52 protein-coding genes, 1 tRNA gene and 1 pseudogene (1 of these 54 running past the window's edge) are annotated in these 55,781 nt (G+C 72.7%); 23 read left to right on the top strand and 31 right to left on the bottom strand.

What is annotated here, in order from left to right:
- On the top strand, positions 1-1,042 hold a 1,042-nt coding region (locus ACIHCM_RS32280), incomplete at its 5' end, for an FHA domain-containing protein (RefSeq protein ID WP_399903762.1).
- Between the two features lie 21 nt (positions 1,043-1,063).
- On the opposite strand, the gene ACIHCM_RS32285 is transcribed toward ACIHCM_RS32280, so the two are convergent.
- Positions 1,064-2,050 (bottom strand): methyltransferase domain-containing protein, encoded by a 987-nt coding sequence (locus tag ACIHCM_RS32285; RefSeq protein WP_399903765.1) that lies wholly within the window; start codon positions 2,048-2,050, stop codon positions 1,064-1,066.
- A gap of 129 nt (positions 2,051-2,179) precedes the next feature.
- Between ACIHCM_RS32285 and ACIHCM_RS32290 the strand changes: the two genes are divergently transcribed.
- The gene (locus ACIHCM_RS32290) at positions 2,180-2,584 is read left to right on the top strand and encodes a globin (protein ID WP_399903768.1); all 405 of its coding nucleotides are present in this window, start codon (positions 2,180-2,182) and stop codon (positions 2,582-2,584) included.
- A 26-nt stretch (positions 2,585-2,610) separates the two neighbouring features.
- Here ACIHCM_RS32290 and ACIHCM_RS32295 read toward each other — a convergent pair whose 3' ends face one another.
- From ACIHCM_RS32295 to ettA, 3 genes are read right to left on the bottom strand one after another with little or no spacing between them, the layout of a single operon-like run.
- Complete coding sequence (locus ACIHCM_RS32295) at positions 2,611-3,288, bottom strand: hypothetical protein (RefSeq protein ID WP_399903771.1); 678 nt, start codon at positions 3,286-3,288, stop codon at positions 2,611-2,613.
- The gene (locus tag ACIHCM_RS32300; RefSeq protein ID WP_399903775.1) at positions 3,285-3,695 is read right to left on the bottom strand and encodes an acyl-CoA thioesterase; all 411 of its coding nucleotides are present in this window, start codon (positions 3,693-3,695) and stop codon (positions 3,285-3,287) included. Before ACIHCM_RS32300 ends, ACIHCM_RS32295 begins: the two co-directional genes overlap by 4 nt.
- 4 nt (positions 3,696-3,699) lie before the next feature.
- Positions 3,700-5,364: an energy-dependent translational throttle protein EttA gene (ettA, locus tag ACIHCM_RS32305; RefSeq protein WP_399903778.1), complete on the bottom strand. Its 1,665-nt coding sequence runs from the start codon at positions 5,362-5,364 to the stop codon at positions 3,700-3,702.
- Between the two features lie 325 nt (positions 5,365-5,689).
- Here ettA and ACIHCM_RS32310 point away from each other — a divergent pair.
- A pseudogene (locus ACIHCM_RS32310) lies at positions 5,690-6,186 on the top strand (DUF6928 family protein).
- An 81-nt stretch (positions 6,187-6,267) separates the two neighbouring features.
- Here ACIHCM_RS32310 and ACIHCM_RS32315 read toward each other — a convergent pair.
- The 4 genes from ACIHCM_RS32315 to ACIHCM_RS32330 form a co-directional block, all read right to left on the bottom strand.
- Positions 6,268-7,680 carry a Cys-Gln thioester bond-forming surface protein gene (locus ACIHCM_RS32315; RefSeq protein ID WP_399903781.1) on the bottom strand — a complete coding sequence of 471 codons (1,413 nt, stop codon included), beginning with the start codon at positions 7,678-7,680 and terminating at the stop codon, positions 6,268-6,270.
- A gap of 366 nt (positions 7,681-8,046) precedes the next feature.
- Positions 8,047-8,538: a single-stranded DNA-binding protein gene (locus ACIHCM_RS32320; RefSeq protein WP_399903784.1), complete on the bottom strand. Its 492-nt coding sequence runs from the start codon at positions 8,536-8,538 to the stop codon at positions 8,047-8,049.
- Positions 8,539-8,918: 380 nt separating this feature from the next.
- Positions 8,919-10,676: a GTPase gene (locus ACIHCM_RS32325; protein ID WP_399903787.1), complete on the bottom strand. Its 1,758-nt coding sequence runs from the start codon at positions 10,674-10,676 to the stop codon at positions 8,919-8,921.
- Between the two features lie 1,290 nt (positions 10,677-11,966).
- A complete protein-coding gene (locus tag ACIHCM_RS32330; protein WP_399903790.1) occupies positions 11,967-13,574 on the bottom strand; it encodes a dynamin family protein in 1,608 nt (535 codons plus the stop codon).
- Positions 13,575-13,895: 321 nt separating this feature from the next.
- Between ACIHCM_RS32330 and ACIHCM_RS32335 the strand changes: the two genes are divergently transcribed.
- Positions 13,896-13,971, top strand: a tRNA-Arg gene (locus ACIHCM_RS32335).
- Positions 13,972-14,230: 259 nt separating this feature from the next.
- On the top strand, positions 14,231-14,689 hold the full coding sequence (locus tag ACIHCM_RS32340; RefSeq protein WP_399903792.1) for a hypothetical protein: 459 nt from the start codon (positions 14,231-14,233) through the stop codon (positions 14,687-14,689).
- Positions 14,690-15,024: 335 nt separating this feature from the next.
- Here the strand turns inward: ACIHCM_RS32340 and ACIHCM_RS32345 are convergent, their stop codons facing one another.
- On the bottom strand, positions 15,025-15,870 hold the full coding sequence (locus ACIHCM_RS32345) for an SDR family oxidoreductase (RefSeq protein ID WP_399903795.1): 846 nt from the start codon (positions 15,868-15,870) through the stop codon (positions 15,025-15,027).
- Positions 15,871-16,052: 182 nt separating this feature from the next.
- Here ACIHCM_RS32345 and ACIHCM_RS32350 point away from each other — a divergent pair, with 182 nt between their 5' ends.
- Positions 16,053-16,451, top strand: coding sequence for a winged helix-turn-helix transcriptional regulator (locus ACIHCM_RS32350; RefSeq protein WP_399903798.1), 399 nt, complete (start codon positions 16,053-16,055; stop codon positions 16,449-16,451).
- A 101-nt stretch (positions 16,452-16,552) separates the two neighbouring features.
- Entirely contained in the window at positions 16,553-16,837 is a 285-nt protein-coding gene (locus ACIHCM_RS32355) for a chaplin (protein WP_399903801.1), read from the top strand.
- A 151-nt stretch (positions 16,838-16,988) separates the two neighbouring features.
- Here the strand turns inward: ACIHCM_RS32355 and ACIHCM_RS32360 are convergent, their stop codons facing one another.
- The 8 genes from ACIHCM_RS32360 to chpG form a co-directional block, all read right to left on the bottom strand.
- Positions 16,989-17,855 carry a tyrosinase family protein gene (locus ACIHCM_RS32360; protein WP_399903804.1) on the bottom strand — a complete coding sequence of 289 codons (867 nt, stop codon included), beginning with the start codon at positions 17,853-17,855 and terminating at the stop codon, positions 16,989-16,991.
- A complete protein-coding gene (locus tag ACIHCM_RS32365; RefSeq protein WP_399903807.1) occupies positions 17,839-18,261 on the bottom strand; it encodes a tyrosinase family oxidase copper chaperone in 423 nt (140 codons plus the stop codon). Before ACIHCM_RS32365 ends, ACIHCM_RS32360 begins: the two co-directional genes overlap by 17 nt.
- A gap of 130 nt (positions 18,262-18,391) precedes the next feature.
- Positions 18,392-18,904, bottom strand: a complete 513-nt coding sequence (locus ACIHCM_RS32370; RefSeq protein WP_399903810.1) for a hypothetical protein — start codon at positions 18,902-18,904, stop codon at positions 18,392-18,394.
- Between the two features lie 110 nt (positions 18,905-19,014).
- Positions 19,015-19,626, bottom strand: a complete 612-nt coding sequence (locus ACIHCM_RS32375; protein ID WP_399903813.1) for a vitamin K epoxide reductase family protein — start codon at positions 19,624-19,626, stop codon at positions 19,015-19,017.
- Complete coding sequence (locus ACIHCM_RS32380; protein ID WP_399903816.1) at positions 19,626-20,126, bottom strand: DUF5949 family protein; 501 nt, start codon at positions 20,124-20,126, stop codon at positions 19,626-19,628. Before ACIHCM_RS32380 ends, ACIHCM_RS32375 begins: the two co-directional genes overlap by 1 nt.
- Before the next feature lie 217 nt (positions 20,127-20,343).
- Positions 20,344-20,625, bottom strand: coding sequence for a hypothetical protein (locus tag ACIHCM_RS32385; RefSeq protein ID WP_399903819.1), 282 nt, complete (start codon positions 20,623-20,625; stop codon positions 20,344-20,346).
- Between the two features lie 146 nt (positions 20,626-20,771).
- Positions 20,772-21,542, bottom strand: coding sequence for a hypothetical protein (locus ACIHCM_RS32390; protein WP_399903823.1), 771 nt, complete (start codon positions 21,540-21,542; stop codon positions 20,772-20,774).
- Between the two features lie 262 nt (positions 21,543-21,804).
- On the bottom strand, positions 21,805-22,044 hold the full coding sequence (gene chpG / locus ACIHCM_RS32395; RefSeq protein WP_399903826.1) for a chaplin ChpG: 240 nt from the start codon (positions 22,042-22,044) through the stop codon (positions 21,805-21,807).
- 230 nt (positions 22,045-22,274) lie between these two features.
- On the opposite strand from chpG, the gene ACIHCM_RS32400 reads away from it, so the two are divergent.
- From ACIHCM_RS32400 to ACIHCM_RS32440, 9 genes are read left to right on the top strand one after another with little or no spacing between them, the layout of a single operon-like run.
- Positions 22,275-22,715 carry a hypothetical protein gene (locus ACIHCM_RS32400; protein ID WP_399903829.1) on the top strand — a complete coding sequence of 147 codons (441 nt, stop codon included), beginning with the start codon at positions 22,275-22,277 and terminating at the stop codon, positions 22,713-22,715.
- A gap of 48 nt (positions 22,716-22,763) precedes the next feature.
- Positions 22,764-23,930 carry a glycosyltransferase family 4 protein gene (locus ACIHCM_RS32405; protein ID WP_399903832.1) on the top strand — a complete coding sequence of 389 codons (1,167 nt, stop codon included), beginning with the start codon at positions 22,764-22,766 and terminating at the stop codon, positions 23,928-23,930.
- Positions 23,927-25,357 (top strand): exopolysaccharide biosynthesis polyprenyl glycosylphosphotransferase, encoded by a 1,431-nt coding sequence (locus ACIHCM_RS32410; RefSeq protein WP_399903835.1) that lies wholly within the window; start codon positions 23,927-23,929, stop codon positions 25,355-25,357. Before ACIHCM_RS32405 ends, ACIHCM_RS32410 begins: the two co-directional genes overlap by 4 nt.
- A 6-nt stretch (positions 25,358-25,363) precedes the next feature.
- On the top strand, positions 25,364-26,728 hold the full coding sequence (locus ACIHCM_RS32415; RefSeq protein ID WP_399903838.1) for an O-antigen ligase family protein: 1,365 nt from the start codon (positions 25,364-25,366) through the stop codon (positions 26,726-26,728).
- On the top strand, positions 26,725-28,431 hold the full coding sequence (locus ACIHCM_RS32420; RefSeq protein ID WP_399903842.1) for a lipid II flippase MurJ: 1,707 nt from the start codon (positions 26,725-26,727) through the stop codon (positions 28,429-28,431). The genes ACIHCM_RS32415 and ACIHCM_RS32420 overlap by 4 nt, the downstream gene beginning before the upstream one ends.
- Positions 28,415-29,170: a polysaccharide deacetylase family protein gene (locus ACIHCM_RS32425; RefSeq protein WP_399903845.1), complete on the top strand. Its 756-nt coding sequence runs from the start codon at positions 28,415-28,417 to the stop codon at positions 29,168-29,170. Before ACIHCM_RS32420 ends, ACIHCM_RS32425 begins: the two co-directional genes overlap by 17 nt.
- A complete protein-coding gene (locus tag ACIHCM_RS32430) occupies positions 29,170-30,333 on the top strand; it encodes a glycosyltransferase (RefSeq protein ID WP_399903848.1) in 1,164 nt (387 codons plus the stop codon). Before ACIHCM_RS32425 ends, ACIHCM_RS32430 begins: the two co-directional genes overlap by 1 nt.
- Positions 30,333-30,995 (top strand): lipopolysaccharide biosynthesis protein, encoded by a 663-nt coding sequence (locus ACIHCM_RS32435; RefSeq protein ID WP_399903850.1) that lies wholly within the window; start codon positions 30,333-30,335, stop codon positions 30,993-30,995. The genes ACIHCM_RS32430 and ACIHCM_RS32435 overlap by 1 nt, the downstream gene beginning before the upstream one ends.
- The gene (locus ACIHCM_RS32440) at positions 30,992-32,098 is read left to right on the top strand and encodes a GNAT family N-acetyltransferase (RefSeq protein ID WP_399903853.1); all 1,107 of its coding nucleotides are present in this window, start codon (positions 30,992-30,994) and stop codon (positions 32,096-32,098) included. The genes ACIHCM_RS32435 and ACIHCM_RS32440 overlap by 4 nt, the downstream gene beginning before the upstream one ends.
- 31 nt (positions 32,099-32,129) lie before the next feature.
- On the opposite strand, the gene ACIHCM_RS32445 is transcribed toward ACIHCM_RS32440, so the two are convergent.
- On the bottom strand, positions 32,130-33,467 hold the full coding sequence (locus ACIHCM_RS32445; RefSeq protein WP_399903856.1) for a glycoside hydrolase family 26 protein: 1,338 nt from the start codon (positions 33,465-33,467) through the stop codon (positions 32,130-32,132).
- A 200-nt stretch (positions 33,468-33,667) separates the two neighbouring features.
- On the opposite strand from ACIHCM_RS32445, the gene ACIHCM_RS32450 reads away from it, so the two are divergent.
- Complete coding sequence (locus ACIHCM_RS32450; protein WP_399903937.1) at positions 33,668-34,984, top strand: ATP-grasp domain-containing protein; 1,317 nt, start codon at positions 33,668-33,670, stop codon at positions 34,982-34,984.
- A 103-nt stretch (positions 34,985-35,087) separates the two neighbouring features.
- Here the strand turns inward: ACIHCM_RS32450 and ACIHCM_RS32455 are convergent, their stop codons facing one another.
- The 3 genes from ACIHCM_RS32455 to ACIHCM_RS32465 form a co-directional block, all read right to left on the bottom strand.
- Positions 35,088-36,251 (bottom strand): chaplin family protein, encoded by a 1,164-nt coding sequence (locus ACIHCM_RS32455; protein ID WP_399903859.1) that lies wholly within the window; start codon positions 36,249-36,251, stop codon positions 35,088-35,090.
- Between the two features lie 106 nt (positions 36,252-36,357).
- The gene (gene chpD / locus ACIHCM_RS32460; protein WP_399903862.1) at positions 36,358-36,585 is read right to left on the bottom strand and encodes a chaplin ChpD; all 228 of its coding nucleotides are present in this window, start codon (positions 36,583-36,585) and stop codon (positions 36,358-36,360) included.
- 237 nt (positions 36,586-36,822) lie between these two features.
- Positions 36,823-37,218, bottom strand: coding sequence for a rodlin (locus ACIHCM_RS32465; RefSeq protein WP_399903865.1), 396 nt, complete (start codon positions 37,216-37,218; stop codon positions 36,823-36,825).
- Between the two features lie 245 nt (positions 37,219-37,463).
- Between ACIHCM_RS32465 and ACIHCM_RS32470 the strand changes: the two genes are divergently transcribed.
- Positions 37,464-37,859: a rodlin gene (locus tag ACIHCM_RS32470; RefSeq protein ID WP_399903868.1), complete on the top strand. Its 396-nt coding sequence runs from the start codon at positions 37,464-37,466 to the stop codon at positions 37,857-37,859.
- A 77-nt stretch (positions 37,860-37,936) separates the two neighbouring features.
- Here the strand turns inward: ACIHCM_RS32470 and ACIHCM_RS32475 are convergent, their stop codons facing one another.
- The 9 genes from ACIHCM_RS32475 to iolC all read right to left on the bottom strand — a co-directional run bounded on the left by ACIHCM_RS32475 (position 37,937) and on the right by iolC (position 51,386).
- A complete protein-coding gene (locus ACIHCM_RS32475; protein ID WP_399903872.1) occupies positions 37,937-39,865 on the bottom strand; it encodes an AMP-dependent synthetase/ligase in 1,929 nt (642 codons plus the stop codon).
- Between the two features lie 103 nt (positions 39,866-39,968).
- A complete protein-coding gene (locus ACIHCM_RS32480; protein WP_399903874.1) occupies positions 39,969-41,516 on the bottom strand; it encodes a von Willebrand factor type A domain-containing protein in 1,548 nt (515 codons plus the stop codon).
- Positions 41,517-41,674: 158 nt separating this feature from the next.
- On the bottom strand, positions 41,675-42,535 hold the full coding sequence (locus tag ACIHCM_RS32485) for an ABC transporter permease (RefSeq protein WP_399903876.1): 861 nt from the start codon (positions 42,533-42,535) through the stop codon (positions 41,675-41,677).
- Entirely contained in the window at positions 42,532-45,183 is a 2,652-nt protein-coding gene (locus ACIHCM_RS32490) for an alpha/beta fold hydrolase (RefSeq protein WP_399903879.1), read from the bottom strand. The genes ACIHCM_RS32485 and ACIHCM_RS32490 overlap by 4 nt, the downstream gene beginning before the upstream one ends.
- Positions 45,184-45,304: 121 nt before the next feature.
- The gene (gene mmsA / locus ACIHCM_RS32495) at positions 45,305-46,807 is read right to left on the bottom strand and encodes a CoA-acylating methylmalonate-semialdehyde dehydrogenase (RefSeq protein WP_399903883.1); all 1,503 of its coding nucleotides are present in this window, start codon (positions 46,805-46,807) and stop codon (positions 45,305-45,307) included.
- 14 nt (positions 46,808-46,821) lie between these two features.
- Positions 46,822-48,699, bottom strand: a complete 1,878-nt coding sequence (iolD, locus tag ACIHCM_RS32500) for a 3D-(3,5/4)-trihydroxycyclohexane-1,2-dione acylhydrolase (decyclizing) (RefSeq protein ID WP_399903886.1) — start codon at positions 48,697-48,699, stop codon at positions 46,822-46,824.
- On the bottom strand, positions 48,696-49,508 hold the full coding sequence (gene iolB, locus ACIHCM_RS32505; RefSeq protein ID WP_399903889.1) for a 5-deoxy-glucuronate isomerase: 813 nt from the start codon (positions 49,506-49,508) through the stop codon (positions 48,696-48,698). The genes iolD and iolB overlap by 4 nt, the downstream gene beginning before the upstream one ends.
- A gap of 7 nt (positions 49,509-49,515) precedes the next feature.
- Positions 49,516-50,397, bottom strand: a complete 882-nt coding sequence (locus tag ACIHCM_RS32510; RefSeq protein ID WP_399903892.1) for a deoxyribose-phosphate aldolase — start codon at positions 50,395-50,397, stop codon at positions 49,516-49,518.
- The gene (gene iolC / locus ACIHCM_RS32515) at positions 50,394-51,386 is read right to left on the bottom strand and encodes a 5-dehydro-2-deoxygluconokinase (RefSeq protein ID WP_399903895.1); all 993 of its coding nucleotides are present in this window, start codon (positions 51,384-51,386) and stop codon (positions 50,394-50,396) included. Before iolC ends, ACIHCM_RS32510 begins: the two co-directional genes overlap by 4 nt.
- Before the next feature lie 394 nt (positions 51,387-51,780).
- On the opposite strand from iolC, the gene ACIHCM_RS32520 reads away from it, so the two are divergent.
- Both ACIHCM_RS32520 and ACIHCM_RS32525 read left to right on the top strand, forming a co-directional pair.
- Positions 51,781-51,981 carry a helix-turn-helix transcriptional regulator gene (locus ACIHCM_RS32520; protein WP_399903898.1) on the top strand — a complete coding sequence of 67 codons (201 nt, stop codon included), beginning with the start codon at positions 51,781-51,783 and terminating at the stop codon, positions 51,979-51,981.
- Positions 51,982-52,055: 74 nt separating this feature from the next.
- Positions 52,056-52,706, top strand: coding sequence for a GNAT family N-acetyltransferase (locus ACIHCM_RS32525; RefSeq protein ID WP_399903901.1), 651 nt, complete (start codon positions 52,056-52,058; stop codon positions 52,704-52,706).
- A gap of 101 nt (positions 52,707-52,807) precedes the next feature.
- On the opposite strand, the gene ACIHCM_RS32530 is transcribed toward ACIHCM_RS32525, so the two are convergent.
- On the bottom strand, positions 52,808-53,851 hold the full coding sequence (locus ACIHCM_RS32530; protein ID WP_399903904.1) for a zinc-dependent alcohol dehydrogenase family protein: 1,044 nt from the start codon (positions 53,849-53,851) through the stop codon (positions 52,808-52,810).
- Positions 53,852-54,059: 208 nt separating this feature from the next.
- Here ACIHCM_RS32530 and ACIHCM_RS32535 point away from each other — a divergent pair, with 208 nt between their 5' ends.
- The 3 genes from ACIHCM_RS32535 to ACIHCM_RS32545 form a co-directional block, all read left to right on the top strand.
- The gene (locus ACIHCM_RS32535; protein ID WP_399903907.1) at positions 54,060-55,007 is read left to right on the top strand and encodes a PrsW family intramembrane metalloprotease; all 948 of its coding nucleotides are present in this window, start codon (positions 54,060-54,062) and stop codon (positions 55,005-55,007) included.
- 73 nt (positions 55,008-55,080) lie between these two features.
- Positions 55,081-55,320 carry a heavy-metal-associated domain-containing protein gene (locus ACIHCM_RS32540; protein WP_399903910.1) on the top strand — a complete coding sequence of 80 codons (240 nt, stop codon included), beginning with the start codon at positions 55,081-55,083 and terminating at the stop codon, positions 55,318-55,320.
- A gap of 92 nt (positions 55,321-55,412) precedes the next feature.
- Positions 55,413-55,781 carry the 5' end (the start) of a heavy metal translocating P-type ATPase gene (locus ACIHCM_RS32545; RefSeq protein WP_399903912.1) on the top strand. The gene runs 1,890 nt beyond the window's last position, so 369 of the gene's 2,259 nt are visible here — the first part of the coding sequence; it begins with the start codon at positions 55,413-55,415; the stop codon falls past the right edge of the window.

A 55,781-nucleotide genomic window follows, 5' to 3' on the forward strand; every position in this document is an offset into this window, starting at 1 on the left:
TCCTTCCGGACCGCCGCCCTCGTTCGGTGAGCGCCCCGGCGGTCCCGGTCCTTCCGGACCGCCGCCCTCGTTCGGTGAGCGCCCCGGCGGTCCCGGTCCTTCCGGACCGCCGCCCTCGTTCGGTGAGCGCCCCGGCGGTCCCGGCCCCTCCGGTCCCTCGGCCTTCGGAGAGGCGCCCGGCGCTCCCGGCTCCTCCGGCCCTTCCGCGTTCGGTGAGCGGCCCGGACCCTCCGGTCCGCCCGGATTCGGTGGTGAGCGCCCCGGGGCCCCCGGCCCCTCCGGTTTCGGCGGCGACCCGTCACGGCCGGTGCCCCCACCGCCGGGGCCGACCCCGAACGCCGGTCCCGGTGGGCCCGGCGGTCCCGGTACGCACCCGGGCGCCCCGCAGGCCTTCCACCAGTCCGGCCCGCCCGCCCCGCCCGCGTTCCCGCAGGAGACGGGCCGGCCACAGCCGGGTGGGCCGTCCTTCGGCGGCGGTGACGACGACTGGGTGCTCTCCCCACCGTCCTCCACCGGCCCCGGCGGCCAGGGCGTCCCGGGGCAGCCCGGCGGTCCCGGACAGCCGGGCGGCTACGGCTACCCGCACCCCGGTACCCAGCCCGGACCCCCGCCCGGTCCCGCCGCCCCGCAGCGGCCGGCGACCTGGACGGCGACCATCGGCCCCGACCGTGAGTACTTCATGGCGATGATGCAGCGCTCCGGCCCCGAGGCCGCGGGCCTGAACCTGCCCGCGTACTCCCCGGAGCAGCAGCGGGCGCTCACCGGAAACCAGGTCACGATCGGCCGCCGCCGGCACTCCACCGGCGACACCCCGGACATCGATCTGGCGGTGCCGCCGGAGGACCCGGGCGTCTCGCACCAGCACGCGGTGCTCGTGCAGCAGCCGGACGGCAGCTGGGCGGTCGTCGACCAGAACTCGACCAACGGCACCACGGTCAACGGCTCGGAGGACCCGATCCAGCCCTTCGTGCCCGTGCAGCTCCAGGACGGCGACCGCGTGCACGTGGGCGCCTGGACGACGATCACGATCCGCCGCGGCTGACGGAGCGGGCGGGGCGGCGGTTCAGACGGGGAGGGGCCAGGCGTACGGCCCCTCCGGCTCGTCCAGCCACGCCCACTCGCGTCCGCCGGCGACGGTGATGCCGTACCGCTCCCGCCCCGGCCGTCCCTCGCGCTCCCACATCGCGTACGCCTCCTGCGGATCGAGGCTGCCGCGGGTGAGGGCGAGCAGGAACCGGAAGAGCTCGTGCTCCCGCCCCCGGCGCGGCACCGCACCCAGCCCCGCCGGCGCCTGCCCGGGCCGCCCGGTGCCGCGCAGCGGGACGAAGTAGGCGGGCGTGCGCAGGAAGTGCCCCTCGGCGTACCCGGCGTCCCGCACGGTCAGCGCGATCAGCCCGGTGGCGAACGGCGTCAGGATCCGGCCGCCGGGACGGCACTGGGCGAGCCAGGCCGGCGGGATCGACGCGAGCGTGCAGGTCGCGATGATCCGGTCGAAGGGAGCGCGTTCGGGCACCCCGCGCGCCCCGTCACGGGTGACGACCACCGGGCGGTACCCGGCGGCGTCCAGATGCCGGCGGGCCGACTCGGTGATCTCCGGCTCCAGATCGACGGTGGTGACGAGAGCCCCGTCGCCGAGCCGGTGGGCGAGCAGCGCCGCGTTGTAGCCGGTGCCCGCGCCGATCTCCAGCACCCGGTCGCCGTCCTCCACCCGCAACTCGGTGAGCATCATCGCCATCAGCGAGGGCTGGCTGCTGGACGAGACCAGCTCCCCGTCCCGCAGCCGGGTCGCCAGCGGGGTGTCGTCGTAGGCACCGCGCACCCAGCGCTCCCGGGCCTCCGGGTCGGGGCTCTCGCCCCAGCGCCGCTCGTAGCCACCGAGGGCGCCCACGTAGTAGTACGGCACGAAGAGGTGCCGGGGCACCGCGGCGAAGGCCTCCCGCCAGACCGGGTCCGCGGCCCACGCTCCGCTCGCGTCGATCTCCCGCACCAGCGCGGCCCGGGCCGCGGCGGCGACAGCCTCCAGATCCTTGTCGAGTGCGTGCGCGCCCATAGGTCCACTGTGCTGCGCTTCGGACCGCGAGGCGAGTACCCGGGCCCCGCGGGGTGGCTGGTCCGGCCCCGCGGGGTGGCTGGTCCTAGGCCTTGAGTCCTCGTCCCCCACGTCTGAGAGCATGGACGGGTGAATGAGATTCGGCGCGGCACGCTTCAGGAGCAGACCTTCTACGAGCAGGTCGGCGGGGAGGAGACCTTCCGCCGCCTGGTCCACCGCTTCTACCAGGGAGTCGCCGAGGACCCGATCCTGCGGCCGATGTACCCCGAGGAGGACCTGGGCCCTGCCGAGGAGCGCTTCACGCAGTTCCTGATCCAGTACTGGGGTGGCCCGACGACGTACAGCGAGAACCGTGGCCACCCGCGCCTGCGCATGCGGCACGCGCCCTTCGCCGTCGACCGGGCCGCGCACGACGCCTGGCTGAAGCACATGCGGGAGGCCGTCGACGAGCTGGGCCTGTCCGAGGAACACGAGCACACGCTGTGGAAGTACCTGACGTACGCGGCGGCCTCGATGGTGAACACCGCGGGCTGAGAGGGCCCTCACCCGGTCCGGCGGCGTCAGCGCACGCTGACGCCCAGCATCCCGAGCCCGGCACGCCGCACCGCGATCGACCCGTACGGGGTGCGCAGCCGCAGCCAGGCACCCGAGGAGAACAGCGCCAGCTCCTCGGCCCCGGCCGCAGCCCGCAGGAATCCCAGCGACTGGGCGGCATGCACGGCCCGCACGGGCAGGGGGGTGTTCCCGACGGTCCGGGACCAGATCTCCCGGCCCAGCCGGTCGAGTTCGGCCCGGGTACGGCCTTCCGGTGGCAGTTCCTCCGTACGCGCCCGGAATTCGGTCACCACGGCGGCGACCATCGCCAGCAGGCTCCTGGCTCCCGGCAGACCACGCTCCGGCCGCCAGCCACCACGCGGCGGCAGCACCCCCGCCCACGGCGGCCCGGTCACCGCGCCCGGAACGGCCGCCGTCGCCGCCTTCTCGTCCACGGACTCCAGCAGCTCACCGGCGGACACCGTCACGTCGAGGGTGACGTCCAGCCCGTCCTCGTACGGCTTGGCCAGCCGCACCGCGCGGATCGCCAGCACCTCGAAGGAGGGCGGCCGGCCGAAGACGGCGAGTGCGGTACCCGCGGCCTGCAGGCGCACCGCGGCTCCACGGTCGTAGTGGAGCAGCCGGGAGAGGAAGGCCGCGAGGTCCGCCGCCTCCCCCTCGTCGGCGAGGTGGAGCACCGTCATGCGGCGACGGCCTCCTCCGCGTCGTCCATGTACTCCTCGAGGAACTCGCGTTCCTCCGCGGTGATCCGGCGCGGCCGCTGCGCCTCGAAGTCGAACGGCACGATCACCGTCGAGGCACGTACGTAGATCTGCTCGCCGTCCTTCACCTCGTAGGTGAGGGTGAAGGAGGCGGCCCTGATCTCCGTGACCCACAGCTCGATGTCCACCGGCGCGTGCCGGTGGACGAGCTGCCGCTTGTAGTCGATCTCATGGCGCGCCACCACGGACCCCTGCTTGAACTCCTTGTCCGGGCGGAACAGGAAGTCGATACGGGCTTCCTCCAGGTACCGGAGGAACACCACGTTGTTGACGTGGCCGTACGCGTCCATGTCCGCCCAGCGCAGCGGGCAGCGGTAGATGTGCCGCAAGAGATCAGCCCCGGGTCAGCTTCTTGTAGGTGGCGCGGTGCGGACGGGCGGCGTCCGGACCGAGCCGCTCGATCTTGTTCTTCTCGTACGACTCGAAGTTGCCCTCGAACCAGAACCACTTGGACTCACCCTCGTAGGCGAGGATGTGGGTCGCCACACGGTCGAGGAACCACCGGTCGTGGGAGACGACCACGGCGCAGCCGGGGAACTCCAGCAGCGCGTTCTCCAGGCTGGAGAGGGTCTCGACGTCGAGGTCGTTGGTGGGCTCGTCGAGGAGCAGCAGGTTGCCGCCCTGCTTGAGGGTGAGCGCGAGGTTGAGGCGGTTTCGCTCACCGCCGGAGAGCACCCCGGCCGGCTTCTGCTGGTCCGGGCCCTTGAAGCCGAACGCGGAGACATACGCCCGCGACGGCATCTCGACCTGCCCGACGTTGATGTAGTCCAGCTCGTCGGAGACGACGGCCCACAGCGTCTTCTTCGGGTCGATGTTCTCGCGGCTCTGGTCGACGTACGAGATCTTGACGGTGTCGCCGACCTTGATCGTGCCGGAGTCGGGCTGCTCGAGGCCCTGGATCATCTTGAACAGCGTGGTCTTGCCGGCGCCGTTCGGGCCGATGACGCCGACGATGCCGTTGCGCGGCAGCGTGAAGCTGAGGTCGTCGATGAGGACCTTGTCACCGAACGCCTTGTTGAGGTTGTTGACCTCGACGACGATGCTGCCGAGCCGCGGGCCCGGCGGGATCTGGATCTCCTCGAAGTCCAGCTTCCGCATCTTCTCGGCCTCGGCGGCCATCTCTTCGTACCGGGCCAGACGCGCCTTGGACTTGGCCTGGCGACCCTTGGCGTTGGAGCGAACCCATTCGAGCTCCTCCTTCAGCCGCTTCGCCCGCTTGGCGTCCTTCTGCCCCTCGACCTTCAGACGGGTCTGCTTGGTCTCCAGGTACGTGGAGTAGTTGCCCTCGTACGGGTAGGCGCGGCCGCGGTCGAGTTCGAGGATCCACTCGGCGACGTTGTCCAGGAAGTACCGGTCGTGGGTGATGGCCACGACGGTGCCCGCGTACTTGGCGAGGTGCTGCTCCAGCCAGTTCACGGACTCGGCGTCGAGGTGGTTGGTGGGCTCGTCGAGGAGCAGGAGGTCGGGCGCCTCCAGCAGCAGCTTGCAGAGCGCGACGCGGCGCTTCTCACCACCGGAGAGGTTCACGACGGGCCAGTCGCCGGGCGGGCAGCCCAGGGCGTCCATGGCCTGCTCCAGCTGGGCGTCGAGGTCCCACGCGTTGGCGTGGTCCAGCTCCTCCTGGAGCTTGCCCATCTCGTCGAGCAGCGCGTCCGAGTAGTCGGTCGCCATCTGCTCGGCGATCTCGTTGAACCGGTCGAGCTTGCCCTTGATCTCGGCGACACCCTCCTGGACGTTCTCCAGGACCGTCTTCTCCTCGTTGAGCGTGGGCTCCTGCATCAGGATGCCGACGCTGTAGCCCGGCGACAGGAACGCGTCACCGTTGGAGGGCTGCTCCAGCCCGGCCATGATCTTCAGCACGGTCGACTTACCGGCGCCGTTCGGACCGACGACGCCGATCTTCGCCCCCGGCAGGAAGTTCAGGGTGACGTCGTCGAGGATCACCTTGTCGCCGTGCGCTTTGCGCGCCTTGCGCATGGTGTAAATGAACTCAGCCAAGAGAAACCGTCCGGCAGCTTGAATCTGGCAGTGGGCAGATACACCCCATCTTGCCGTACCGCCACCCCTCGGAGGAAACGCGTTCGGCAGAGAGGCTCTGACCTGGGGCTTCTTGCGTGGCGGCTCCCACCCGGCTGTCACTTTCGGTCGTCCTTGTCAGCCTCGATCGCCCTCGCACGGTCCAGAGACGGCCCAGCTCGGCCGGCGAAATGAGTCGCCTCCGTTGTCAGTGCGTGCCGCTACGGTGCGTCCGCCATCACGGGCAAAGGTCTGGGGAGGGGCCGTGGTAGCCAAGACGGGACTGCTGGTGTACGCCGACGGCGACATGCCGGGGTTGCTGCGACGCGTGGGGGCGGCGGACCGTGATCGGGCGGCCATGGTGGTGCGGCGGCTCTACCCGGGCTGGGAGATCGAGGAGTGCGAGGGCTCGACGCTGTGGGACGGCGTCCACCCCCGAGGGGGACGGCGTCCGCGGCCGGCTGGCCTGACGTGGACGTCATCGGTGATCAGAGGGTGATGATCGACGCCCCCTCCCAGCTCCCCGAACACCTCGTGGCGGCAAGCGCCGACCGGCGGCTCGTCCTGCACGCGATGCACAGCGCCGTCGACTGGCTGGCCTTCGCTGTGTGGGAAGACGGCCGCCTGGTCCGTTCCCTCAGCCTGTCGCCGGACAGCGGCACCGTCGAGAACATCGGCGAACCGCTCCCCTTCGAACTGCCCTACTGGTCCCCAGACCGCCCAGCCGACGTCATCCCCTCACCGAAGACGAGCACGGAGACGGATGCCTGTGGATGCCGCGCCGGGTGCGACTGCTGCGGATGAACCCGCCGTGCCGACCTACGGACCGGCGCCCCGATGACCGCGACGCCGTGTGAACGACCCTGCCGAGAACTGCCCGGCGGGTCAGCGCTGCTGCTTCCTGCGGACCAGGACCAGTGCCGCGCCGCCGATCACCACCAGGCCGATGGCCACGCCCGCGATCGCCGGGGTCGTGCCGGAGCTGCCGGTTGCGGCGAGGTTGACATCCGCCGAGGTGCTGCCGATCGTCGCCGGACTCGGCTGGGTGAGGATCTGGGTCGATTCGCCGGCATCGGACGCCTCGGCGGCCTGGGTGCGGCAGTCGAGGACGCCGGTGAAGCGCTTCTCGTAGCCGCCGGGGCCGGTGATGGTGAAGTCGTACGCCTGGTCCTCCTGGAGCGGGACGGTCACCGTCCGGGTCTCACCGGGCGCGATGGAGTACTCGGTGTCCATCAGCTCGAAGGTGAACGCCTCGTCGCCCTCGTTGATCGCGGTGATGTCCACTCCGCCCGCCGCGCAGTTCTCCGTCGCGGACAGTGCGGGTGCCGCGCCCTTCTTCGCCCAGTTCGCACCCGCCGTCGCCGTCACCGTCGACTCGCTGGACCCGGCCAGGATCTGCGTCTGGCTTCTGGTCTCGGAGGCGAAGGCGCGGCCGACCGGCACGGTCGTGGAGGCCTGCACGGTCAGCTCTGCCGAGCCGTCCGCGGTGTCCTCCGGCACCAGGAAGAACAACTCGCTGCCGTCCTTCACGGTGGTGGCGTCCTTGCCGTCCCTGCCGACGATCCGCACACCCCTCGCCGCGGCGTCGGCCGGCGGGGTCACCGTCGCGCTCTCCGCGTTGGTGTCGACGGTCACCGGGCCGAGCAGCCCGCCCGGGTGGCCGGAGAGAGCCGGCGGGTCGAGTGTCAGCGACGCCTGCGGTTCCGCCACGTCACGGGCGTTCTTCTCCAGGTGGTCCGCGAGCTTCTCGGCCTCGGGGTCGACGGCCTCCACATCCACGGCGTCCGAGTACCGCCAGATGGCCACCTGCGTTCCGGCCGCAGCGTCCTGCTCACTGAGGCCGCCCCGCACGCCCGCCTTCTTCGCCAGCGACGCGAGGTCGTTCACCTGCGGGTAGGAGTTCTGCAGGATCCAGCGGATGCGGCCGGAGTCGTCGTTGGCCCCCAGGGACGTGCCGCTCCAAGGCGTCTCGTGGTACTTGGCGTCCTTCTGCGTGGGGTTGTGGATGTCCACGCAGTACGTCTGCAGCATGCCGCCGCCCTCGACGGACATCTCGAACAGGCCTGCTGAGATCTCCAGGTCACCCTCGTCGGAGTGCACCACCGCCGCTCCGTACGTCTTCAGGCCGCCTATGGTGGCGGTCGCTCCGCCCTGCGGCTGCGCGGGCGAGGTGCCTGCCGCGGCAGGGCCGGCCGCCACGAGGGCGGCGCCGACAGCCAGTCCGGACGCCAGCGTCACAGCGGCGAGGCGGGCTGCGCCTCGCCCGCACACGGACAGTGCGGAGAACGAAGAAAACACAGAATTCCCCTTCGAGCAGGACCCGTTGACGTGGGGGGTACGGTCCCACCAGCAGAATCTCAAGCCACAAGAGCCATGTTCGGCATCCTAGGGATGCGGGCACACCAGGCTTCCCAGGGATCCCGTCGGACCGGGGATCCGACTCGCAATCGTTATCGCCCGGACCCACTACGAACAGGGCTTATCGACAAATCCACCGAGGTTCGACCCAGTGCCGGTTTGCCGATAAGCCGCAGTTCGGGCAGCCCGTGCGGCGTCCGCAGGGTGGCGTTTCCAGGGTGGGTCCAGGGACGGCGTCGCGCCGGCGGGGTCACGCACGCGGCGCCACAAGAACGGCACACACCCGCGGCGTCAGCCCACCCGGCGTCACGTCACCGCCGCGACCTCCGCCTGCCGTTGGGTCTCCGCGTCGGCCGTGCCATCCTCGTTCTCCCCTCCCGGAGGTGTCTCCCACACGGGCTCGGGCTGTTGCGGTGCACCGGTGACGACCGCCTCGCTCTTGACGCTTCCCCGCCGGAACGCCGAGGTGCCCCGCGCGAGATCGTGGCCGATCGCCACGGCGTCGATGTCGGCCGAGGTCCAGCTCTGCCCCTCGCGCACATCCGTCCGGACCTTCAACCGGCCCTGCACGACGACGGGATCGCCGACGCCCAGGGAGGCCGCCGCGTTGGTGGCGAGTTGCCGATTCGCCCACACCGTGAAGAAGTTGGTGTGCCCGTCCGTCCACGTGTTCTTCTCCCGGTCCCAGTACCGGGCCGTCACCGCCAGCCGGAACCGTGCCGACGGTCCCGCCGCCAACTCCCGGTAGACCGGCTGCGTCGCCACGTTCCCCACCGCACACACCATCGTCTCGTTCATGGTCGTCGTATCCCTCCCCCGCCCGGCCACTCGCGCCGGGCGGCCACGCGCACGGGTCCGTCCCGTACGGCTGTGTCTGCCGACGGCGGCCGCGCTCGTCCGCGGACCGCCACCGCCGTGACGACCCCTTCCTGGCGATCGCCGTGACGACCGCGTCCTCGCGATCGCCGCGAAGCCAGACTGCCTCCGCCGGGCCGAGCCCGCCGAGCGCTGTGGACGACGACCGGGCCTGTGGAAAACTCCGCAACCCGTTAGAGGGACACCCTGCGAGGGAGGTTTTTCGACAGACAGACAGGTACACGCAGGCAGACAGACAGACAGACAGGCTGCGGACAGCAGGGAGACGGCCCCGGCGAGCCATGAATCGACGAGCCGGCGCCCTAACTGACCCCCGCCCCCGTCCCCAGAACCCGCGCGTACTGCTCCCGTACCTCCCGGTACCGCAGCAGTTCGGCCGCCACCGGATCGAGCACCCGCGCCCGCCCGCACCCGGCCGCCGCCTCCCGCAGTCGCCGCTCCGCTTCCTGCCCGTACCGCCGGGAAGGCCCCCGAGCCGCAAGTTTGCAGCTCCACTCCACGAGCGGGCCGCCGACGATCCCGGACAGCATCAGCAGCACCGGCACCCCGAGATTCGGCGCCATCACCCCGGCGATCTGCCCCACCAGCCACAGCCCGCCCACGACCTGAAGGAGCGTCATGGCCGCCTGTACCAGCACCGCCGCCGGCCACCAGCCCGGCCGGGGCGGCCGCCCCGGGGGCAGCCCGGCCCGGGCCGCCAGCTCGTCGAGCGCCTCGGGCAAGCCCTGGGACCCGCGCGCCGCGGCCTCCCGCACCGCCTGCGCCCAGGGCGCGGGCAGCCCCGCCGACGCCCGGTCGGCCACCGTACGCACCGCCTGCTCCACCCGCTGCCGCGCGGTGGCCTGCTCATCGGCCTGCGCGCGCAAGGGAAGTCGGCCCGTGGGAAGTTCAGTCCGGTCCTGGCACCACCGCCACAGCCGCAGCCAAGGCGTCCCGCACGCACGGTTGGCGTTGCGCAGCCAGGCCCGTTCGGCCGCCTCCCCGGCGGCGGTGGCCCCCACGGCGTCCGCCAGCCGCGCCGAGAACTCGTCGCGCGCCTGCTCACTGAGCCCCGTACGCCGCCGAGTGGCGTAGACGGGCCACAGCCGTGCCGCGGCGGCGTCGAGGTCGGCGGAGACACGCCGGGCCGCGGCCCCCCGCTCCGTCACGAACTGGCCGAGTGTCTCGCGGAGTTCCCCGATGCCCTCACCGGTGAGCGCGGAGAGCGCGAGCACGGTCGCGCCCGGTTCGCCGAACTCGCCCAGAGCGATCCCGTCCTCGTCGAGCAGCCGCCGCAGATCGTCGAGCACCTGGTCGGCCGCCTCCCCGGGGAGCCGGTCGACCTGGTTGAGGACCACGAACATGACCTCCGCGTGCCCGGCCATGGGCCGCAGATAGCGCTCATGGAGCACGGCGTCGGCGTACTTCTCCGGATCCACCACCCAGATGACGGCGTCCACGAGGTCCAGCAGCCGCTCGGCCTGTTCACGGTGCTGTACGGCGGCGGAGTCGAGGTCGGGCAGGTCCACCAGGACGAGCCCGCGCAGTTGTTCCTCCGCCTCCGGGCTCTGCAAGGGGCGCCGGCGTAGCCGGCCCGGGATCCCGAGCCGGTCGATGAGGGTCGCCGCGCCGTCGCTCCAACTGCACGCGATGGGCGCGGCCGTGGTGGGGCGGCGTACACCGGTCTCCGAAATGGCCACCCCCGCGAGGGTGTTGAACAACTGCGACTTCCCGCTCCCGCTCGCGCCCGCGATGGCGACGACGGTGTGCTGCCCGGAGAGCTTGCGCCGCGCCGCGGCCTCGTCCAGCACCCGGCCCGCCTCGGCGAGCGTCTTGCTGTCGAGCCGGGTCCGCGACAACCCCACCAGTTCGCGCATGGCGTCCAGCCGCGACCGCAACGGACCGTCGTACGCCAGCGGCGCCCCGCTCTGCGGCCCGCTCGGCCGGGTCTCCACCACGGCGGCCTGCTCTCCGCCGGTCGCCTCGGTCACCCGGCGCGCGATCAGCCCGTCGTCCCAGGCGCCCTCGGAATCCCTGCGACGGGAGGGTACGTCGCGGCGGGTGGTGTCGATGCGCGGCACGGGACGGACGTGCGTGGGAGCACCGGCAAGGCGCGTGCGGTCGTCGCGGCCCGACGTGCCGGCACGACCGGGGGTGCCGTCGTGGCGGCGGGAGGACTTGGCGCGGCCTGTGGTGCCTTCGCGGCCTGAAGGGTCGGGGGTGTGACGGGTGGTGCCGTTGCGGCTCGGGGTTCCATCCCGCCCTGGACCATCCTCGCGACGCCCCCGGTCCTTACGGCCCTCACTGCGAGGCCCGTCCTCACGACGCCCCTCGCTGTCCCGGCGAAAACGATCCCGTACGCGCGCGTGCCCGTCGTTCTCCTCCGGTACGGCATCCCGCTGCTCCCCCGTCGCGGGCTCACCCGTTTTGCGCAACGCCTTCCAGGGCCGCCGAAAGGCGCCGCTTGCCCAATCCGTCCTCCAGGACGAGTCCTTTTTGCCGCTGGAGAGGTCCTTTTCCGAGCCGCCCTCCTCCGTGGCACCCTTTGCGTCGTTTCCGGAATCGGCGCTCTCCTCCGAGGGAGCCTTTTCGGAAAGGTCCGCCTCCGGGGAGCCCTTTCCGGAATCCTCCCCAATGGCGACGTTTTCGGAATCACCCTCCACAGGGTCCGGATCGCCGGCGTCCCACCTCTCAGCGGCGGGACTCTCGAAGGCGGGACTCTCAGCGGGCCGCTCAAGGCCGGCCTCAACGGGACTCTCGAGGGCGTGGCTCTTGGAAGCCGCGTCCTCAGGAGCCCCGTACTCAGGAGCCGCGTACTCAGGAGCCGAGCCCTCGAAGCCACGGATCTCAGACGTACCGCCCTCAAGGTCACGCCCGCGGGAGTCAGCGCGCCCTGCCCCCTGATCAGCCCCCCGATCAGAACGCTCGAACGACCACTCGTCCGGCCGCCCGTCCTCGCCTTCCACCTCGGCGCCGCCGGCGCCGGCGTGAGCGTCCACGTCCTCCGGCGCCTTAGCCCCCACCGGCTCCTGCGATGCCTCTGACCCCCTGGGCCCCTCGGACACCACCTCTGACCGCTCTACGACCCCGTCCCGCAGCTCGGGCCTGTCCAGCCCCTTCCACCACTCGAGCCTCCCCTGCCCCACAATCCCCTCCTGCACCTTCCGCCTCTCATGCCCCTCCAGGTCGTCCAGCTCCTCCTCACCCTGGCCCTCTTGCCCCTCGCGCCCCTCTGGCTTCTCCTGACCTTCCAGCATCTCTGGCCTCTCCGACCCCTCCGCCTTCTCCGCCCATTCCATCCGTTCCGGCCTTTCCGGTTGCTCGGGATCGGCGTGTGCCGTGTGGTCCTGGTCAGTGACAGCAGTCACCGGTCACCTCTCCTTCTGCAGTACGGACAACGCGGCGATGAGTTCGGCCTGCGGTTCGGGATGGACGTCGAGGGCGTCGAGGGGCGCGAGCCGGCGCTCGCGTTCGTTGTGCAGGACCCGGTCCACGCAGTCGGTGAGCAGCCGCCCGCCCCGGTCGCGCAGCCGCAGCGCCCCGTGCGCACCGAGCCGCTCGGCGAGCCCCTCCCCGGCGGAACGGGCCCGTCGGCCACCCAGCAACGCGGTGACCACGAGGGCGGCGATCACCTCGGGATCCGGCGCTACACCTCGGTCGAGTTTGCGGACCTCGTCCTCCGCGTACTCCTCGACCTCGCGCCGCCACCGCCGTACCGCCATCCCGATGCGGTGCTCGGCGTTTTCCGGGGACTCCTCCCGCTCCACGAGCTCGGGAGCGCGCGCCGCCGGTTCGCGCCGCCACGACTCGTCGACGCGCTCGTCGGCGGCGGTGACGGCGCACAGCAGGAGCGCGCTGAGGCTCTCCACCAGCGCGTCGAGAAGCTCGCCGGCCTTGCAGTCGAGGGGAAAGGCCCGCCAGCGCTTCAGGGCGTCCCCGGCGAGCACGGCGCCGGACTGCAGACGCCCTCGCACGCGCGCGTGCTCGCTCTCGTAGGCGAGGTCGACGGCGGAGGTGAGCCGGAGGGCGGCGGCGTACTGGGCGGCTGCCGCGCTGGCCAGTTCGGGCATCCGGGACTTGAGCGAGGCAAGGACGCCGAAAGCCGTACGGGCCATGGTGTGCCGGCGGGTCGCGGGGTCCTGGGCCTGCTGGACGAGCCAGGTGCGCAGCGGCGCCACGGCGGTGGCCGGGAGCAGGCCGCCGCCCCAGGCGGACTCGGGCAGCTCGGGCACGGTGAAGCGGGGTACGTCGCCGAGGCCGGCCTTCGTGAGCAGGGCCGCGTACTGCCGGGAGACCTCGGAGACCACCTGGTGGGGGACGCGGTCGAGAACGGTGACCAGGGTGGCGTCGTACTCCTTGGCCGTGCGCAGCAGATGCCACGGGACGGCGTCGGCGTACCGGGCGGCCGTGGTGACCATGACCCAGATGTCGGCGGCGCAGATCAGCTCGGCGGCGAGGGTGCGGTTGTCGGCGACCAGGGAGTCGATGTCGGGCGCGTCGAGAAGCGCGACACCGCGTGGCAGTGTCTCGGCGGTCTCGATGCGCAACACGCGCGTGGGGTTGTCGCCGGGCAGCATCAGCTCGTCGTCGGCCTCTTTGTGGGGCACCCACACGCGCGCGAGTTCGGGCAGCACGCGCATGCCGCTGAACCAGTGATGGTCCTCCGGGTGGCAGACCAGTACCGGGGTCCGGGTGGTGGGCCGCAGAACGCCCGCCTCGCTCACTCTGCGGCCCACGAGCGAGTTGACGAGGGTCGACTTGCCCGCGCCCGTGGAGCCTCCCACGACGGCCAGCAATGGCGCTTCGGGCTCTCTCAGGCGGGGCACCAAATAGTCGTCGAGCTGGGCGAGCAGTTCGTCGCGGTTGGCACGCGCGCGTGGAGCGCCCGCCAGGGGAAGCGGGAAGCGTGCGGCGGCGACGCGGTCGCGCAGCGCGGAAAGTGCGTCGAGCAGCTGAGGCCGTACGTCCAAGGTCACCACATGCGAAGAATGCCCAATTTTACGTGATATCTGAAGCATATGGGCATGTCTGCGCGCCGATAGAACACAAGGGACGGAAGGGACGACTGGGACGCGGACACAGTCCAGGCATAACGAGTGGACAACACCCGGCGCGCGAGGCGCCAAAAGCGATGCACGATTCGTACCTGCCTGCGATTATCAGGACCGCTTCACCGAACCTCCACATCGAGCCACGGAGGCGAAGCAACAGGGTCAAGGATCCAGGAGCCCTATCCTTGTCCCCGGCGACGTCACGGATCGGCCCACACCCGGGCACCCACGACAGAGGCCACACACCCGGCCCCCGTAGCTCAGTGGATAGAGCAGGCGCCTTCTAAGCGCTTGGCCGCAGGTTCGAGTCCTGCCGGGGGCGCCAGTCTCCGCCCTCCCCGCCGGGAGGGCTTTTTGCTGTCCGCAAGGGCTGTCGATGCCTTGACAGGACAAGGTCTCCCGACCCGTAGCACCCCAGGGATGGCCACCGCAAGTTCCGGCAGCCATGAACGTTCCTGCTGGTCAGCCGACACTGCCGCGATCGCTCAGAACAGTGAATCAACCGAAGACCTGCAAACCTGCATCCACTGAACGCGTTACCCCGGGTACTCATCAGGAGATCATCAGAAGGGGCCACCCGGGTCATGCACAACATCAGGCGCCTCGTCACAGCATTGGCCGCCGCAGGAGCCGTCATCCTTGGCACGACTTCCGCCGCGCACGCCGGGGCGATCGGATCAACTCCCGTGCGCACCTTCCAGTACAGCGTCGGCGGCATGACCATGAAGGTCCCGACCGGCTGCATGTTCACCCACGTCCTCCGCGGCAGCGGCCGGAAGATCACCTACCAGAACGCCGGTGTCGACTGTGCCTTCGTAGCCGCTCTGAACAGTGGTTTCTGCAACTGGCGTATCGACTTCACATACGCCGACACCAGTAACCGCACCTACCGCACAGCGCGCGGCAAGACCCACAGCGAGTGCAAGATCGACCCCATGCGGACCAACCCTCCGCAGACCCTGCCTCGTTATGGAAAAGCATGCGCCCGCCTCTACGTCAACGGCGTGCGGCGTGTGAGTCAATGCCACCACATCACGAAGTGAGCCGTTCATGATCGAGCAGGAACAGGGGCAGAGCTCGGGCAAGGCAGGGGAAGCGCGGCGGTGGGTCGGGGGTGCCGTGTTCCTCGTGGGGCTGGTCGGAACTCTCGCGTTCTTTGCCTTCTTCCCAGGGCTGCCGCACGTCATCGACTGGGGAGCCGTTCTCGCATCCCTCGCCGTGGCCACGGTTGCCCGCTGGTGCTGCCTGAAGTGGGTGACGAAGAGGGCGGGGAAGAATCCCGGAGGGGCACGAGGGGCGTGAGGAGCCCTAGGGCCTGAGGAACGCAGCGGGCCTGACGAGCGCCGGCTCAGCGACCCACCCCGCCCCGCCCGGCCCCTCAGCCGAAGGCTCCCGCGTGCCGCGCCACCCACCCCGCGAACGACCCCGCGGGGCGTCCGAGGACGGTCTGGACGTCCGGGCTCACCCGGCGTTCCGCCGGCAGTGGTTCGCCCAGGACGTCGAGCGTGCCTTCCACCACCGCCGGCGGCATGAACTTGAGCATCTGCTCGCGGGCCTGTTCGCGCGTCAGTTCCACGAAGTGGACCTCCGCCCCCACCGCGTCCCCGAGGTCCTGAGCCTGCCGGCGTGGCGAGACACCGGCCGGGCCGGTGAGTTCGTAGGCGCGGCCTGTGTGGCCGTCCTCCCGGAGCGCCACTGACGCCACCTCGGCGATGTCCGCGGGGTCCACCACCGGCAGTGCCACGTCCCCGAAGGGTGCGATCACTGTGCGGGTGGCCCGGACCGTCTCGACCCAGGCAAAAGTGTTCGAGGCGAAACCCGCCGGGCGCAGGATCGTCCACTCCCGGCCCCAGGCGCGCACCGCCTCCTCGAACTCCCGCAGCCGGGCGTGCGAGGCGGCCTCCGGGCGGGTGCCCGTCACCTGGGAGGAGAGGAGGACCACCCGCCGTACACCGGCCGACTCCGCCGTCTTCAGCAGGTCCTCGGCGGCCGGCCCGCCCGTGAGCAGGCCCCCGGCCACGAGGAGGAAGAGCGCCTCCGCTCCCTCCAGAGCCGGTCCCAGGCTCGACGGAGCCGCAAGATCCGCGCGTTGGTGGACGGCCCCGGGCGGCAGGGCGTACGGCAGCGGGCCCCGCGTGACGGCGGTCGTCCTGCTACCCGCCGCCGCGAGAGCGTTCACCAGGGGGCGGCCGACATTTCCTGAAGCTCCGGTTACGACGATCATGAGTGACTCCCCACGTCCGAAAGCGTGTTGATCGGTACGTCGCCGAAGCTAGCATCCTGCGTATAGTAGGTACCTAGAAGATAGTGAGTATCCTGAGTACCCCGGCCTGAATACCTTGAATACCCTGAACAGCCTGAAGACCCTTAGTGCCCCGAACCCCAGTGACCACCACGGAGGACCCCATGGGAGGCGTCGCCGGTGAGCCCGGGCGGCGGAGCGAACCGGAGCTCGCCTGCCCCATTTCCCCCGTGCTGGACATCGTCTTCAGCCGGTGGACCACACCGATCCTCTGGACGCTCAACGAGTACGGCCGTCAGCGCTTCGTCGAGGTCCAGCGCACTGTCGGCACCATCACGCCGAAGGTCCTCACCCAGCGCCTGCGCCAGATGGAGCGTGACGGGCTGGTGATCCGCACGTATCACCCGGAGGTGCCGCCCCGGGTGGAGTACGAGATCAGCGAACTCGGCCGCACCCTCGCCCCCGTCTTCGCCGCGCTCTCCCGCTGGTCGGCCGAGAACCTGGCCGAGGTGGAGCGGGCCCGGCGGCAGTTCGACGGTGAAGTGCCTGTTCAAAAAGGGTGATCCGTAGATGATCACCGTTACCCTGCCCGGTCGGCCGCGTTGAACGGGGAGTCGGCGGCACGTCCTGCTGCCGCACTCACCGAGTCAATAAGGAGAACGTGATGTCGCGCATCGCGAAGGCAGCCGGAGTGGCCCTCGGCACGGGTGCCATGGTCCTCGGCGGGGCCGGTCTGGCCATGGCGGACGCGGGTGCCGAGGGTGCGGCCGTCGGCTCGCCCGGCGTGCTGTCGGGCAACGTCGTCCAGATTCCGATCCACGTGCCGATCAACGTCTGCGGGAACACCGTCAACGTGATCGGGCTGCTGAACCCGGCCTTCGGCAACACCTGCGAGAACAACGGCGGGAGCGGCGCCAAGGACAAGGCCGCCCCCGCCTACGGCAACTGAGACAGCCGTACGCCTCGGGGGCACTGACCAGCACCTCACCCGGGTACCGGCCAGTGCTCCACGAGGTATCGAGCAGTGCCCCGAGGTGCCACGCGTGCCTCACGAGCCCCGGCACCCCCGAGCGCCGGGGCTCGCCCGTGTCCGGTCGGGCTCAGCCGTAGCGGTAGAACCGCCCGTGGTCCTCCAGCTGATCCGGTGTCACATTCCAGGGCGGCAGGGGCTGGTGTCGCGCCACCACGCGCCCGCGCTGCGGATCGCCCGGGCCGAGCGGGCCGGCGGGCAGGTACCGGTGCACCCGGTGCCGCGCCTGCCAGCGTGACCACAGCAGGTCGACGTAGGCGTGGTGGAGCCAGAAGACCGGGTCGTTGACGGAGGCTCCGCCGACCATCGCCCCGCCGACCCATCGGTGCACCCGGTTGTGGTTCCGCCAGGAGACGCTGCCCCGCCCGGTGCCCCACCCCTCCAGCTTGTTGCGGAAGCCCTTGCCGGCCGTCGAGTCCCAGGGCGGGACGTCGTAGACCGGGTCCTTCAGCGCCCACTCCACGTCGCTCTTCGTCGGCAGCGCGATCGGATCCCGGGACCTGCCGAGGTCCCGGGTCAGGAACCGCACGTCCGTGACGTTCTCGGTGATGCTCCAGCGGCCCTCCGCGTACGCGAACGGCCCGGTGGTCACCTGCCGGTCCGACCGCCGTCCGGTGCCGCCCAGCAGGTCGTTCGTCCAGGGCGTCGAGGTCGCCGCACGGTCGCGGGTCCAGTCCCAGTACGGCACCGTCACCGAGGGGTCCTGCCGTTGCAGCGCCCGCTCCAGCTCCAGCAGGAACTGGCGGTGCCAGGGCAGGAAGGACGGCGCCATGTGTGCCGTACGCAGGCCGTTCTCGCCGTCGGAGACGTAGTACGCGATGTGCATCCGCACGAACTCGTCGTATTCGCCGCGGCGTTTGAGCTCCAGCAGCGCGTTGACGAACCGCCGCCTCTCACCCGCCGTCAGCGTGCTGACGTCCTTACGCGTGTACGCCATGGTGGTCCCCCTCCCTCAGCGGCAACCGCACCTCCGGACCCAGCTCGTCGACGGCCGCGCGTGCCGCATCGAGGGGGGTGGGGTACGAGCAGTAGTGGTCGATCATGCTCAGCCAGGTCCCGTCGGCCCGGCGCATCAGGTGCAGCGGCCGGCCGTCCACGGTGACCCGGTTCCCGCTGACCCGGATCCGCCGCCCGCGGTACGTCTCGTCCCGCGCCGCGCCGGCGAGGCCGCCGGGGTCGCACGCGGGGATGGCCAGGACGGCGGCCGACGCCAGCAGCCCCCGTACGACGGCCCGCCGCGTGCCCCACCCGAGGTCCTGCCGTGATCCCCGTACGGGCGCCGACCCCGCTCTCGCGGTCGTGCCGCTGCCCTCCGCACCCACAGCCACTGCGCCGCCGACCATCCTGGGCTCCTCCTCCGGTTCGGTTGTCGTACCGGAGTAACCGCGCAGCACCCCAGGCGGTCACCGTCGCTCCCCGGACGGCCCAGGGACCGGACTCCGCCGCCCGGGCCCGGGACGCCCCGTCACGCCGCTACAGGCCGGGTCCCATCACCAGTTCGGCGCCCGGCATGGCCTGCGCCACGGGTGCCAGCACGCCGACCTCGGGCAGCTTCGGCTCCGGCATGCCGAAGTGGTCCCGGCTGGGGCCGGTGAGCGGGGCGTCCACGTCCACGCCCGGGGACAGGGTGCGCAGGTCGGAGGCGGGCGCGGAGACGCCCACGTGGTCGTGGTCGTCACCGAGGAGCCGCGGCAGCGGCGCGCGCACGTCCGCGCCGGGCAGCGCGCTGTTGACCGGCACCTGCGGCAGCGTCCGCTCGGGGAGGAGGCGGCCCTCGACGTACCGCGGCCCGTCGGGCACACCCGGCTTCGGCGTCGGAAGCTGGAAGCCGATCTGAGGCAGTTCCATGCCGAGTGCGGTTTCCGCACCCTCCAGCGGCACGGGGACGGGCACCGCCGCGGCGGGGGACGCGGTGGCGGCACCGGTCGCGGCGGCCGCCACACACGTGAGCACTACGGCGAGGGTTCCTCGGGTGGTCGACTTCATCTCGGATGCGGTCCCTTTCGGAATTCGGCGAGCTGTGCGTGCGTACCGAGTAACGAGCCGGGAAACCGCACCAGCGCACATTTCCCCCGACTGCCGGAGTAATACGAGGGTCAGCTCGTCCAGAAGTCCCACCATCGCGTCAGAATCAGCATTCCGACAATTCCGAGGTGCAGCAGCACCAGCAGCCAGGTGAACTCGTCGAAGAACGTCCGCAACCAGCGCGGGGCGGGCAGGAATTCCCCGCGCACGTTGTACGACGTCACGTACCAGAACAGCGGGATGGTCGCCGCCCATGCCAGCGCGCACCACAGGCACAGTGCGTTGATCCGGTACAGCGACTCGTACTGGAGCCAGGTCACGAACCCCACGCCGAACAGGCAGCCCGCTCCGAAGGCCAGCCAGTACCAGCGGGGGAAGGCCGCGCCGGCCAGCAGGCTCACGCCGACACAGATCACGATGCCGTAGGCGACCAGGCCGAGCATCGGGTTGGGGAACCCGAACGCCGCTGCCTGGTCGCTCTCCATGACGCTGCCGCAGGAGACCACCGGGTTCAGGCTGCAGCCCGGCGTGAAGCCGGGGTCCTCCAGGAGCTTGAACTTGTCCAGGGTGATGACCCATGAGGCCAGCAGTCCCGCCGCTCCCGTGACCACCAGCAGCAGGGCGAACCCCCGGCCCGCCCCCGTGGCCCCGGCCCGCCGCGCGTGCTGCCCGGCGCGCGCCATCACTGGCGCAGGCTGCGCGCCGGCAGAAGCAGATGCACGGAGGCCTGCGCGGTCTCCTCGGACAGGACGAACGCGCGCAGCGCGTCCGGGGTGACGGCCTTGCCGACCTGGGCCTCGGCCCAGGGGCGGGCCGTGAACAGCAGGTACGCGTAGCCCCGCTTGGCCACGGCCTCCAGCCACTCCGGCGGCACCATGCACTGGGCGTTCAGGCGCGGCATCGTGACGACGGCCTGGCCCGCCACGACCAGCAGACTGACCGGGAGGCTCGGCCGGGTGCCGCCGTCGACGACATCGGTGCCGAGGGTCAGGCCGGCGTCGTTCAGCAGCCGCTCGACGGCGGCGCTCGCGGCCTCGGGACCGTCGGGGGCGTCCCCTCTGGAGCAGGCGAGGAGGTAGGGCAGGTCCTTGCCGTCCTCGAGCTTTCCGGTCCACGGCATGATGACGAGCGTGCCCAGGTCCGCGGGGTGGAGGGGGCGGGTTTCGCTGGGGGTTGTGGTCACCGCGCGACCTTATCCACGCGCCGGAGCCGGGCTGACGGGTTCTCACCCGTGCGGACCAGAGCCCCCACGGTGTCCACCCGAACGAGGGACGCGCCCGCGGGGATGACACGAAGGGCCGATTCCGGCGGTAAGCGGAATCGGCCCTTTCGACGAGACACGGCGCAGCGCCGTCCCGGGAGCGCGCGTCCGGCGGCGCCCCCGGCGAACCCCGCGGACGTCAGCGCCGCGCCGGCATCCCACCCAGCAGCCCGCTCTTGTTCAGCGTGGTGGTCGTCTCCTTCACCGAGCTGAGCACCGATTCCTTGTTCTCGGTGTTGAGCGCGTCCGACTGGTGCTTCAGCGGCATGACGTCGATGGGGCCCTTGGTGATGGTGTTCACGGCGCCGTTGAGGCTGGTGGGCGTGAGGTCGGCGGGATTGTGGGCGGCGAACGCGGGCACGGCGGCACTCGCGGCGACCAGGGACCCGGCAACGACAGCGGCAGCCTTCAGGGACTTCATCGTGTTCCTTTCGTCGGCAACTCGCGTCGCCGAGGGACATTCTGACGCCGTGCCCAACGATTCCCGGAAGGAGCGGAAACGGCGTTCCGCTTCCTCATATAACAGCCGTTATGGCTGCCGAAATCGCGTCCTGCGCAACGGTGTTGTCAGGAGGCGGCCGGATCCGCCGGGACCGCCGGGACGGTCAGTCCGGCGCCCAGCAGCGTGGCGGTGAGAGCGTCGACGAGGCCGGCCAGCACGCTCGTGGCCGCCTGGACCACCTGGGTCACCGTGCCGGAGGTGGCCGATTCGAGCAGCTGGTCGATCAGCTTCTCCAGCTCGGTGACCGTCTCCTCGTCGATGTCGGCTGACGGCATGCCGACATCGGCGGACGGCATGTCGATGTCGTCGTCGACCAGGGCCGGCAGGGTCGTCGCGGGAACGGTCGTGGCCGGCAGGTTCGTCACCGGAGCGGCAGGGGCCGACGGGGCGGCGGGCGTGGCGGGAGCCGAGGGCGCCGCGGGTTCCGACGGGGCGGCGGGCGTGGCGGGAGCGGCCGGAGCGCTGGGGGCCGGCGGCAGCTCGGCGGACGGCGTGGGCGAGGCCGCGGACGACGGCAGTACCGGCATCCCGGCCAGGTACTCCGCGATCGCCTCCTGTACCGAGGCGTTCAGCTCGGCCGCCTGGCTCTCCGACAGCTGACCGCCCTCGGCCGTCAGGACGGTGTCGAGCAGGTCGGCCACCGGGGTGAACACGGTGTCGAGGCCGGCCAGGTACTCGATCTGGGGGAGCAGTTCGTCCGCGCCCGGGACCGGGGTGGAGGTGTGCGAGCGGGCCGGGTCGTGGTCCGCCGCCACGGCCACGGGCGCGGCGATGCCGAGGACGAGGGCGGCGCTGAGGGCGGAGGACGCGAGACGCCGTGCGGGCAGACCACGCATGAGCGTTCCTTTCGATGGTGCATCGGGGTCTCATCCACCGTGCGAGTGACCCTTACGCCTCGCAACCGTGCGGACGCCCTGGGCGACCACCGCGCGCCCCGTATCCCCGCTGGTGAACGGCACATCGAGCACCCCGCGCCGGCCACCGGGGACCTGCCCCCATTAGAGGCAGGCCATGGAGCCGGGGGCCGGGCACGGCACGACATGGCGAACCGGCCGCCCTCGCGCGGGAGGAGCGGCCGGCCGGGGATGTGCGGCGACGTCAGTCGTTCTTGCACTCGTTGCCGAACGCCGGGTTCAGCAGTCCGATGACGTCGACCGTGTTGCCGCAGACGTTGACCGGGACGTGGATGGGAGCCTGGAGGACGTTGCCCGACAGCACGCCCGGGGAGTGGGCGGCGGCGGCCTGGGCGCCGCTGTCGGCGGCGGCCACGCCGGCGGTGCCGGCCACGGTGGCGGCGGCGACGGAGGTCAGGACCAGGCCCTTCGCGATACGCGACATGGAGAGGTGCTCCTTGGGGTTGACACAAACATCCGGGCGGGTGCCCGGCGCTGTGTCAACGCGCGGCACGCGCGGGAGTTGTGCCGCCAAAGAGGTGATCCCGCCCGGGAGCCGTGTTCACGATTCCGACACACATGTCTGATTTCTGATAGTCCGTCACGTTAGCGACTAGAGTGACGGACCGTCCGACGCACCCCAGTAGCCCGCCTTTCGAAAGGGCACCGCCGGCCATGCGCAATTCCCCGGGTTCGCTGCCGCGCCGTGCGACGGTGTGCGTCCTCCCCCTGGCTGCGACCCGGGCACCCAGCGCCCGGACGGCCGCCCCGCGCCCCGCCGACGGCGCATTCGGCCCATCCCCCGTCAACCTCGCGACCATCGGGCCGTTCACCCGCAACGGTGACCGCGGTCATACCGGTGATGCGCTCGCGGTGTCCGGGGCCGCGGTCTCCGATACCGCGGACGTCGCCGATGACGTGCTGAATCCAACGATCAGCGGCGCGGCAGGTGGGCGAGTGCCGTCGTACGCGAACACGGTCGGGCACGACCCGGACGTGTTCGATCTCCCGACGGGGTTCCGATCAAACGATAACCAGTCGGCCTGCCGCCTCGTTTCCCAGCGGGACGCGGCCTGGGCCGGTGTGCTCTTCGTCGCCGCCGACATCCGGCCGTGAGGCGCGTACCCGCCGTCCAGCGTCATCCGTGAGCGAGGAAACCGCGTCATGCACCAGCCAGCCACCGACCCCCGGCCACGGGTCCTCCACGTCACGCAGCCCGTCGAAGGCGGCGTCGCCCGTGTGGTCGCGGACCTGACGCGGGCCCAGCTCGCGGCCGGGCTCAGGGTCTCGGTCGCCTGCCCGGACAGCGGGCTGAGCGAGAGGCTCCGGCGGCTGGGGGCCGACGTACGGTCCTGGCACGCCACACGCGCGCCCGGGGCGTCGCTCGCCGGCGAGGTGAGCCGGCTGGCGCGGCTGGTCGGCGAGGTGCGGCCCGACCTGGTGCACGCGCACAGCGCGAAGGCCGGGCTGGCCGGGCGGATCGCGGTACGGGGACGGATCCCCACGGTGTTCCAGCCGCACGCCTGGTCGTTCGAGGCGGTCGGCGGGGCGACGGCCGCGCTGGCGCTGAAGTGGGAGCGGTTCGGGACGCGCTGGGCGCACCGGACGGTGTGCGTGAGCGAGGCGGAGCGCCGCACCGGGCTACGGGCCGGTATCGGCGCCCGGTGGGCGGTGGTACCGAACGGGATCGACACCGGGCGTTTCCGTCCGGCCGCGGGCACGGTACGGAACTCGCCGGCTACGGACACCGGTCCGCGGGCTCCGCTGGTGGTCTGCGTCGGGCGGCTGTGCCGGCAGAAGGGGCAGGACGTCCTGCTCGCCGCGTGGCCGTCGGTGGTCCGCCGGGTGCCGGGGGCACGGCTGGTGCTGGTCGGCGACGGGCCCGACCGGGAACGGCTGCGCGCGCCGGAGCAGGTGCGCTTCGCGGGGGCGGTCGCCGACCCCTTGCCCTGGTACCAGGCGGCCGACCTGGTCGTGCTGCCGTCCCGCTGGGAGGGCATGGCGCTGGCCCCGCTGGAGGCGATGGCCTGCGGCCGGCCCGTGGTGACCACGGACGTGGCCGGCGCCCGGGAGAGCCTGCCGCCGGCACTCGTACCGCACTGCCTGGTGCCGCCGGAGGACCCGCCCGCGCTGGCCGACGCGGTCACCGCGCTGCTGCTCGACCCGCCGCTCGGCGAGTCGCTCGGCGACCGGGGCCGCCGGCACGTACTGGCCGGACACGACGTACAGCATGCCGCCGAGGCGATGGCGGACGTGTACCGCGCGCTCCTCGGCAGCGGGACGGCGGCGCCCGCCGCGCCCACCGAGTACAGGGAGTCCATCCACTCGTGACTGCGGAAAGCACTGCGCAAAGCACGGTCCCCTCCCCCGGCGCCCAGACACGGGACCACGGATTCCCGGCCGTCCCGGTCGTGCCCGCGCCCGGCAGGGGCGACGCCGGGTTCCGCTTCCGGGCCACGCGGCGCGCGGTCCGGCCCGACTCGCCGGTGCCGCTGCTGCTCGCCGATCTCTGCGCGGCCACGCCGGCGGCGCTGACGCTGAACCGGCCGGTCCTGGTGGGCCTGCTGGTCGCGGCGGCACTGCTGCTGCGTCCGCCCCGGCCGCCCCGGCGCGGGCAGGGCGTGCTGGACGAACTGCCCACGGTGTGCGGCCGGATCGCGGTGGCCTGGCTGGCGCTCGCCGCGCTGGTCGCCGCCTCCGCCCCGCAGCAGGCGCTGCCGGCCGGCGCGCTGGTCCTCGGCATCGCCCTGCACACCACCGCGGGCTGCGCGGGTCGTGCGCTGGTGCACTGGCGGCGACGTCTGGCGCTGCTGCGGCAGCCGCGCGCCGCGCTGGTCGTCGGGCCTGTCGACACCGCGCAGCGGGTCGCCGCCGCCGTACTGCGGCACCCCCGGTGCGGGGTGCGGCCGGTGGGGATCGTCGCCGATCACCCGGACGGCACCGAGGGGCTGCCGGTGCTGACGACCGGCGAGGAGGTCCAGCGGGCGCTCATCCAGAACGGCGTCCGGGACGTGCTGGTCGTCCACCCCACCGCGCGGACCGAGCACGGGCCGCTGCTGGGGTGGCTCGCCGGGTCGGGGTGCGCGGTGTGGGAGCTGGACGCGGACTCGCCGTCCTACGAGGCCCGGGAGCAGCTCGCCGGGTACGCCTGCCGGCGGCTGGAGCTGGGCCCCGGGCGGCGCGCCGACCCCGGCAAGCGGGCGCTGGACGTACTGGTGTCCGGGTCGCTGCTGCTGGTGGTCAGCCCGCTGCTGCTGGCCTGCGCGCTGGCGTTGCGGATCGGTGGGGGACCGGGCGTGGTGTTCCGGCAGGAGCGGATCGGCCAGGACGGCCGGCCCTTCACGCTGCTGAAGCTGCGCACCCACCGCCCGGTCGACGAGCACGAGGCGGCGACCCGGTGGAGCGTCGCCAACGAGCACGACATGCCGTGGTTCTGCCGGTTCCTGCGCCGCACCTCGCTGGACGAGCTGCTCCAGCTGTGGAACGTCTTCCGCGGCGACATGAGCCTGGTCGGGCCGCGCCCCGAACGCCCCTACTTCGTCGCCCAGTTCAGCCAGGCCTATCCCGGCTACGCGGCCCGCCACCGGATGCCTGCCGGGATCACCGGGCTCGCGCAGGTCAACGGGTTGCGTGGGGACACCTCGATCGAGGACCGGGCCCGGTTCGACAACGCGTACATCGACAACTGGTCGCTGTGGCAGGACATCTGCATCCTGCTGCGCACGGCGGCCGCGCTCGTCCGTGCGACGGGGAGCTGAGCGCCGATGAGTCTCGCTCTGCCCGCCGTGCGGACCCGGGCGCTCTCCCCCGTCCTGCCCCTCGTGGCCCTCGTCGCCCTGGTCGGGCTGCCGGTCGCGCCGGGCGGCGACGGGGGCGCCACCCCGGCCGACGCGCTCTCCGCGCTGGTGGTCGGCTTCTGTGCCGTACGGCTGCTGCGGCAGCGGCGGCGCCCCCTGTCCCGTACCGCCGCCGTGGTCCTCGGGGCGCCCGTCGTGGGGCTCGCGGTGGCGGCGGCGGGGGCGGTCTCAGCGGGGGCCGGGATCAGCGGGATGGGCCGCTATCTCCAGGTGTTCGTGCTGGTGCCCGCCGCCGTGCTGCTGCTGGTCCGCGACCGGGCGGACTTCCGGCTGCTGGCCTGGTCGCTCGTGGCCCTCGCGGGGTGGCAGGGGGCGGTCGGCGTGCACCAGTACGTGACCGGCACGGGCGCCTCGTACCAGGGACAGCCGATCCGGGCCGTCGGCACCTTCGGGCCGCAGGACATCATGGGCATGGCGAGCGTGGTGTCGTTCGGGGTGGTGTGCGCGGTCGGGCTGGCGCTCGGCGTGGCGTCCGTACGGCAGCGGCTGGTCGCCGTCGGATGCGCGCTGGCGCTGCTGGTGCCGCTCGCGCTGTCCTTCAGCCGGGGCGCGTGGATCGCGACCGCCGTGACCTGCGCGGCGCAGCTGGCGCTGGCCGGGATGCGGCAGGCGTTGCGGGCGGGCGCCGTGACGGTGGCGGCCGCGGTGGTCCTGGTCGGCGGCTTCGGGGTCGGTACGGCGCTGCTCCAGGAGCGGATCGCGAGCATCACGCAGGTCACCGCCGCGCCCGACCAGTCGGTCACCGACCGGTACACCATGTGGGCGGCGGCCACCGGCATGTGGCGCGAACAGCCGCTGACCGGTGTGGGGCTGAAGGGCTTCCCCGAGTACCGCGACACCCATGCCTCGGTGGCGCTGTCCGCGGCCAGCGACACGGAGGGCGCGGGCGCGGCCTTCCGCAGGCAGCCGCTGCTGTCCCCGCACAACATGTATCTGCTGGTCCTCAGCGAGCAGGGGCTGATCGGACTGCTGGCGCTGGCCGGGAGCTGGCTCGCGTTGCTGGTGTGCGCGGTGCGGGGGCTCGTCCGGGCGAAGGCGCGGCCGGGCGGGCGTGCGCCCGACTGCGCGCTGGTGGCGTGCGGGCTGCTGATCTGGCAGTTGACCGACTTCGGCTACGCCGACATCGGCGGCCCCTCGACCGTGCTGACGGCACTCTGCTTCGGACTGGCGGCCTGGTGGGCGCTGGCCGGAGGGCGCACCGAGGAGACGCCGGCGCAGGACGTGGTGGGCGGGTGCGCCGCCCGGCGCCCGGAGGGGGCACCGGCGCGATGAACATGACGCCCCCTCGGACCCCGGGGACCGCGCGGCCCACCGTGCCCGGCGCACGCAACGCGCCACACGCCGACGCCGGCCGCGGACAGGCCCCGGAGGCGCGCGGCTTCCTCGCCAGGGCGGCCCTGCTCACCGCGGCGCTCTCCGTCGCGGGGTCGCTGCTGGGCCTCGGCCGGGACCAGGCGCTGGCCCGGCTGTTCGGGGCGGGCAGCGAGACGGACGCCTTCCTGGTCGCCTGGACGGTGCCGGAGTTCGCGGCCACCCTGCTCATCGAGGACGGGCTGGCCCTCGTCCTGATCCCGGCGTTCAGCCTGGCGCTGTCCCGGCGGGCGCAGGGCGCGCCCGGCGACCCCGTGCGGTCCCTGGTCGCGGCCACCCTGCCCCGGCTCTCCCTGGCCCTGATCACCGCCGGAGGGCTGGTCGTCGTCGGCGCCCCCTTCCTGGTCGGCGCCCTCGCCCCCGGCCTGCCCGACCCCGGGCTCGCGGTCGACTGCACCCGGATCACGGCGACCTGCGTGGTCAGCTTCGGGCTCGCCGGGTACTGCAGTGCCGCGCTGCGGGCGCACCGCCGCTTCCTGGCGCCGGCGGCGATCTACGTCGCCTACAACACGGGCATCATCACGGCGATGCTCGTACTCGGCGGGCACTGGGGGGTGCGCTCGGCGGCGGCCGGGGTCGCGGCGGGCGGCTGCCTGATGGTGGCGGTCCAGCTTCCCGCGCTGTGGCGGCAGTTGCGTACGAAGAGCGCCGGCGGGACGGCAGAGGCCGGTGAGCCGCAGCGCCCGGTGGGGCTCGCGCTGGTCTGCGCGGTGCTGCTGTTCGCGCTGTGCCGTCAGTCGCAGGTCCTGATCGAGCGGTTCATCGCCTCGCACCTCGACCCCGGGGCCATCTCGCATCTGAACTACGCCCAGAAGGTGGCGCAGATCCCGATGACGCTGTCCCTGATGCTCTGCACGGTCACCTTCCCGGTGGTCGCGCGGGCGCTGGCCGACGGCGACGGCGAGCGGGCCCGCGACCGGGTCGAGCGGGACCTGGCGTTCGCCGCGTGCATCGTGCTGCTCGGCGCCGCCACGGTCGTCGCCTGCGCCCCGCAGATCGTCGAACTCCTCTTCCAGCGGGGCGCGTTCACGGCGCGGGACACGGCGGCGACGGCGGAGGTCATGCGTGTGTACGCGCTCGGGCTGCTCGGCCAGACCCTGGTCGGCGCCCTGGTGCGCACCTACTTCTCGGACGGCCGCCCGAACTGGTACCCGCTGGCCGCGATGACGGCGGGCATCGCCGCGACGGCCGCCGCCGGGGCGGGCACGGTCGGGCTGTGGGGCGTGAGCGGCATCGCCGCGGCGAACGCGGCGGGGATCACGCTGACGGCGGCGCTGCTGCTCGGCGGGGCGCGCGCGAGGAGCGCGCGCCCCGGCACGGACGGCCGCACCGCCCGTGCCGCCCGCAACGTCGTTTCCCTCCGCCTCCGCCACGTCCTCGCGGACCTCGCCCGGCCGCTCGGCGCCGCCTTCGCCGCGACCGTCGCCGGTGCCTTCGTCGCGAGCAGGTTCGAGGCGCCGCTGCCCGGGCTGGTCCTCGGCTGTCTCACCGTGACCGTCGTCTTCGTCCTGCTCGGCCGGGCGCTGGGCGAGCGGGGAGTCGTGTCCGCACTGCGTTCCGTACGTTCCGCGACCCGGAGGCTTCCGTATGTCCGTTCCCGTTGACACCGGCACGCGTGCCGTGCGCTCCCCGGCCCCGGTCCCCTGGGTGGCGATGTATCACTCCGTGGGGAACTGCTCGGACGACCCCTACCGCATCACCGTCTCCCCGGACCGCCTGGACCGGCAGCTCGGCTGGCTGCGACGGCGGGGGCTGCGCGGCGTGTCCGTGGCCGAACTGCTCGCCGCCCGCGCCCGGGGCGAGGACCGGGGCCTGGTCGGGCTGACGTTCGACGACGGGTACGCCGACTTCGTCGACGTGGCCCTTCCGGTGCTGCGGCGGCACGGCTGCGGTGCCACCCTGTTCGTCCTGCCGGGCCGGCTCGGCGGGAACAACGCCTGGGACCCGCTGGGCCCGCGCAAGCCGCTGCTGACCGCCGACGGCATCCGGTCCGCCGCCGCACAGGGCGTCGAGATCGGCTCGCACGGGCTGACGCACGTCGATCTGACGAAGGCCGACGACGTGACGCTGACCGTGGAGACCGTCGAAAGCAGGGTGGCGATCGAGGAGTTGACCGGTGCTCCGGTCGCCGGCTTCTGCTACCCGTACGGCTCGGTCGACCGGCGTGCCGCCGACGCCGTACGGGACGCCGGGTACGAATACGCCTGCGCGATCGACCCCGGCCCGCTCTCCGGCCGGTACGCCCTGCCCCGGCTGCACATCGGGCAGAACGACACCGCCGTGCGCCTGCTGCTGAAGTACCGGCTGCACGGGCTGCGCAGGCGCGCGGTGGAGGGCGTGTGATGAGGGTCCTGCACATCATCACCGGCCTCGGCGTCGGCGGCGCGGAGCAGCAGCTGCGGTTGCTGCTGCGGCATCTGCCCGCCGCGTGCGACGTCGTGACGCTCACCAACCCGGGCCCGGTCGCCGACGGCCTGATCGCCGACGGCGTCCGCGTCACCCACCTCGGCATGGGCGGCAACCGCGATCTCGGCGCCCTGCCGCGCCTCACCCGCCTCATCCACTCCGGCGGCTACGACCTGGTGCACACGCACCTCTACCGCGCCTGCGTCTACGGCCGCCTCGCCGCCCGCCTCGCCGGGGTCAGGGCGATCGTCGCGACGGAGCACTCCCTGGGCGACTCCCAGATGGAGGGCCGCCCGCTGACGGCCGGCGTGCGGGGGCTCTACCTCGCCAGTGAGCGCCTCGGCCGTACCACGGTCGCCGTCTCCCCCACGGTCGCCGCCCGGCTGGAGCGCTGGGGTGTCCCGGCCGCCCGCATCGAGGTCGTGCCGAACGGCATCGACCTGGCCGGGTTCCGCTTCGACCCGGTGCGGCGGCAGCGCACCCGCCAGAGGTTCGGCCTGCCCGAGAACGCGTTTCTGATCGGCGCCGTCGGACGGCTCACCGCCGGCAAGCGTTTCGGCCTCGCCGTGCAGGCCCTGGCCCAGCTCCCCGAGGACTGCTGGCTGTTGCTGGTCGGCGGCGGCCCCGAGGAGAACGTGCTGCGCCGTACCGCGCGCGAGGCGGGAGTCGCCGGCCGCGTGCTGTTCACCGGCGAACGTCCCTACGTCCCGGACGGCTCACCCGGACCCGACCTGCCGTCCCTCACCGCGGCGATGGACCTGCTGCTCTCGCCGTCCGCCGAGGAGGCGTTCGGGCTCGCGGTGGTGGAGGCGCTGGCGGCGGGTCTGCCCGTCGTCCACGCCTCCTGCCCGGCGATCGAGGACCTGCCCCCGCACACCGCGCCCCACGCCCGCCGGGTGACCGGCGACGCCACGGAGTTCGCCCGTGCCGTCGCCGAGGCCCGGGCGGCCGGACCGCGGACCCGCACGGCCGCCGAGGCCGCCCGGCACTACAGCGTCACCCGCAGCGCGGCCCGGCTCATGGATGTCTACGCGACCGCGCTCGCCGCCCCGCGTGAGGCGGCGCCCTCGTCACCGTCACCCCAGGGAGTCAGTTCGTGATGACCGAGAACCCCGATGGACAGCACCGCCCGGCCGGCCCGCCGGCCCGCTTCAGGACGCTCCCGCCGTGGAGCCTGATCGCGGCCGGCGTGGTCGCCGGGGGGCTGCTCGGCGGCGCGTACGGGGCGCTGAAGGCACCGACGTACACGGCCACCAGCTACGTCGTCGCCGTCCCGGCCGAGGACTCGGACCCGGCCTCGGCGCTGGGCTTCGCGCAGGCGTACGGCCGGGTCGCCACGCAGGTCGCGGTGCTCGGGGACGCGCAGATGTGGGCGGGCGTACCGGTGCGGACGCTGAAGGACAGCGTGCGGACGGCGACCTCGCCGGACGCGCCGATGGTCGCGATCACCGCCACCTCCTCCCGGCCCGGTCTCTCCGCCGACATGGCAAACGCCGTGGCCCGCGCCCTCACCCGGCACGCGGACGACACCGCGGACGCCACCAAGGTGGAACTCCAGCAGTTCGCCCGCGCCACCAAGCCGACCGAGCCGTCCTCCCCCTCCGCGACCGTGACCGGCATGGTCGGCGCGAGCGCGGGCGGACTGCTCGGGGGGCTCGCCCTGCTGGTACGGCCCCGCCGCGGCGCCGGCGCCGGCGACTCGGCGCGGGCCGCCTCCGTGCCGGGGCCGTCCGTCGCCGTCGACGCGCATGGGGCGCTGTGAAGCCGTCGTACCGCGCGGAAGTCGTCACCGAGGAGCCCGCCTTCGCCGCGCTCGCCCCCGTCTGGGGACGGCTGTACGGCAGGTCGCCGGGCGCGACACCGTTCCAGAGCCACGCCTGGCTGCACTCCTGGTGGCTGTCCTACGGCAGCCCCGGGCGGCTGCGGCTGGTGCTGGTGCACGCGGGCGGTGAACTCGTCGCGGCGGCCCCCCTGATGCGGGTGACACGTCCACTGCCGTCGCTGGTGCTGCTGGGCGGGGCGATCTCCGACTACGGGGACGTGCTGCTGGACGACGAGCACGGGGAGGGGGCGCTGGCCGCGCTCACCGAGGGGCTCGCGAGGGCGGCCCGCACCGCGCTGATCGACCTGCGGGAGGTCCGGCCGGGCGGCGCGGCCGAGCGGGTGTACGAGCGGTGGCACGGGCCACGGCACCGGGTGAGCGACTCGCTGTGCCTGGAGCTGCCCGCCGGACCGATGGCGGACCTCGTCGCCCGGCTGCCGTCCAAGTCCCAGCAGCGGGCTCGCGCCAAGCTCCGCAGGCTGCGGGCGATGGGCGTCGAGCGGAGTGCCGTCAAGCCGGACGAGGTGGAGCGGGCACTGGGGCGGCTGCTGGAGCTGCACCGGTTGCAGTGGCAGGGGCGGAAGGTGACGTCGGAGCATCTGCGGCCGCGGTTCCGCGACCACCTGGTGCGGGCGGTGGCGGAGATGGTGCGCACCGGGGACGCGGTGGTCACCGAGTTCCGGCTGGACGGCGAGGTGGTGACCGTCGATCTGACGCTGATGTCACGGTGGCTGAGCGGCGGCTATCTGTACGGCGCCCACCCGACGCTGCGGGAACACAAGGTGGACGTGGCGGCGATGCTGCTGGAGGCCTGCGCCGAGCAGGCCTGCGCGGAAGGGCTCAGCACGCTGAGCCTGCTGCGCGGCGACGAGCCGTACAAGCATCACTGGCGTCCCGAGACCGTCGTCAATCAGAGGCTGCTGCTCGCCCGGCGGCGCACCGCACCGCTGCTGGCGGCGGCGGTGTCCGATGCCGGAATGCGCCGCCGGGGCAAGCAGGTGCTGCGCCGGCGGAAGGAGCGCGACGGTGGCGGCAGGTCCTGAACGGGCCTGCCGCCACCGGCGGCGCTCCGGGTCACTGCGGGCGCGACCACCAGTCGAGCCGCATGCACAGCTTTCCGCCGAGCCAGTGCTCCACCCAGTCGCCCAGGTGCAGCGGCGAGCAGCTGGCCGGGGGTGTGGTGGGCGGCGTGGTCGGAGCAGGCTGTGTGGGCTGCGGGGTCGGCGTCGGCTGCGGGGCCGGTGCGTCGGTGCGGCCGGTGAGCAGCGCCCGGTACACCGCGGCGGACCTCGGGTTGTCGTCGCACTGCCAGACGCCGTGCGGGCAGTAGTCGGTCAGGGTGTTGTAGAGCGGCTTGTGCTTGTCCATCCAGGCGAGCATGCGGCGCATGTACTCCGGGTTGTCACCGTTGCGGAACAGGCCCCATTCGGGATAAGAGATCTCCTTGCGGTGTGCCTTCGCGAATTCCACGTGTTCCTGGAGTCCGTAGGGCTCTTTCACCTGTTCGTCGAAGGACAGTCCGGCCGGCTGGTCGTACGCGTCCATTCCCACGATGTCGACCGTGTCGTCCCCCGGATAGCACCGGGGCCAGGGAATGGCGTCGCGACCGCGCGTCGGGGTGAAGTCGAACCGGAATTTCTGGCCCGGCACCGCACGCATGGTGGTGACGATGTTGTTCCAGTACTGCTTCCAGGCCTGTGGGTCGGGCCCGCAGCGATGGGTGTACGTGATGCCGTTCATCTCCCAGCCGAGCACGATCACCGTGTCCGGCACCTTCAGCTCCACGAGCCGCTCGGCGAGCCTGCGGAAGTGGTGATCGAAGTGGCCGGCCGCACCGCGCCGCAGCAGTGCCCTGACCTCGTGGTCGGGGACTCCCTCCTCGTTGCGCTCCAGCATGGGGACGTTCAGGACGAACATCCGGTCGTCCTCGGCGTTGCGCCAGTCGGCCCACGACTCCAGGAAGTCGGGCGCGCCCTCGATGTTGCTCCACCGGTCACCCGGCAGATAGGTGTGCCCGACGCGCAGGTCGGCGCCGCCCAGCCAGCGGCTGAGCTCGGCGATCCGGGCCACGCCGCGCTCGGCGTAGTGGAGATAGGCACCGAAGGCGGGGAACTCCCGCACGGGCGGCCTGGCCGGCCCGGCCGGCGGTGCGGCCGGCGACTGGGAGGCGGCCGGGACGGGCGGAGCCGTCGTCGCCGGGGTGGTGCCGGCTCCGGGCCCGGACGTCGTGGCCGCCGTCGGTGTCGCGGGTCGCGTGGGTGTCGTGGGCGCGGGAGCCGGCGGGTCGCCGACCGCCGTCACCCCTAGGCCCAGGGCGAATCCGGGACCGGCGGCCAGGACGGCCGACGCGACGACCGTCGCCGCGAGGCACGCCAGCCGCCGGGGCCGGCCCCGGCGCTGCTCTGCGGCCATGACCGCTCCTCTCTCCACTCTCGTGTGCTGTCCCTCAGCTGACGTTCTTTTCGGTGGACTGTGACGGTGACGTGTTTTCCGATGGATTTCTGTCCCAGTTACTGACACTCAGTCATATCAGTGTGAATTCCGCCAGTGCGCGTGGGGCGTGCGAGTGCCCCGCTAGCCCGCACGGGTCAACGATCGAAGGAATGACCGCCGTGTCGCTGTTCGACACCCGCGTCCCCGCTGTTCTGCTGCGGATCGACCGGAATCCCTTTCACCACGGAACCCTGGGCGCCGTACGCTCGCTCGGCCGGGCGGGGGTGGACGTGCACGTGGTCGCCGACTGCGCGGGAAGCCCGGTCCGGACGTCCCGTTTCGTACGCCGACTGCATCCGCCGCCGGGACCGGACGCCTCCCTCGACGACATCGCCGCCACGCTGCTCCGGGTCGCCGCGGGGATCGCGCGCCCGGCCGTGCTGATCCCGATGGACGACGCCGGCGCCATCGCGGTGGGGCGGCTGGACAAGGTCCTCGCGCCGGCCTACCTGCTCCCCGCGCCGCCCGCCGGACTGCCCGAACGCGTCGCCGACAAGGCCGAACTGGCCGCTGTCTGTGCGGCGCTGGGCCTGCCGCACCCCCGCACGACGGTGCCCGGCAGCGCCGAGCAGGCGGCCGCGGCCGCCTGGCGGCTCGGGCTGCCGGTGGTGGCGAAGTGGAGCCGCCCGTGGCTGCTGCGCACCGGAACCGGCCTGCGCAGCACGGCACTGGTGCGCTCCACCCAGGAGGCGCGGGAGTTGTACGAGCGTTCCGGGGAAGCGGGCAGCCCGCTGCTGCTGCAGGAGTTCCTGCCGCCGGGCCCCGGCCGGGACTGGTTCTTCCACGGATACGCGGACCGCTCCGGCGCCGTCCGTGCGGGCGGTCCCGGCCGCAAACTGCACTCCTGGCCGCGCGCGGCGGGCCTGACGGCAGTCGGCGAGTGGGCACCCAACCCCGAGGTGCAGGCGCTCGCCGAGCGCCTCGTGGGCGAGCTCGGCTACCGCGGCATCCTGGACCTCGACTTCCGCCGCTGCGGCGCCACCGGGCGCTACCACCTGCTCGACTTCAACCCGCGTCCTGGAGCCCAGTTCCGGCTCTTCACCGACAGCGCGGGACTGGATGTCGTACGCGCCGCGCACCTGGACCTGACCCACCGCCAACTGCCGGACGGCGCGCCGCGGCCGGGCCGGGCGTTCGTGGTCGAGAACTACGCCCCGCTCACCGCGCTGCGCCCGGCGGCCGGCGGCCGCGAGCTGGCCTGGCACGCCCGCGACGACCTCGCCCCCGGTCTCGCGATGAGCGCCCTGTGGTCCCGGCACGTGCTGCGCCGGCTGCGGGGGCGCCTGCGGCGCCGGGCCACGGTGGTGGCCCCGCCGCGGGTCCCGCTGGTCCGTCAGGCGCCCCCGGTGGAGCCCGGCCCGGTCGAGGTGCCGGGTTCCCTGGGAGCCTCGGGGTTCGGCGGCGACGAGAAGGACGAGAAGGCGGGGAGCCGCTGAGGGCCCCCGGTCGTGCGGGCGCCCCGGGCGACGGTGGTTCGTCGCCCGGGGCGCCGGCACTTCGTGGACCTGGTGGCCGGGGTCTCCGGCACCAGGGGTGGTGCTACCTGCGGTGCCCGGCGCGGCCGCGCCGGAAGAGCAGCGCACCGCCCAGGATCATCGCGGCCCCGGCGCCCGAGGCGGCCAGTACGGCCTCGGTGCCGGTTTCGGGCAGGGACGGCGGGTGCTCCGGGTTCTCGCCGTCGGTGGGGGGTGTGCCCGTGGGCGCCGGCGGCTCGCTCGGGGTCGGTGGCGGGGGCGGTGTGCTGACCGGAGGCTGGCTCGGGGGCGGCGTCGACGGGGGCGGCGTCGACGGGGGCGGCGTCGTGGCCGGAGGCGGCGTCGTGGGGGTGTCGCCGTATCCACCTTCCTCGCCGTAGCCGTAGCCGGCACCGTCGCCGTAGCCGTAGCCGTAACCGCCGGCGTCACCGGAGCCGGAGCCGTAGCCGTAACCGCCGGCGTCACCGGAGCCGTAGCCGTAACCGCTGAGCAGGTCGTCGGTGAGGCTGCTGCCCAGGCCTGCTCCGGAACCGTCGGACGTCCCGTCGGTACCCGGCGCCCCCGGCATGTCCTCTGACGCGTTGTCGGCCGTGCTCCCGGACGTCCCGGCGGCCGCGTCCTCCGCCGTGCCGGTGGCCGTGGTCCCCGGCATGTCCGTGGCCGTGTCGTCCGCCGTGCCGGTGGCCGTGCTCGCCGGCATGTCCGTGGCCGTGTCGTCCGCCGTGCCGGGAGTCTTGCTCCCGGACGCCGCGGTGGCCGTGTCCTGCGCCATGTCGAGGGCCGTGCTCCCGGACGTGTCGGTGGCGCTGCCGGAGGTCGAGCCGGCGCCCTGCCCGGTCTCGGCCACCTCGGCCTCCTCGGCCTCCTCGGCCACGGTGCGGTCCATGGAGCGGTTCTCGGCGGGAGCGGCATCCGCGTAGACGTCCTGCTGGAGGTCCTCGGAGAACTTCTCGTGATCGAACGCCCCGGCCGTCCCGGACGAGTCCGCTTCCTCGTCGCAGGAGCCGCCGAAGGCCGGGTTCAGACCGGCGGCCCCGTCGGCGGCGTCACCGCAGGTGTTGACCGGTAGGTCGACCGGGGCCTCGAGGGTGCTGCTCGAGGCCACACCCGGCGAACTCTTGGCCGCCCCGCCCGCCGTCGAGTCGGCGAGGGCGGCGCTGCCGCACAGGGACAGCATGCTCGTCGCGGCAGCCGCCGCGACCACTCCCTTACCCAGGCTCTTTCGCAATCTCGTTGTCTTCCTGCTCGGAGGAGAGGGAAAGGCCGGCCTTGGCGAAGAGTGAAGTCGTCCAAGGCCGGCCGTGGCGCAGCCGAGCGGCTGGTGCGTTACGCCGTCAGTCGTTCTTGCAGTAGTTGCCGAACGCCGGGTTCAGCGCCGCGATCACGTTGATGGTGTTGCCGCACACGTTGACCGGAACGTGCACGGGAACCTGGACCACGTTGCCGGACAGCACACCCGGGGAACCGACGGCAGCACCCTCGGCGCCGGAGTCGGCGAAGGCCGGGGCGGCCATCCCGAGAGCCATGATCGCGCCCGCGACGAGAGCAGCGCTCTTCTTCATGAACTTTCCCTTCTCTGCGGTCATGCCTTTTGGACGGCCGAGACCGAGCGAGCACAGCTTGTACGGCTCGCACCATGACCTGCAGCCTGCAAACGAGAAATTGACAGCCGAAGAAACTATGGAACGGGTAACACCACTGAATTCACTCGATTGCTCGGTAAATAACTTCTTTCCAGTACGCCGCCGGGCGGTCCGCTGGGGGAATCAGCGGACCGCCCGGGCTGCGCGAAGGACGGCTCAGTCGCCGTTCGCCGAAAGGACCGACAGGTCCTCCAGGATGTGGCTCAGCGCGGCGTCACGCTTGGTGTTCGTGGAGTTGTCCGCGCACTGCTGCTGCGTGTGGTCGGACAGGACCGGGATGTCCTGGGCCACCAGACCGATGGCGCCCGCGACGCCGACGGGGACGTCCTGCACGGCGAGGCAGGGCTTGTTGAGCGACCCGTCGACCAGCGAGAGCTGGGGGCTCATGTCGCCCTTGGTCGCCGAGTTGCCGAACGACGACGACGCGCCGTTTCCGTTGGCCACGGACGGCCCGGAGTCGTCCCCGACGGCAAGCGCGTGGGGAGCGGCCGCAACCGACATACCGATGACGGAAGCGGCGGCCGCCGCGGCGACCATTGCCTTCTTGAGCACTTCGCGTTCCTTTCCTCGTAGCGACGCATGTCCTACGGCCTCATCAACCCAGGCCCGGATGATTGGTTGCGGCCGTTCACCCGGTTGGCCCGGCCCATCCGTCCAAACGCCTGATAATCACCGGGAACGACGAACACACAAAGAGCTCAGGTGTCGACCGAGAGGGTGATCGGGAGAAACCGCGCAGGGCGAGCACAGTTGTCCAGAACGCTCCGGGGACGGGGTTTCCTAAGAAAGGACTGGCCATGATCAAGAAGGTTTTTGCCACCGCTGCGATCGCAGCTTCCGTCATGGGCGCCTCCGCTGCCGCGGCCCCGCAGGCGCTTGCGGTCGGTGACGACAGCGGCCCGACCGCCGCGAACGGCAACGCCGCGCTGCAGAGCTTCGGCAACTCGGCCACGCACGGGAACATGAGCCCGCAGATGGCGCTGATCCAGGGCTCCTTCAACAAGCCCTGCCTCGCCGTGAACGACCTGCCCGTCGGCGTAGGCGCCCTGGGCGCCGTCCCGATCCAGGACATCCCGATCCTGTCGGACCACACGCAGCAGCAGTGTGCGGAGAACTCCACCAACGCCAAGCGCGACGGCGCGCTGGCGCACCTGCTGGAGGACGTGTCGGTCCTGTCGGCCAACGGCGAGTGACATCGTCCTGAGGGCGGGCCGCCGAGCATCCCGGCGGCCCGCCCTCTTCGTATGCCTGCCCCCGTGTGCGGGGTGTGTCAGCCGCCGGGCGCGTACAGCGCCTCGATCTCCTTCGCGTACGCGGTCGTCACGGCGTGCCGTTTGACCTTCAGGGAGGGGGTCAGCATGCCGTTCTCCTCGGTGAACTCGCCCTCGACCAGGGTGAAGGCACGGATCGACTCGGCGCGGGAGACGGCCTCGTTGGCGTGGTCGACGGCCCGCTGGACGGCGGCGCGCAGGCGCGGGTCCTGGCGGATCGCGGACAGGGGAGTGTCCCGGGGCATCTTGTGGACGGCCAGCCAGTGGGCGACGGCGTCGGGGTCGAGGGTGATCAGGGCACCGACGTAGGGGCGGTTGTCGCCGACGACCAGGCACTGGCCGATCGGTGAGCGGCTGCGCAGGCGGTCCTCCAGGATCGACGGGGAGACGTTCTTGCCGCCGGAGGTGACGAGGATGTCCTTCTTGCGGCCCGTGATGGTGAGACAGCCGTCCTGGTCGAGGGAGCCGAGATCGCCGGTGGCGAACCAGCCGCCGCTGAGGACCGCGTCGGTGGCCTGCGGGTTGTTCCAGTAGGCCTCGAAGACGATGCCGCCCCTGATCAGCACCTCGCCGTCGGCCGCGATCCGGACGGCGGTGCCGGGGACCGGCGGGCCGACCGTGCCGGGGCGGGGTTCGAGGGGCGGGACGATGGTCGCGGCGGCGGTGGTCTCGGTCAGGCCGTAGCCCTCGTAGACGACGATTCCGGCGGCGTGGAAGAAGAGGGTGAGGTCGCGGTCGAGGGGGGAGCCGCCGCTGATGGCGTAGCGCAGCCGGCCGCCGAGTTCCTTGCGGATACGGCGGTAGACCAGCAGGTCGTACAGCGCCCAGGCGGCGTAGAGGCCCGGGCCGGGGCCCTTGCCGGTGCCCAGGAACTTCCTCAGGTGCGCCTGAGCGAAGCGGACGGCCGTGCGGTCGGCACGGTCGAAGGAGGCCCCGCGGCCGATCTTCTCGGCGGTGGCGCGGGCGGTGTCGTGGATCTTCTCGAACAGGTACGGGACGCCGACGAGGAAGGTGGGCCGGAACTCCTTCAGCAGCGGGCGGAGTTCGTCCGGCTTCACGCTCGGGCAGTGGCCGATCTCGATGCGGGCCAGCAGGCAGGCGATCTGGAGGGTGCGGCCCAGTATGTGGGCGAGCGGGAGGAAGAGGAGCGTCGAGGCGGTCCGGCGGGTGACCGCCTTGAAGACCGGGTGGAGCAGCTCGACGGTGTTCGCGGCCTCCGCGTGCAGGTTGGCGTGGGTGAGGACGCAGCCCTTGGGCCGGCCGGTGGTGCCCGAGGTGTAGCAGATCGTCGCGGCCGTGCCGGGGGTGAGGGCGGTACGGCGCTCGGTGACCTCCTCGTCGGGGAGGTGCTCGCCGAGGGTGATGAGGTCGGTGAGGGCGTCGGCGTCGAGCTGCCAGACGCGGGGCGGGTGGGTGTGCCCCGCCGTGCCGGAGACGACGGTGGCGGCGTTCCCGGCCGTCTCGGTGACGACGTGCCGGGCGCCCGAGTCACGGACGATCCAGTCGACCTGCGGCGCGGAGGACGTGGGGTAGACCGGGACGGTCCGGCCGCCGGCCGCCCAGACGGCGAAGTCCAGGACCGTCCACTCGTACCGGGTGCGGGACATGACGGCGACCCGGCCGCCGGGTTCGAGACCGGCGGCGATCAGGCCCTTGGCGACGGCGGTGACCTCCTGGGCGAAGGCCGCGGCGGTGACCGGGGCCCAGCCGCCGTCCGCGGTCCTGCGCCGCAGCACCACCGCGCCGGGGGCCTCGGCCGCGTTCGTGTACGGGATGTCGGCGATGCTGCCGGTGGTGAGGGGCTCGGCCATCGGCGGGGTGTACGCCTCCCGCACGGTGCCGGCCTCGTCCCTGGTCAGCTCGACCTCGGCGCGGGCCGCCAGGTCGGTGCGCTGCTTGGCCCGCTTCAGATCCCTGCGTACGCCCATGGCGGCTCCCGTGTTGCCGGTGCACGGTGTTGACGCAAGGTCAACTTACCCGGAAGTAAGGAAAGGTCAAGCGGTCGCGCTCCGGCCCGCCGGGCGGCCGGTGTCAGTACGCGATGGCCGCGGCCTGCTCGATGGCCGACGCCAGCTCCCGTACCGCCTCGTCCTCGGTCCGCCGCGCCAGATCGTCCGCCTGCCGGGCGAGTTCGCGCATCCCCGGTGCGCCGGGCAGCGGGGCGTAGCGGGTGTCCTCGCGGCGCAGGGCGTCGGCGAAGTAGGCGGCCACCGCCGCGACCTGGAAGCGGGGGGACGCGCCGCGCACGGAGTCGTCCAGGGCCGCCGTCTCGAGCCGGCCCGACTCCTCGTGCGGGGCGCGGGTGGCGGGATCGAGCCAGCGGACGGTGGCCGTGGCGAGGTGGCCTTCCGCGCCCGGCCTGGTGCGGACGGCGTACAGGGCGGTGACCGTGTGGCCGGGGCCCACCTCGCCGCCGTCGACGCGGTCGTTACGGAAGTCCTCGTCGGCGACCTCGCGGTTCTCGTACCCGATCAGGCGGAACCGGTCGACGGTAGCCGGGTCGAAGGCGACCTGTGCCTTGGCGTCGCGGGCGGTGAGGTCGACATGCTGCGGGAGTTCCTCGCAGAAGACCTCACGGGCCTCCTCCGCCGTCGAGACGTAGGTCGTGTGGCCGTCGCCCCGGTCGGCGAGGCGTTCCATGAGCTCGTCGCCGTAGTCGCTGCCCACGCCCACGCCGAAGAGGGTGATGCCGTGCTCGCGACGGGCACCGCCGATGTTCGCGAGGATCGTGTCGGCGTCGGTGTCGCCGGTGTTGGCGAGGGCGTCGGAGACGAGGACGACGCGGTTGGTCGCGCCCTCGCGCAGGCCTTCGACGGCGGTCGCGTACCCGGTCTCGACCCCCGCGCCGAGGTTGGTGGACTGCTGGACCTCCAGGCCGGAGACGGCGTCGTGGATCCTGCCGCGGTTGCCGCCGAGCCGGGTCATCGGCAGGACGGTCTCGGCCTCGTCGCTGAAGGTGACCAGCGCGACCGAGTCGTCGTCGCGCAGCCGGTCGGTCATCACGCCGAGGGACTCCTTGGCGAGGTCCAGCCGGCCGGGCTCGGACATCGAGCCGGAGACGTCGAGGACGAAGGTGAGGGCGGCGGGCGGGCGTTCGCCGTCGTCCCCGGCCGGGCGCGTGGCCAGGCCGACGCGGACCAGGGACCAGTCCCGCGCGCCGGTACGGGCGCCGTCGACGGTCACCGAGAAGCCGTTGCCGTCGGGGCGTTCGTAGTCCTGGCGGAAGCTGTTGACGAACTCCTCGGGGCGGATCGTGGACGGGTGCGGCCGGCCGCCCTCCGCGAGGGTGCGGCGGGCGTAGCCGTACGAGGCGGTGTCGACGTCGAGGGCGAAGGTGGAGAGGTAGTCGGGTTCCGGTGCGAACTCGCCGTCCGCGCCGTCCTCGCGCTGCTCACCGCTCACCTCGCCGGAGTCCGGGGCGGGCGGGGCGGGGGCCGGGAAGCCGTCGGCCCGTTCCGCCCGGTCCACGCCGCTTCTGTCGCTGTCACCGCTCCCGGCGCAGCCGGTGAGGAGCAGGCCGCCGGCCGTGGTGAGGGCGAGCAGCGCCCCGCCGAGCCGTCGTATCCGGTACCGCTTCATCTCGCGTACCCCCTGTGTCCGTTGACCGCCGTCGGATGCCGACGTCAGTGACTGTGACGGCACAGGGGGCCGGAATGTGCGTGACGAAGCGTTGCGCTTACGTCTCGAAGGGGCTACGGAGCGGGGCCGCCGAGACCGGTGGGTGATCTTCCGGAGACCTAGGACACCACGTCCTTGCGGGCGAAACCACGGAAGGCCAGCGCGAACAGCACCAAGGCGTACGTTACGGAAATCGCGGTGCCCTGGATCATGCCGAACCACTGCGGCTCGGGCTGCACGGCGTCCGCCCAGGCGAACTGCCAGTGCGCGGGCAGGAAGTGGCGCCAGTCGCCGAGGGCGGTGACGGCGTCGAGGACGTTGCCGACGATGGTCAGGCCCACCGCGCCGCCGACCGCGCCGAGCGGCGCGTCCGTGCGGGTGGACAGCCAGAACGCCAGTCCCGCGGTGACCAGCTGGGACACGAAGACGTACGCCACGACCACCACCAGCCGTTGCGCGGCCGTGCCCGCGTCCAGCGCGCCCCCGGTGGGGATCTGCAACGGACCCCAGCCGTAGGCGGCGACGCCGACGGCCAGCGCGACCACGGGCAGCAGCACCATGGCGGCCAGGCTCAGGCCGAGCCCGACGACGAGCTTGGACCACAGCAGCCGGGCCCGTGGCACGGGAGCCGCGAGCAGATAGCGCAGCGAGGACCAGCCGGCCTCGGAGGCGACGGTGTCCCCGCAGAACAGGGCGACCGGAATGACCAGCAGGAAGCCCGCCGACACGAACAGGTTCACGGCGGCGAAGTTGGCCGCGGACGCGGTGGCCGTGTCCATCAGCGTGATCCGGTCGCCGCCGCCGTCCGGCTCGCCGCCGATCGCGAAGGCGACGACCAGCACGAAGGGCAGGACGGCGAGGACGGCGAACATGACCAGCGTGCGGCGCCGCTTGAACTGGCGGACCAGCTCCACCCGCAGGGGCAGGGTGCGGCCCGCCCGGTAGCCGGACGCGACGTCGGTGAGCGCGGGGGTGCTCATGCGGAGCCTCCGATCAGGGTGAGGAACGCGTCCTCCAGGCGGCGGTGCGGGCCGACCGAGGCGACCGGCACCTCCAGCCGGACCAGTTCGGCCACCAGCCGCGAGGCGCTGCCGCCGGTGTCCAGCCTGACCAGCAGCCCGTCACCGGTGACCACGGCCGAGGCGACGCCCGGCAGCGCGGCGACCTTCTCGGCGACCGGGTCCTCCACGGGGGTGCCCGTGCCGACGAGGAGGGTGTCGCCGGAGCCGACGATCTCGCCGACGGGGCCCGCCTGCACGAGCCGGCCCCGGTCCATCACCACGAGATGCGTGCAGGACTGCTCGACCTCCGACAGGAGGTGGCTGGAGACGATCACCGTGCGGCCGGCGGCCGCGTAACGGATCATCACCTCGCGCATCTCGCGGATCTGGGGCGGGTCGAGGCCGTTGGTCGGCTCGTCCAGGATGAGCAGGTCCGGCAGCCCCAGCATGGCCTGCGCGATGGCGAGCCGCTGGCGCATGCCCTGCGAGTAGGTGCGCACCGCGCGGGCGAGCGCGTCACCGAGGCCGGCGATCTCCAGGGCCTCGTCGAGGTGGGCGTCCCCGGCGGGGCGGCCGGTCGCCCGCCAGTACAGCTCCAGGTTCTCCCGGCCGGACAGGTGCGGCAGGAAGCCCGCGCCCTCCACGAAGGCGCCGACCCGAGACAGCACGGGCGCGCCGGGGCGGATGGCGTGGCCGAAGACGCGGATCTCGCCGCCGTCCGGCCGGATCAGTCCCATCAGCATGCGCAGGGTGGTGGTCTTGCCCGCGCCGTTCGGGCCGAGCAGGCCGAGCACCTGGCCCTTCTCCACGCGGAAGGAGAGGTCCTTGACCGCGTACCGGTCCGCCGACTTCGCGTACCGCTTGCTCAGGCCGGTGATCACGAGCGGGACCTCGGACAGCGAAGCGTCCGGTGCGGGTGTGGCGGTACGGCGGCGAGCGGAGAGCAGCAGCGCGAGCGCGATCACGGCACCGGTCGGCGGCAGCCACCACACCCAGGCGGGCAGCGGCGCGGCCGCCGCGGTCACGCCGGGGGCCGTGGGCACCGACAGGTCGCTCTCGAGGGCGACGGTGTACGTCGCCGGGGCCGCCGGGGAGGCGTACGCCAGGTCGGTGGAGGCGAGGACGAGGCGCAGCCGGTGGCCCTTGCCGACCTCGTAGTCGACGGCGGGGAGGGTGAGCGTCACGTCCTTGCCGGCCTTCGCGCCCTCGACGCGGACGGGCGTGACCAGCTGGGAGGGGAGGACCTGCTGACGGCCGTCGGGGCCGACGTCGTACACCTTGGCGAACAGGACGGCGTCCTCGCTGCTGGAGCGGACGTGGACGGTGGCCGTCGGGGATCCGGTGATGCGCAGGTCCTCGGTCAGCGGCGCCGACTCGAACCGCGCGTGCTGGCCCGGGAAGTCGAGCGAGATGCCGACGCCGAGCGCGGAGAGCTGCGCGAGGCCGCCGCCGGCGCCGAGTCCGGGCAGGGCGGAGACGGCGGGCGGGCCGGCGCCGGGCGGGTTGTCGAACGTCTGCTCGCGTCCGGTCAGGGTCACCGGACGCCGCCCGCTGTCCAGGCCCGGGTAGGTGTCCGCGCTCGCGCCCCGCAGCAGGGCCTCGCCGTCGGTGGAGTCGACGCCTCCGGTGCGGGTGACGCGGAAGGCCGGGCCCGTGTCGGCGCCCTTCTCGTCCTTGAGGTAGCGGTCGAACCACGCCGTGACGCGCTGCTGGGTCCGGCTCGTCTCCATGTCGCCGCCGTCGTGGCCGCCGGCGATCCAGTCGACGTCCACGGGGGCGCCGTTGGCCCGGATGGCCCGCGCCGCGGCGTCGGCCTGGTCCAGCGGGAACAGCGAGTCCGACTGGCCCTGCACCAGCAGCGTGGGGACGTCGATGCGGTTGCCGATCGCCGACGGGGAGCGCTCCTGAAGCAGTTCGCGTGCCTCGGTGTCGGGGGTGCCGGACTCGGCGACCCGCTCGTACATCTCGCACAGCCGCGGCTCGAACTTGGCGCAGCCACCGCCGGAGTTGACGAAGACGCCGGCCCACAGCTTCTTGAAGACGCCGTTCGGGAAGAGGGCGTCGGCCAGGTTCCAGTAGGTGATCGCCGGGGCGATGGCGTCCACCCGGTCGTCGTACCCCGCGGTCAGCAGCGAGATCGCGCCTCCGTAGGAGCCGCCGGCCATGCCGACGCGGGGGTCGCCGGACCTGTCGAGCTCGACCTGGGGCTGCGTGGCCAGCCAGTCGAGCAGCTTCGACACATCGGCGACCTCGCCCCGGGGGTCGTTCAGGCCGATCCTGCCGGTCGAGCCGCCGAAGCCACGTGCCGACCAGGTCAGTACCGCGTACCCGGCGCGGGCCAGGTCCTCCGCCTGCTGCCGCACGTCGTCCTTGCTGCCGCCGAAGCCGTGCGCCAGGAGCACGGCGGGGCGCCGGCCGGCGTCCGCGGTGGTGAAGTACGAGGTGTCGACGCGCACCCCGCCGGCCCCGGGCAGCACCCGGTCGGCGCGGCGCACCGCGGGCGCCTCGTCGTCGGCGACTGCCGTCCACGTACCGGCACCGGCGAGCACCACGACGGCGGCCGCGGCGGCCATCAGCCGTCGTGGCCGCCGCAACAGCCCCCGCAGTCCGGGCGAGCGAAGATCCATGCGTCAACGGTACGCGGCGAACCTGCCGGCCATGGACAGCTCAGGGGCTGAACCCCGTGCCCTCCCACGGGAGTACGGGGCCGGTGCCGCGTACCGCGAGCGCGGTACGCGGCGGGGCGGGTCAGTGGTTGCGCGGGAAGCCCAGGTCCACGCCCGCGGGGGCGTCCGCCGGGTCGGGCCAGCGGGTGGTGACGACCTTGCCGCGGGTGTAGAAGTGCGTGCCGTCGTTGCCGTAGATGTGGTGGTCGCCGAAGAGGGAGTCCTTCCAGCCGCCGAAGGAGTGGTAGCCGACGGGGACCGGGATCGGCACGTTCACGCCGACCATGCCGGCCTCGACCTCCAGCTGGAAGCGGCGGGCGGCGCCGCCGTCCCGGGTGAAGATCGCGGTGCCGTTGCCGAACGGGGAGGCGTTGATGAGGGCGATGCCCTCCTCGTACGTCTCCGCGCGCAGCACGCACAGGACCGGGCCGAAGATCTCGTCCTGGTAGGCCTTCGCGGACGTCGGCACCTTGTCGAGCAGGGAGATCCCGATCCAGTGGCCGTCCTCGAAGCCGTCGACGGTGTATCCGGTGCCGTCGAGCACGACCTCGCAGCCCTCGGCCGCCGCGCCCTCGACGTAGGAGGCCACCTTGTCGCGGTGGACCTTGGTGATCAGCGGGCCCATCTCGGACGTCGGGTCGTTGCCGGGGCCGATCTTGATCTTCTCGGCGCGCTCGCGGATCTTGTCCACCAGTACGTCGCCGATCGCGCCGACCGCCACCACGGCCGAGATGGCCATGCAGCGCTCGCCCGCCGAACCGTAGGCCGCCGAGACCGCCGCGTCGGCCGCCGCGTCCAGATCGGCGTCGGGCAGGACGAGCATGTGGTTCTTGGCACCGCCGAGGGCCTGGACGCGCTTGCCGTGCGCGGAGGCCGTGGTGTGGATGTAGCGGGCGATGGGGGTGGAGCCGACGAAGGACACCGCCTTGACGTCGGGGTGCTCCAGGAGGCGGTCGACGGCCACCTTGTCGCCGTGCACGACGTTGAAGACGCCGTCGGGCAGACCGGCCTCGGCCAGCAGCTCGGCGATCCTGATCGACGCCGACGGGTCCTTCTCGGACGGCTTCAGCACGAAGGTGTTGCCGGTCGCGATGGCGAGCGGGAACATCCACATCGGGACCATCGCCGGGAAGTTGAACGGCGTGATGCCGGCGACCACGCCGAGCGGCTGGCGGATGGCGGCCACGTCGACGCGGTGGGCCACCTGCGTCGACAGCTCGCCCTTGAGCTGCACGTTGATGCCGCAGGCCAGGTCGACGATCTCCAGGCCGCGGGCCACTTCGCCGAGGGCGTCGGAGTGCACCTTGCCGTGCTCGGCGGTGATCAGCTCGGCGATCTCGTCGCGGTGCGCGTCCAGCAGGGCGCGGAACTTGAACAGGATCGAGGTGCGCTGGGCCAGCGAGGACTGGCCCCAGGTCAGGAAGGCCTCCTTGGCGGCCGCGACCGCGGCGTCCACCTCGTCGGCCGAGGCGAAGGCGACCTTCGTGGTGACCGCGCCGGTCGCCGGGTCCGTGACCGGCCCGAACGTGCCCGACGCGCCTTCGGCGGTCCTGCCGCCGATCCAGTGGTTGACGATCTTCGTCATGACCGGTTACTCCTTCACAGATGGCGGCGTCGGGTCGAGACGTGCCGTTCGTACAGCTCACGGGCCTTGATCGCGGACGGTCGGGTCGCGGTTTCGGCCACGGGTACATCCCACCAGGCCTGCGCCTCGGGCGCGCCCGACACTGTGTCGGGCGTTTCGGTCTCGACGTAGACACATGTGGGAGTGTCCGCGGCCCGCGCCTCGGCGAGCGCGGAGCGCAGGTCGCCCACGGTCCGGGCGCGCAGCACCCGCATGCCGAGGCTCTCGGCGTTGGCGGCCAGGTCCACGGGGAGCGGGGCGCCGGAGAAGGTGCCGTCGCCCTCCCGGTAGCGGTAGGCGGTTCCGAAGCGTTCCGCGCCGGTCGCCTCGGAGAGGCCGCCGATGGACGCGTAGCCGTGGTTCTGCACCAGCAGCACCTTGATCGCGACGCCCTCCTGCACGGCGGTGACGATCTCCGTCGGCATCATCAGGTAGGTGCCGTCGCCGACCAGGGCCCACACCGGCCGGTCCGGCGCGGCCAGCTTCACGCCGATCGCGGCCGGGATCTCGTAGCCCATGCAGGAGTAGCCGTACTCCAGGTGGTACTGGTCGCTGGACCGGGCCCGCCACAGTTTGTGCAGGTCGCCCGGCATCGATCCGGCGGCGTTGATGATCACGTCCGTCTCGTCCACCAGCGCGTCCAGCGCGCCGAGGACCTGCGGCTGTGTCGGCCGCCCTGCCGGGTCGGCGGCCTCGTAGGCGGTGTCGACGCGCCGCTCCCAGCGCGCCTTCTCCTCGGTGTAGCGGGTGACGTACGCCTCCGGGACCCGGTGGGCGTGCAGCGCGAGCGCCTCGGTCAGCTCCGCCAGGCCGCTGCGCGCGTCCGCGATCAGGGGCGATCCGGCGAGCTTGTGGCCGTCGTAGGCGGCGATGTTGAGGTTGAGGAAGCGGACGCCCGGGTCGGCGAAGAGCGTTCCGGAGGCGGTGGTGAAATCGGTGTAGCGGGTGCCCACGCCGATCACCAGGTCGGCCGTGCGGGCCAGTTCTGCTGCGGTGGCGGTGCCGGTGTGGCCGATGCCGCCGACGTCCTGCGGGTGGTCGTACCGCAGGGACCCCTTGCCGGCCTGGGTCGAGGCGACCGGGATGCCGGTGGCCTCGGCGAACTCCGCCAGGGCGCCCTCGGCGCGGCTGTGGTGGACGCCGCCGCCGGCGATCAGCAGCGGCCGCTCGGCGGCCCTGATCGTGCGGACGGCCTCGGCGAGTTCGGCCGGGTCGGCGCCCGGCCGGCGTACCGCCCAGGTGCGCTCGGCGAAGAAGTCCTCCGGCCAGTCGTACGCCTCGGCCTGCACGTCCTGCGGAAGCGCGAGCGTGACCGCGCCCGTCTCCACCGGGTCGGTGAGCACCCGCACGGCCTGGAGCGCCGCCGGGATCAGCGCCTCCGGGCGGGTGACCCGGTCGAAGTACCGCGACACCGGGCGCAGGCTGTCGTTGACCGACACATCGCCCGCGTACGGCACTTCGAGCTGCTGGAGAACCGGGTCGGCGGGGCGGCCGGCGAAGATGTCGCCGGGCAGCAGCAGCACCGGGAGGTGGTTGATGGTGGCGAGGGCGGCACCCGTGACCAGGTTCGTGGCGCCCGGGCCGATGGAGGTGGTCACCGCGTGCGTGGACAGGCGGCCGGACTGGCGGGCGTAGCCGACCGCCGCGTGCACCATGGCCTGCTCGTTGCGGCCCTGGAGGTAGGGCATCTCGTCCGCGTACTCGACGAGCGCCTGGCCGATCCCGGCGACGTTGCCGTGGCCGAAGATGCCCCAGGTGGCGCTGATGAGCCGCCGCCGTACGCCGTCCCGCTCGGTGTACTGCGCGGACAGGAAGCGTACGAGCGCCTGTGCGACCGTGAGCCTGGTGGTCATCGATATCCCTCCGTGTGGTCCGGGTGGAAGCAGATCCGCCACTCCCGGGTCCGGCCGGGTCCCGCCATGACGTTCAGGTAGTACATGTCGTGGCCCGGCTGCGCGATGGACGGCCCGTGCCAGCCGTCGGGGACGAGGACGGCGTCACCGGTGCGGACCTCGGCCAGCACGTCGGCGCCGCCCTCGCGGGAGGGGAACACGCGCTGGTAGCCGAGGCCGTTCGGGCCGTCGATCTCGAAGTAGTAGATCTCCTCCAGCTCGGACTCCTCGCCGGGCCGGTCCTCGTCGTGCTTGTGCGGCGGGTACGACGACCAGTTCCCGCCCGGGGTGATCACCTCGACGGCGATGAGCTTGTCGCACGCGAAGGCGCCCGCGGAGGCGAAGTTGCGTACCCGGCGGGCGCAGTTGCCGCTGCCGCGTTCCTCGACGGGGACCTCCGGCGCGGGGCCGTAGCGGGCGGGGAGTCGTCGCTCGCACTTCGCTCCTGCCAGGGCGAAGCGGCCTCCCGCGCCGGAGGTGATCTGTGCCTGGGCGTCCCGGGGTACGTACGCGAAGTCGGAGACCGACGCGAAGACGCTCTCCCGGCCCAGCAGCTGGAACACCGCGTCGCCCTCGCGCACCGTGCAACCGCCTTGCAGGGGCAGCACGATCCACTCGCTGTCCCCGGTGGTGAAGGTGTGCGTGCCACCCGCCTCCAGCTCGACGATACGCAGGCTGCTGTAGGTCCAGCCGGCCCGCTTCGGGTCGATGTCGAGCGCGTAGTACGCGTCAGCGGTGGCGCCCTTCGGGACGTACAACTCGTTGCTCATGCGGCCCTCACAGCAGTCCTGCGGCGGTGTCCACGGCGGCGGCCACGTCGCCGTCCGCCGGGTACAGCAGCGAACGGCCGGCCACCAGCCCCCGCACGGTGGGGAGCTGGAGGGCGCCGCGCCACTTCTCGTACGCGCTGTCCTGGTCGTCCCCGACGTCGCCGCCGAGCAGCACGGCGGGCAGGGTCGTGGTCGCCATGACCCGGGCCATGTCGTCGGGGTTCTCGGTGACCGGGACCTTCAGCCAGGTGTACGCCGAACTGCCGCCGAGACCCGAGGCGATGGCGATGGACCGGGTCACCGCGTCGGCGGACAGGTCGTTGCGCAGCCGGCCGCCGGTGTCGCGGCGGCTGATGAACGGCTCGACGAAGACCGGCAGTCTGCGGGCCGCCATGGCGTCGATGGCCCGGGCGGTGGACTCCAGGGTGGTCAGCGAGCCCGGGTCGTCGTAGTCGATGCGCAGCAGCAGCTTGCCGGCGTCGAAGCCGAGGCGCTGGATGTCCTCGGGGCGGTGGCCGGTGAAGCGGTCGTCGAGCTCGAAGCGGGCGCCCTGGAGGCCGCCGCGGTTCATGGAGCCCATGACGACCTTGCCGTCGAGGGCGCCGAGCAGCAGCAGGTCGTCGAGGATGTCGGCGGTGGCGAGGACCCCGTCGACGCCGGGACGGCCGAGGGCGAGGCAGAGGCGCTCGAGCAGGTCGCCGCGGTTGGCCATGGCCATCTTGCGGTCGCCGACGCCGAGCGCGCCACGGGCCGGGTGGTCGGCGGCGACGATCATGAGGCGGCCGCCGGCGTCGACCAGCGGGCGGCGGACGCGGCGGGCGGCGGCCTCGGCGATCGCCTCGGGCCGGTGGGTGCGGGTGCGGACGAGGTCAGCGATGTCGACGGTCACCGGGAGGCTCCCGTCCGGCCGGCGGGGTCCGGGGTGCCGGCGCGCACGGCGCCCGCGCTGAGGGCCGCGGCCACCTCTGCCTGGGTGGGCATCGCGGAGGAGCACTCCAGACGGGAGGCGACGATGGCGCCGGCGGCGTTGGCGTGCCGCATGGTCTTCTCCAGGTCCCAGCCGGCCAGCAGGCCGTGGCAGAGCGAGCCGCCGAAGGCGTCGCCGGCACCGAGGCCGTTGAGGACCTCGACCGGCAGCGGCGGGACCTCGACGGACTCGCCCGCGCCGCTGACGGCGAGGACGCCCTTGGGTCCCTGCTTGACGACGGCCACGGACACGCCCGCGTCGAGGAGCGCCGCCGCTGCCGCGTGCGGTTCGCGGACGCCGGTGGCGATCTCCACCTCGTCGAGATTGCCGACGGCGACGGTCGCGTGCTTCAGGGCCTCGGCGTAGAAGGGGCGGGCCGTCTCCGGGTCCCGCCAGAACATGGGGCGCCAGTCGAGGTCGAAGACCGTGGTGCCGGACCTGTCGCGATGGGCGAGGGCCGCGAGCGTCGCCGTGCGGCTGGGCTCCTCGCTCAGGCCGGTGCCGGTGACCCAGAAGATGTGCGCCGCGTGGACGGCGTCGAGGTCGAGCTCATGGGCATCGATCTCCAGGTCCGGGGCCTTGGGCTGCCGGTAGAAGTAGAGCGGGAAGTCGTCCGGCGGGAAGACCTCGCAGAAGGTCACCGGGGTCGGCAGTCCGGGCACGGGCGTGACCCAGCGGTCGTCGACGCCGAAGCCGCGCAGCCCCTCGTGCAGATAGGTGCCGAACGGGTCGTCGCCGGTCCGGGTGATCACCGCGGTACGGCGGCCCAGACGGGCGGCGGCCACGGCGACGTTGGCCGCGGATCCGCCGAGGAACTTCCCGAAGGACGTCACCTGTGAAAGCGGGACGCCGGTCTGCAGCGGGTAGAGGTCCACGCCGATCCGCCCCATGGTGATCAGGTCGTACGCCATCGAGATCCCTTCGCGTTCCCCGTCTCGCCTCCGTCGGCGGCTCTCTCCCGGTTTCTAGTCTCCGTGCGGGAGGCCTGTCAATAGTTTGTCCGGACATTCGGACCAGTGGCTGTCTCCTGCCGGTCGGGAAGCCGGGGGGACGGCCCTGTCAACGCGCCTCGCCCGGCATCGCCGCGCGCTCCTTTGCTTCACGTCTGTCACAAACGCCACTCCCTTGTCACGCATGTCCGGTGTACGCGGGCTGCGCGTCACACCCGGACCACAGCCGTACTCCTGCCGTCACTCTCCGTCGTTGGGCGGGCACAGGCTTGGTGATTGATCGCCAGCGCAGCGCCCGGCTCCCCCGGACGGCCGCCCCCGGCCGCCGCCGCGGCGCGCGCAGGGAGGTGCACCCATGACCGACCGAAGGCTCTGGTCGTACAAGGAGATCGCGGCCCACATCAAAGTGCAGCCGGACACCGTGCGGTCGTATCGCAAGCACGGGCTGCTGCCCCCGCCCGACCACGTGGAGGGCGGCAAGCCCTACTGGTACGCGGACACCGTCCGCGCCTGGGTGGCGTCCCGGCCCGGGAACCGCGGCCGGCGGGCGGAGTGACGGACCGCAGGTGAGCCGCCGGCCCGGCGGAATATCCGTGGTGCCCCACGTCCGCGTGGGGCACAGTCATGCGCATGAACTTCTCCGACAAGCCCGTACTCACCGGGGGGAGGACCGTGCTGCGGCCGTTCACGGAGGCCGACGGGGACACCCTCTGGGAGATTCTGAGCGATCCCGAGGTGATCCGCTTCACCTTCGATCCGGCCACCCAACTCACGCGGGAGAGCGTGCGTTCCTGGTACGCCACCCGGTCGGAACAGCCCGACCGGCTCGACCTCGCCGTCACGGACCGGGTCACCGGCGAAGTCGTCGGCGAGGTCGTCCTCAACGAGTGGGACCCCCACACCCGCAGCTGCAACTTCCGCACCCTCATCGGACCCGGCGGCCGGGGCAGAGGCCTGGGAACGGAGGCCGTCCGGCTCATCGTCGGTCACGGCTTCGAGCAACTGGGGCTGCATCGCGTCCACCTGGAGGCGTACGGCGACAACCACCGCGCCCTGCGCGTCTACCGCAAGGTCGGCTTCGTGGTCGAGGGCGTACGGCGGGAGTCCGCCCGGCGGGACGGGGAGTGGGTGGACGAGGTGCTGATGGCCGTTCTCGACCGGGAGTGGGCCGTCCATCGGGGCTTTGCCGAGGTCGAGGTTGCGGAGGCTTCAGGAGGTGTGGGGGCCGGCTCGGGCGCGATCAAGGGCGCTGAGGCCGGCTTCGGGGGTTCGGGCGGCTGAGTCGCGGGGGCTTCCGGCAGCCGGCTCCGGGGGCCCGGACAGGTGAGTTCCGGGGGACCGGGCGGCTGAGTTCGGTCCCGTGGCCTCCCGGGGACGGGGGGTCAGCTCCAGGGTTCGACGACCGTCACCCCCGCACCCGGTGCGCCGCCCAGTGCCGCGAGCGCGGGTGGGGCCTCGTCCAGGGGGATCGTCGCGGTCACCAGGAGGTCGGGGCGCAGGGTGCCCGCCCGGACCGACTCCAGCATCGGCGGGTAGCCGTGGGCCGCCATGCCGTGGCTGCCGAGCAGTTCCAGCTCCAGGGCGATCGCGCGGGCCAGGGGCACGGGCGTGGTGCCCGTCGGGGAGGGCAGCAGGCCGACCTGGACGTGGCGGCCCCGGCGGCGCAGGCCGTTGACGGAGGCGGCGCAGGTGGCCGGCGATCCGAGGGCGTCGAGGGAGAGGTGGGCGCCGCCGCCGGTGAGGTCCCGGATCACGGTCGCCGTGTCCTCGGTGCGCGACGCGTCCACGCACTGCGACGCGCCGAAGTTCCGCGCCAGCTCCAGCGCCCGCGACGACACGTCGACCGCGACGACCCTCGCTCCCGAAGCCGCCGCGATCATCACCGCCGACAGGCCGACTCCCCCGCACCCGTGCACGGCCACCCACTCCCCCGCCGCCACCCGGCCCTGCTGCACGACCGCGCGGAACGCCGTCGCGAACCGGCAGCCCAGTGATGCCGCCGTCGCGAAGCTCATGCCGTCCGGGACGGCGACGAGGTTCACCTCCGCGTGGTCCAGCGCCACGTACTGGGCGAACGAGCCCCAGTGCGTGAAGCCGGGCTGCGTCTGGCGCTCGCACACCTGCTGGTCGCCGGCCGCGCAGGACGGGCAGGTGCCGCAGGCGCACACGAACGGCACCGTGACCCGGTCGCCGGGCCGCCATCCGCTCACCCGGGCGCCCACCGCCTCGACGACACCGGCGAGTTCGTGACCGGGCACGTGGGGCAGCACGATGTCCGGGTCGTGGCCCTGCCAGCCGTGCCAGTCGCTGCGGCACAGCCCGGTGGCCTCGACCCGTACCACGACGCCGTGTTCCGCGGGCCGCGGATCCGGCACCTCCCGCACCTCGGCGGGTCCCCCGAACCGCTCGAACACCACAGCGCGCATCCGTCGCCCCTCCCCTTCGTCTCGTTGGGGCCTCGTTTCGCCCCGCCCTATTCGGGACCCGACGGCACCCTCGTGTCCAGGCCGTGCCGGCCGCCGCCCCCTGAGCACCCCTCACTCCTCCCGGCCGGACTGCGCCGAACGCCGCACCCGCTTAGGGTTCGGACAAATCACTCCATCAGGAGTACCTCCGGAGCACGAGGGACCCGCCGTGACCCACCCCCCGCCACCCGGCGCGCCCCGGGCCCGCATCCCCCATCCGCAGCAGCCTCCCCCGTCGCACCCCCGGGCCCGTACCGAGCTGTGGCGGCGCTTCCTGTGGAGCGGACTGGCGCTCTGGACACTGGCCGCAGCCGTCACCTACGGGACCGGGAACGCCGCTCTGCTGCCCGCGCTCATCCTGCTCGGCAGCTTCCTGGTGCCCGTGGCCTTCGTCCTGTGGGCGTATCAGCGGCACGGCCGTGACCTGGGCGTCAACGTGATCCTCGGCTGTTTCCTGACCGGCGGGACACTCGGGGTGCTGGGCGCCTCGCTGACGGTGGACCACCTGCTGCACCCGTCCCTGCGGACGTTCGCCGGCGTCAGCCTTGCCGAGGAGGCGATGAAGCTGGCCGCGCTGGTGTTCCTGCTGCGCCGGCAGACCCGGATCCGCGGCCTGCGTGCCGGGCTCGTGCTGGGCGCGGCCGTCGGCTTCGGCTTCGCGGCCATGGAAGGCGCCGGGTACGCGTTCCAGGCGACCGTCGCCACCAGGGGCGTCGAGCTGGGAGCGCTGCTGGAGACCGAGATCCTGCGCGGGTTGCCGGCGTCCCTCGGGCACGGTCTGTGGACGGCGATCGCCGGGGGCGTCCTGGTGGCCTGCCGTCACCCGGACGGACGCTTCCGCCTCACCGGCGCGGTGACCGGGGCATGGCTGGGCGTGACGCTGCTGCACACCCTGTGGGACTCGACCCACGGTGTCGCCGTGTGGCTGGTCGTGCGGCTGACCACCGGACCCGGCCGGCCGCTGTTCGCGGAGGGCTACATCCCGCACCCCACCGAGGAGCAGCAGCATCTGTTCACCGTGCTCTCCCTGGGCGGACTGGCCGTCGTGGCGCTGCTCGGCGGCGCCTGGGCGCGTTCGCTGACTCGCCGCGACCCCTCCTGGAGAAGTACCCCCTAGGGGTATAGTCTTGAGTGTACCGGGGAGCCTTCCTGGCCCCGTCCGTCCCACCTGCCTCGACGAGGAGTACGACATGACCGCGCAGACCGACACCCCGGGTTCCGTCACCGCCGTCTACAAGGTGAGCGGGATGAGCTGCGGGCACTGTGAGGGCGCCGTCTCCGGCGAGATCGCCCAGCTGCCCGGTGTGAACTCGGTGAAGGCCGTCGCGGCCAGCGGTGAGGTCACGGTCGTCTCCGCGGCCGCGCTGGACGAGGAGGCCGTCCGCGCGGCCGTCGACGAGGCCGGCTTCGAGCTGGTCGGCCGCGCCTGAAGCACGCTTCCCGCACCGGGCCGTACCGGAAGGAGCCGACCGCCGCGTCGGCCGCGTACGGTCCGGTCCGTCGTCTGGAGTCGGAGTCGGACATGACCAGCACCACCACGCGGACCTCCATAGAAGCGACCGCACGGACCTCCATAGGCACGCCGCCCTCCGAGGTCGAGCTGCTGATCGGCGGGATGACCTGCGCCTCCTGCGCGGCCCGCGTCGAGAAGAAGCTCAATCGGATGGACGGCGTCAGTGCCACGGTGAACTACGCGACGGAGAAGGCCCGGATCAGCTACCCGGCCGGGACCGAGGTCGCCGACCTGATAGCCACCGTCGAGAAGACCGGCTACACCGCGGAGGAGCCCGCACCGCCTCGGCCGGAACCGCGGGAGGAGACGCCCCGGGACCCCGAGCTGACCTCCCTGCGGCAGCGTCTGATCGTTTCCGTTCTCCTCGCCGCCCCCGTC

It is taken from the genome of Streptomyces sp. NPDC052023, from assembly GCF_044548465.1.
Taxonomy (GTDB): domain Bacteria; phylum Actinomycetota; class Actinomycetes; order Streptomycetales; family Streptomycetaceae; genus Streptomyces.

Excerpts from the sequence above, each read along its gene's own strand:
- ACIHCM_RS32285 (WP_399903765.1), bottom strand. The coding sequence starts at position 2,050 with ATGGGCGCGCACGCACTCGACAAGGATCTGGAGGCTGTCGCCGCCGCG.
- ACIHCM_RS32295 (WP_399903771.1), bottom strand. The coding sequence starts at position 3,288 with ATGACGGTGCTCCACCTCGCCGACGAGGGGGAGGCGGCGGACCTCGCG.
- ACIHCM_RS32320 (WP_399903784.1), bottom strand. The coding sequence starts at position 8,538 with ATGAACGAGACGATGGTGTGTGCGGTGGGGAACGTGGCGACGCAGCCG.
- ACIHCM_RS32340 (WP_399903792.1), top strand. The coding sequence starts at position 14,231 with ATGCACAACATCAGGCGCCTCGTCACAGCATTGGCCGCCGCAGGAGCC.
- ACIHCM_RS32345 (WP_399903795.1), bottom strand. The coding sequence starts at position 15,870 with ATGATCGTCGTAACCGGAGCTTCAGGAAATGTCGGCCGCCCCCTGGTG.
- ACIHCM_RS32350 (WP_399903798.1), top strand. The coding sequence starts at position 16,053 with ATGGGAGGCGTCGCCGGTGAGCCCGGGCGGCGGAGCGAACCGGAGCTC.
- ACIHCM_RS32355 (WP_399903801.1), top strand. The coding sequence starts at position 16,553 with ATGTCGCGCATCGCGAAGGCAGCCGGAGTGGCCCTCGGCACGGGTGCC.
- ACIHCM_RS32360 (WP_399903804.1), bottom strand. The coding sequence starts at position 17,855 with ATGGCGTACACGCGTAAGGACGTCAGCACGCTGACGGCGGGTGAGAGG.
- ACIHCM_RS32365 (WP_399903807.1), bottom strand. The coding sequence starts at position 18,261 with ATGGTCGGCGGCGCAGTGGCTGTGGGTGCGGAGGGCAGCGGCACGACC.
- ACIHCM_RS32370 (WP_399903810.1), bottom strand. The coding sequence starts at position 18,904 with ATGAAGTCGACCACCCGAGGAACCCTCGCCGTAGTGCTCACGTGTGTG.
- ACIHCM_RS32375 (WP_399903813.1), bottom strand. The coding sequence starts at position 19,626 with ATGGCGCGCGCCGGGCAGCACGCGCGGCGGGCCGGGGCCACGGGGGCG.
- ACIHCM_RS32385 (WP_399903819.1), bottom strand. The coding sequence starts at position 20,625 with ATGAAGTCCCTGAAGGCTGCCGCTGTCGTTGCCGGGTCCCTGGTCGCC.
- ACIHCM_RS32390 (WP_399903823.1), bottom strand. The coding sequence starts at position 21,542 with ATGCGTGGTCTGCCCGCACGGCGTCTCGCGTCCTCCGCCCTCAGCGCC.
- chpG (WP_399903826.1), bottom strand. The coding sequence starts at position 22,044 with ATGTCGCGTATCGCGAAGGGCCTGGTCCTGACCTCCGTCGCCGCCGCC.
- ACIHCM_RS32400 (WP_399903829.1), top strand. The coding sequence starts at position 22,275 with ATGCGCAATTCCCCGGGTTCGCTGCCGCGCCGTGCGACGGTGTGCGTC.
- ACIHCM_RS32405 (WP_399903832.1), top strand. The coding sequence starts at position 22,764 with ATGCACCAGCCAGCCACCGACCCCCGGCCACGGGTCCTCCACGTCACG.
- ACIHCM_RS32415 (WP_399903838.1), top strand. The coding sequence starts at position 25,364 with ATGAGTCTCGCTCTGCCCGCCGTGCGGACCCGGGCGCTCTCCCCCGTC.
- ACIHCM_RS32420 (WP_399903842.1), top strand. The coding sequence starts at position 26,725 with ATGAACATGACGCCCCCTCGGACCCCGGGGACCGCGCGGCCCACCGTG.
- ACIHCM_RS32425 (WP_399903845.1), top strand. The coding sequence starts at position 28,415 with ATGTCCGTTCCCGTTGACACCGGCACGCGTGCCGTGCGCTCCCCGGCC.
- ACIHCM_RS32430 (WP_399903848.1), top strand. The coding sequence starts at position 29,170 with ATGAGGGTCCTGCACATCATCACCGGCCTCGGCGTCGGCGGCGCGGAG.
- ACIHCM_RS32435 (WP_399903850.1), top strand. The coding sequence starts at position 30,333 with ATGACCGAGAACCCCGATGGACAGCACCGCCCGGCCGGCCCGCCGGCC.
- ACIHCM_RS32445 (WP_399903856.1), bottom strand. The coding sequence starts at position 33,467 with ATGGCCGCAGAGCAGCGCCGGGGCCGGCCCCGGCGGCTGGCGTGCCTC.
- chpD (WP_399903862.1), bottom strand. The coding sequence starts at position 36,585 with ATGAAGAAGAGCGCTGCTCTCGTCGCGGGCGCGATCATGGCTCTCGGG.
- ACIHCM_RS32470 (WP_399903868.1), top strand. The coding sequence starts at position 37,464 with ATGATCAAGAAGGTTTTTGCCACCGCTGCGATCGCAGCTTCCGTCATG.
- ACIHCM_RS32475 (WP_399903872.1), bottom strand. The coding sequence starts at position 39,865 with ATGGGCGTACGCAGGGATCTGAAGCGGGCCAAGCAGCGCACCGACCTG.
- ACIHCM_RS32480 (WP_399903874.1), bottom strand. The coding sequence starts at position 41,516 with ATGAAGCGGTACCGGATACGACGGCTCGGCGGGGCGCTGCTCGCCCTC.
- ACIHCM_RS32485 (WP_399903876.1), bottom strand. The coding sequence starts at position 42,535 with ATGAGCACCCCCGCGCTCACCGACGTCGCGTCCGGCTACCGGGCGGGC.
- ACIHCM_RS32490 (WP_399903879.1), bottom strand. The coding sequence starts at position 45,183 with ATGGATCTTCGCTCGCCCGGACTGCGGGGGCTGTTGCGGCGGCCACGA.
- mmsA (WP_399903883.1), bottom strand. The coding sequence starts at position 46,807 with ATGACGAAGATCGTCAACCACTGGATCGGCGGCAGGACCGCCGAAGGC.
- iolD (WP_399903886.1), bottom strand. The coding sequence starts at position 48,699 with ATGACCACCAGGCTCACGGTCGCACAGGCGCTCGTACGCTTCCTGTCC.
- iolB (WP_399903889.1), bottom strand. The coding sequence starts at position 49,508 with ATGAGCAACGAGTTGTACGTCCCGAAGGGCGCCACCGCTGACGCGTAC.
- iolC (WP_399903895.1), bottom strand. The coding sequence starts at position 51,386 with ATGGCGTACGACCTGATCACCATGGGGCGGATCGGCGTGGACCTCTAC.
- ACIHCM_RS32520 (WP_399903898.1), top strand. The coding sequence starts at position 51,781 with ATGACCGACCGAAGGCTCTGGTCGTACAAGGAGATCGCGGCCCACATC.
- ACIHCM_RS32525 (WP_399903901.1), top strand. The coding sequence starts at position 52,056 with ATGAACTTCTCCGACAAGCCCGTACTCACCGGGGGGAGGACCGTGCTG.
- ACIHCM_RS32530 (WP_399903904.1), bottom strand. The coding sequence starts at position 53,851 with ATGCGCGCTGTGGTGTTCGAGCGGTTCGGGGGACCCGCCGAGGTGCGG.
- ACIHCM_RS32540 (WP_399903910.1), top strand. The coding sequence starts at position 55,081 with ATGACCGCGCAGACCGACACCCCGGGTTCCGTCACCGCCGTCTACAAG.